The organism is Streptomyces sp. NPDC051569 (genome assembly GCF_044454085.1).
Classification (GTDB): domain Bacteria; phylum Actinomycetota; class Actinomycetes; order Streptomycetales; family Streptomycetaceae; genus Streptomyces.
This window is the reverse complement of record NZ_JBITDJ010000029.1, coordinates 1-55272: the sequence shown is the minus strand read 5'-3', so window position 1 is coordinate 55272 and position 55272 is coordinate 1. Positions and strand designations below refer to the sequence as shown.

At 70.2% G+C, this 55272-nt stretch carries 59 protein-coding genes (1 of these 59 only partly in view); 37 read left to right on the top strand and 22 right to left on the bottom strand.

The features are described 5' to 3' along the window. Positions 1-148, top strand: the final stretch of a protein-coding gene (locus ACIBAE_RS27870; RefSeq protein WP_399290584.1) for a hypothetical protein. 386 nt of this gene lie to the left of the window's left edge; only the last 148 of its 534 coding nucleotides appear in the window; its start codon lies beyond the left edge, outside the window; it ends in the stop codon at positions 146-148. A 12-nt stretch (positions 149-160) separates the two neighbouring features. Then, entirely contained in the window at positions 161-367 is a 207-nt protein-coding gene (locus tag ACIBAE_RS27865; RefSeq protein ID WP_399290582.1) for a hypothetical protein, read from the top strand. On the opposite strand, the gene ACIBAE_RS27860 is transcribed toward ACIBAE_RS27865, so the two are convergent. The 3 genes from ACIBAE_RS27860 to ACIBAE_RS27850 form a co-directional block, all read right to left on the bottom strand. Next, on the bottom strand, positions 357-824 hold the full coding sequence (locus tag ACIBAE_RS27860; RefSeq protein ID WP_399290580.1) for a hypothetical protein: 468 nt from the start codon (positions 822-824) through the stop codon (positions 357-359). The genes ACIBAE_RS27865 and ACIBAE_RS27860 overlap by 11 nt on opposite strands. 386 nt (positions 825-1210) lie before the next feature. Beyond that, positions 1211-1894, bottom strand: a complete 684-nt coding sequence (locus tag ACIBAE_RS27855; RefSeq protein ID WP_399290578.1) for an NADPH-dependent F420 reductase — start codon at positions 1892-1894, stop codon at positions 1211-1213. 25 nt (positions 1895-1919) lie between these two features. Further along, a complete protein-coding gene (locus ACIBAE_RS27850; RefSeq protein WP_399290576.1) occupies positions 1920-2759 on the bottom strand; it encodes an inositol monophosphatase family protein in 840 nt (279 codons plus the stop codon). Positions 2760-3191: 432 nt separating this feature from the next. On the opposite strand from ACIBAE_RS27850, the gene ACIBAE_RS27845 reads away from it, so the two are divergent. After that, positions 3192-3548 (top strand): hypothetical protein, encoded by a 357-nt coding sequence (locus tag ACIBAE_RS27845; RefSeq protein WP_399290574.1) that lies wholly within the window; start codon positions 3192-3194, stop codon positions 3546-3548. 229 nt (positions 3549-3777) lie between these two features. On the opposite strand, the gene cutA is transcribed toward ACIBAE_RS27845, so the two are convergent. After that, positions 3778-4101, bottom strand: a complete 324-nt coding sequence (gene cutA / locus ACIBAE_RS27840) for a divalent-cation tolerance protein CutA (protein ID WP_399290572.1) — start codon at positions 4099-4101, stop codon at positions 3778-3780. A 215-nt stretch (positions 4102-4316) separates the two neighbouring features. Between cutA and ACIBAE_RS27835 the strand changes: the two genes are divergently transcribed. The 3 genes from ACIBAE_RS27835 (at position 4317) to ACIBAE_RS27825 (ending at position 7194) form a co-directional block, all read left to right on the top strand. Next, positions 4317-5015, top strand: coding sequence for a hypothetical protein (locus ACIBAE_RS27835; RefSeq protein ID WP_399290570.1), 699 nt, complete (start codon positions 4317-4319; stop codon positions 5013-5015). 283 nt (positions 5016-5298) lie between these two features. Next, complete coding sequence (locus ACIBAE_RS27830; RefSeq protein WP_399290568.1) at positions 5299-6327, top strand: hypothetical protein; 1029 nt, start codon at positions 5299-5301, stop codon at positions 6325-6327. A gap of 135 nt (positions 6328-6462) precedes the next feature. Then, positions 6463-7194 (top strand): DUF6193 family natural product biosynthesis protein, encoded by a 732-nt coding sequence (locus ACIBAE_RS27825; RefSeq protein WP_399290566.1) that lies wholly within the window; start codon positions 6463-6465, stop codon positions 7192-7194. 211 nt (positions 7195-7405) lie between these two features. Here ACIBAE_RS27825 and ACIBAE_RS27820 read toward each other — a convergent pair whose 3' ends face one another. From ACIBAE_RS27820 to ACIBAE_RS27810, 3 genes are all read right to left on the bottom strand, one after another. Then, a complete protein-coding gene (locus tag ACIBAE_RS27820; protein ID WP_399290564.1) occupies positions 7406-7600 on the bottom strand; it encodes a DUF397 domain-containing protein in 195 nt (64 codons plus the stop codon). A 135-nt stretch (positions 7601-7735) separates the two neighbouring features. After that, complete coding sequence (locus ACIBAE_RS27815; protein ID WP_399290562.1) at positions 7736-7930, bottom strand: DUF397 domain-containing protein; 195 nt, start codon at positions 7928-7930, stop codon at positions 7736-7738. 13 nt (positions 7931-7943) lie between these two features. After that, a complete protein-coding gene (locus ACIBAE_RS27810; protein ID WP_399290560.1) occupies positions 7944-8795 on the bottom strand; it encodes a Scr1 family TA system antitoxin-like transcriptional regulator in 852 nt (283 codons plus the stop codon). A gap of 242 nt (positions 8796-9037) precedes the next feature. On the opposite strand from ACIBAE_RS27810, the gene ACIBAE_RS27805 reads away from it, so the two are divergent. The 7 genes from ACIBAE_RS27805 (at position 9038) to ACIBAE_RS27775 (ending at position 13223) form a co-directional block, all read left to right on the top strand. After that, the gene (locus ACIBAE_RS27805; RefSeq protein ID WP_399290558.1) at positions 9038-9499 is read left to right on the top strand and encodes an ATP-binding protein; all 462 of its coding nucleotides are present in this window, start codon (positions 9038-9040) and stop codon (positions 9497-9499) included. Next, positions 9499-9750 carry a hypothetical protein gene (locus ACIBAE_RS27800; RefSeq protein ID WP_399290556.1) on the top strand — a complete coding sequence of 84 codons (252 nt, stop codon included), beginning with the start codon at positions 9499-9501 and terminating at the stop codon, positions 9748-9750. Before ACIBAE_RS27805 ends, ACIBAE_RS27800 begins: the two co-directional genes overlap by 1 nt. A gap of 198 nt (positions 9751-9948) precedes the next feature. Then, positions 9949-10416, top strand: coding sequence for an RICIN domain-containing protein (locus tag ACIBAE_RS27795; protein WP_399290554.1), 468 nt, complete (start codon positions 9949-9951; stop codon positions 10414-10416). Positions 10417-10476: 60 nt separating this feature from the next. Next, entirely contained in the window at positions 10477-10776 is a 300-nt protein-coding gene (locus ACIBAE_RS27790) for a hypothetical protein (RefSeq protein ID WP_399290552.1), read from the top strand. Between the two features lie 665 nt (positions 10777-11441). Further along, complete coding sequence (locus ACIBAE_RS27785; RefSeq protein ID WP_399290551.1) at positions 11442-11810, top strand: hypothetical protein; 369 nt, start codon at positions 11442-11444, stop codon at positions 11808-11810. A 72-nt stretch (positions 11811-11882) separates the two neighbouring features. Next, positions 11883-12401 carry a hypothetical protein gene (locus ACIBAE_RS27780; protein WP_399290549.1) on the top strand — a complete coding sequence of 173 codons (519 nt, stop codon included), beginning with the start codon at positions 11883-11885 and terminating at the stop codon, positions 12399-12401. A 270-nt stretch (positions 12402-12671) separates the two neighbouring features. After that, positions 12672-13223, top strand: a complete 552-nt coding sequence (locus ACIBAE_RS27775; protein ID WP_399290547.1) for an AAA family ATPase — start codon at positions 12672-12674, stop codon at positions 13221-13223. Between the two features lie 148 nt (positions 13224-13371). Here ACIBAE_RS27775 and ACIBAE_RS27770 read toward each other — a convergent pair whose 3' ends face one another. From ACIBAE_RS27770 to ACIBAE_RS27760, 3 genes are all read right to left on the bottom strand, one after another. Next, on the bottom strand, positions 13372-14532 hold the full coding sequence (locus ACIBAE_RS27770; RefSeq protein ID WP_399290545.1) for an esterase-like activity of phytase family protein: 1161 nt from the start codon (positions 14530-14532) through the stop codon (positions 13372-13374). Between the two features lie 109 nt (positions 14533-14641). Next, positions 14642-14989, bottom strand: a complete 348-nt coding sequence (locus ACIBAE_RS27765; RefSeq protein WP_399290544.1) for a DUF1330 domain-containing protein — start codon at positions 14987-14989, stop codon at positions 14642-14644. A gap of 373 nt (positions 14990-15362) precedes the next feature. After that, positions 15363-15788, bottom strand: a complete 426-nt coding sequence (locus ACIBAE_RS27760) for a VOC family protein (RefSeq protein ID WP_399290542.1) — start codon at positions 15786-15788, stop codon at positions 15363-15365. A gap of 100 nt (positions 15789-15888) precedes the next feature. Here ACIBAE_RS27760 and ACIBAE_RS27755 point away from each other — a divergent pair, with 100 nt between their 5' ends. Both ACIBAE_RS27755 and ACIBAE_RS27750 read left to right on the top strand, forming a co-directional pair. Beyond that, the gene (locus ACIBAE_RS27755) at positions 15889-16869 is read left to right on the top strand and encodes a helix-turn-helix transcriptional regulator (protein ID WP_399290540.1); all 981 of its coding nucleotides are present in this window, start codon (positions 15889-15891) and stop codon (positions 16867-16869) included. Positions 16870-17078: 209 nt separating this feature from the next. Further along, positions 17079-17570, top strand: coding sequence for an EF-hand domain-containing protein (locus tag ACIBAE_RS27750; RefSeq protein ID WP_399290538.1), 492 nt, complete (start codon positions 17079-17081; stop codon positions 17568-17570). A gap of 70 nt (positions 17571-17640) precedes the next feature. Here ACIBAE_RS27750 and ACIBAE_RS27745 read toward each other — a convergent pair whose 3' ends face one another. Further along, a complete protein-coding gene (locus ACIBAE_RS27745; RefSeq protein WP_399290536.1) occupies positions 17641-18693 on the bottom strand; it encodes a threonine/serine dehydratase in 1053 nt (350 codons plus the stop codon). A 23-nt stretch (positions 18694-18716) separates the two neighbouring features. After that, positions 18717-19520: a putative 2OG-Fe(II) oxygenase gene (locus ACIBAE_RS27740; protein ID WP_399290534.1), complete on the bottom strand. Its 804-nt coding sequence runs from the start codon at positions 19518-19520 to the stop codon at positions 18717-18719. Positions 19521-19584: 64 nt separating this feature from the next. Between ACIBAE_RS27740 and ACIBAE_RS27735 the strand changes: the two genes are divergently transcribed. Next, positions 19585-20244: a TetR/AcrR family transcriptional regulator gene (locus tag ACIBAE_RS27735; protein WP_399290532.1), complete on the top strand. Its 660-nt coding sequence runs from the start codon at positions 19585-19587 to the stop codon at positions 20242-20244. A gap of 330 nt (positions 20245-20574) precedes the next feature. Here ACIBAE_RS27735 and ACIBAE_RS27730 read toward each other — a convergent pair whose 3' ends face one another. The 3 genes from ACIBAE_RS27730 to ACIBAE_RS27720 form a co-directional block, all read right to left on the bottom strand. Beyond that, the gene (locus ACIBAE_RS27730; RefSeq protein ID WP_399290530.1) at positions 20575-21066 is read right to left on the bottom strand and encodes a peptidylprolyl isomerase; all 492 of its coding nucleotides are present in this window, start codon (positions 21064-21066) and stop codon (positions 20575-20577) included. Positions 21067-21226: 160 nt separating this feature from the next. Further along, entirely contained in the window at positions 21227-22534 is a 1308-nt protein-coding gene (locus ACIBAE_RS27725; protein ID WP_399290528.1) for a S8 family serine peptidase, read from the bottom strand. 227 nt (positions 22535-22761) lie between these two features. Further along, complete coding sequence (locus ACIBAE_RS27720; RefSeq protein WP_399290526.1) at positions 22762-24618, bottom strand: bifunctional metallophosphatase/5'-nucleotidase; 1857 nt, start codon at positions 24616-24618, stop codon at positions 22762-22764. A gap of 194 nt (positions 24619-24812) precedes the next feature. Between ACIBAE_RS27720 and mshD the strand changes: the two genes are divergently transcribed. From mshD to pstB, 11 genes are all read left to right on the top strand, one after another. Next, positions 24813-25733, top strand: a complete 921-nt coding sequence (mshD, locus tag ACIBAE_RS27715; protein WP_399290524.1) for a mycothiol synthase — start codon at positions 24813-24815, stop codon at positions 25731-25733. Positions 25734-25928: 195 nt separating this feature from the next. Next, entirely contained in the window at positions 25929-26315 is a 387-nt protein-coding gene (locus tag ACIBAE_RS27710) for a GntR family transcriptional regulator (protein WP_399290522.1), read from the top strand. Continuing rightward, a complete protein-coding gene (locus ACIBAE_RS27705; RefSeq protein WP_399290520.1) occupies positions 26312-27322 on the top strand; it encodes an ABC transporter ATP-binding protein in 1011 nt (336 codons plus the stop codon). Before ACIBAE_RS27710 ends, ACIBAE_RS27705 begins: the two co-directional genes overlap by 4 nt. Next, the gene (locus ACIBAE_RS27700) at positions 27319-28281 is read left to right on the top strand and encodes an ABC transporter permease (RefSeq protein ID WP_399290518.1); all 963 of its coding nucleotides are present in this window, start codon (positions 27319-27321) and stop codon (positions 28279-28281) included. The genes ACIBAE_RS27705 and ACIBAE_RS27700 overlap by 4 nt, the downstream gene beginning before the upstream one ends. A gap of 338 nt (positions 28282-28619) precedes the next feature. Continuing rightward, complete coding sequence (locus tag ACIBAE_RS27695) at positions 28620-30848, top strand: RNA degradosome polyphosphate kinase (RefSeq protein ID WP_399290516.1); 2229 nt, start codon at positions 28620-28622, stop codon at positions 30846-30848. Continuing rightward, the gene (locus tag ACIBAE_RS27690) at positions 30835-31929 is read left to right on the top strand and encodes a CHAD domain-containing protein (RefSeq protein WP_399290514.1); all 1095 of its coding nucleotides are present in this window, start codon (positions 30835-30837) and stop codon (positions 31927-31929) included. Before ACIBAE_RS27695 ends, ACIBAE_RS27690 begins: the two co-directional genes overlap by 14 nt. A gap of 110 nt (positions 31930-32039) precedes the next feature. Further along, positions 32040-32486, top strand: coding sequence for an NUDIX hydrolase (locus tag ACIBAE_RS27685; protein ID WP_399290593.1), 447 nt, complete (start codon positions 32040-32042; stop codon positions 32484-32486). Between the two features lie 489 nt (positions 32487-32975). Continuing rightward, entirely contained in the window at positions 32976-34112 is a 1137-nt protein-coding gene (gene pstS, locus ACIBAE_RS27680; protein WP_399290512.1) for a phosphate ABC transporter substrate-binding protein PstS, read from the top strand. A 126-nt stretch (positions 34113-34238) separates the two neighbouring features. After that, positions 34239-35231: a phosphate ABC transporter permease subunit PstC gene (gene pstC, locus ACIBAE_RS27675; protein WP_399290510.1), complete on the top strand. Its 993-nt coding sequence runs from the start codon at positions 34239-34241 to the stop codon at positions 35229-35231. Beyond that, positions 35228-36304 carry a phosphate ABC transporter permease PstA gene (gene pstA, locus ACIBAE_RS27670; RefSeq protein WP_399290508.1) on the top strand — a complete coding sequence of 359 codons (1077 nt, stop codon included), beginning with the start codon at positions 35228-35230 and terminating at the stop codon, positions 36302-36304. Before pstC ends, pstA begins: the two co-directional genes overlap by 4 nt. Positions 36305-36356: 52 nt before the next feature. Beyond that, positions 36357-37133, top strand: coding sequence for a phosphate ABC transporter ATP-binding protein PstB (pstB, locus tag ACIBAE_RS27665; protein ID WP_399290506.1), 777 nt, complete (start codon positions 36357-36359; stop codon positions 37131-37133). A 222-nt stretch (positions 37134-37355) separates the two neighbouring features. Here pstB and ACIBAE_RS27660 read toward each other — a convergent pair whose 3' ends face one another. Together ACIBAE_RS27660 and ACIBAE_RS27655 are read right to left on the bottom strand one after the other, a co-directional pair. Continuing rightward, a complete protein-coding gene (locus tag ACIBAE_RS27660; protein ID WP_399290504.1) occupies positions 37356-38354 on the bottom strand; it encodes an anion permease in 999 nt (332 codons plus the stop codon). 5 nt (positions 38355-38359) lie between these two features. Then, the gene (locus tag ACIBAE_RS27655) at positions 38360-38980 is read right to left on the bottom strand and encodes a DUF47 domain-containing protein (RefSeq protein ID WP_066946263.1); all 621 of its coding nucleotides are present in this window, start codon (positions 38978-38980) and stop codon (positions 38360-38362) included. Positions 38981-39194: 214 nt separating this feature from the next. On the opposite strand from ACIBAE_RS27655, the gene ACIBAE_RS27650 reads away from it, so the two are divergent. Further along, the gene (locus ACIBAE_RS27650) at positions 39195-39554 is read left to right on the top strand and encodes a metal-sensitive transcriptional regulator (RefSeq protein WP_399290502.1); all 360 of its coding nucleotides are present in this window, start codon (positions 39195-39197) and stop codon (positions 39552-39554) included. 18 nt (positions 39555-39572) lie between these two features. Here ACIBAE_RS27650 and ACIBAE_RS27645 read toward each other — a convergent pair whose 3' ends face one another. Further along, on the bottom strand, positions 39573-39815 hold the full coding sequence (locus tag ACIBAE_RS27645) for a hypothetical protein (RefSeq protein WP_399290500.1): 243 nt from the start codon (positions 39813-39815) through the stop codon (positions 39573-39575). Positions 39816-40104: 289 nt separating this feature from the next. Beyond that, positions 40105-40881: a hypothetical protein gene (locus ACIBAE_RS27640; RefSeq protein ID WP_399290590.1), complete on the bottom strand. Its 777-nt coding sequence runs from the start codon at positions 40879-40881 to the stop codon at positions 40105-40107. A gap of 179 nt (positions 40882-41060) precedes the next feature. On the opposite strand from ACIBAE_RS27640, the gene ACIBAE_RS27635 reads away from it, so the two are divergent. The 3 genes from ACIBAE_RS27635 (at position 41061) to ACIBAE_RS27625 (ending at position 44537) form a co-directional block, all read left to right on the top strand. Beyond that, positions 41061-41273, top strand: coding sequence for a hypothetical protein (locus tag ACIBAE_RS27635; protein ID WP_399290498.1), 213 nt, complete (start codon positions 41061-41063; stop codon positions 41271-41273). Between the two features lie 91 nt (positions 41274-41364). Continuing rightward, positions 41365-42978 carry an FAD-binding oxidoreductase gene (locus tag ACIBAE_RS27630; RefSeq protein WP_399290496.1) on the top strand — a complete coding sequence of 538 codons (1614 nt, stop codon included), beginning with the start codon at positions 41365-41367 and terminating at the stop codon, positions 42976-42978. Between the two features lie 281 nt (positions 42979-43259). After that, positions 43260-44537, top strand: coding sequence for a sortase domain-bontaining protein (locus ACIBAE_RS27625; protein ID WP_399290494.1), 1278 nt, complete (start codon positions 43260-43262; stop codon positions 44535-44537). A gap of 31 nt (positions 44538-44568) precedes the next feature. On the opposite strand, the gene ACIBAE_RS27620 is transcribed toward ACIBAE_RS27625, so the two are convergent. Both ACIBAE_RS27620 and ACIBAE_RS27615 read right to left on the bottom strand, forming a co-directional pair. Next, positions 44569-45291 (bottom strand): phosphatase PAP2 family protein, encoded by a 723-nt coding sequence (locus ACIBAE_RS27620; RefSeq protein WP_399290492.1) that lies wholly within the window; start codon positions 45289-45291, stop codon positions 44569-44571. Between the two features lie 300 nt (positions 45292-45591). Next, positions 45592-46620 carry an NlpC/P60 family protein gene (locus ACIBAE_RS27615; protein ID WP_399290490.1) on the bottom strand — a complete coding sequence of 343 codons (1029 nt, stop codon included), beginning with the start codon at positions 46618-46620 and terminating at the stop codon, positions 45592-45594. A 405-nt stretch (positions 46621-47025) separates the two neighbouring features. Between ACIBAE_RS27615 and ACIBAE_RS27610 the strand changes: the two genes are divergently transcribed. The 6 genes from ACIBAE_RS27610 (at position 47026) to ACIBAE_RS27585 (ending at position 54480) form a co-directional block, all read left to right on the top strand. Continuing rightward, entirely contained in the window at positions 47026-47334 is a 309-nt protein-coding gene (locus ACIBAE_RS27610; protein WP_003985768.1) for a hypothetical protein, read from the top strand. Between the two features lie 200 nt (positions 47335-47534). Continuing rightward, positions 47535-48401 (top strand): hypothetical protein, encoded by an 867-nt coding sequence (locus ACIBAE_RS27605; protein ID WP_399290488.1) that lies wholly within the window; start codon positions 47535-47537, stop codon positions 48399-48401. Beyond that, positions 48391-49761, top strand: a complete 1371-nt coding sequence (locus ACIBAE_RS27600) for a hypothetical protein (protein ID WP_399290486.1) — start codon at positions 48391-48393, stop codon at positions 49759-49761. Before ACIBAE_RS27605 ends, ACIBAE_RS27600 begins: the two co-directional genes overlap by 11 nt. Next, on the top strand, positions 49758-51311 hold the full coding sequence (locus ACIBAE_RS27595; RefSeq protein ID WP_399290484.1) for an SCO6880 family protein: 1554 nt from the start codon (positions 49758-49760) through the stop codon (positions 51309-51311). The genes ACIBAE_RS27600 and ACIBAE_RS27595 overlap by 4 nt, the downstream gene beginning before the upstream one ends. Positions 51312-51484: 173 nt before the next feature. Then, complete coding sequence (locus ACIBAE_RS27590; RefSeq protein ID WP_399290482.1) at positions 51485-52927, top strand: ATP-binding protein; 1443 nt, start codon at positions 51485-51487, stop codon at positions 52925-52927. A gap of 2 nt (positions 52928-52929) precedes the next feature. After that, positions 52930-54480 (top strand): type VI secretion protein, encoded by a 1551-nt coding sequence (locus ACIBAE_RS27585; protein ID WP_399290587.1) that lies wholly within the window; start codon positions 52930-52932, stop codon positions 54478-54480. Positions 54481-54500: 20 nt separating this feature from the next. Here the strand turns inward: ACIBAE_RS27585 and ACIBAE_RS27580 are convergent, their stop codons facing one another. After that, complete coding sequence (locus ACIBAE_RS27580) at positions 54501-55061, bottom strand: GNAT family N-acetyltransferase (protein ID WP_399290480.1); 561 nt, start codon at positions 55059-55061, stop codon at positions 54501-54503. Positions 55062-55272 lie beyond the last annotated feature (211 nt).

Here is a 55272-nt window from a genome sequence, read left to right as displayed (position 1 = left end):
CCCCCTGAATACCACCTGCAAGACCGGCACCGTCTCCACCTACTCGGACACCACGAGCAAGACGCTTCCCAGTTATGGAAAGGCCTGCGCCCATCTGTACGTCAATGGGAGCCGCCGTAGCGTTCAGTGCCACTACATCACTCAGTGAATGAGGGTTGACATGTCCTACAGCTCTCGCGATTGGTGGACCGAATTCGCGGTCTTCGTCCTCACCACCGCCGCGTGCACGGCCCTGTTCGTCTGGCTGTGGATCGCCTCGCTCGACGGACGCGAGGCGACGGCGAACGGGCTCGGCTTCCTCGTCCCTGGCCTCTTCGTCGGCCTGTGGGCCGCTCGGCGCTACCGGCGGCGACACATCAACCGGTAGCAGAAGTGGTCGTGCGAGCCCGTACTCGACCACTGGCATGAGCGGCCGCCGGAGGGGCCGAGGCCGACATCGACTCACCGGCGCACCCCGTGGTCGGCAGGAGCGGCAGCAATGCCTCCCTGCTCGCCTCGAACGTGGAGAAGGGGCGTACGGTCCACTCGATCCAGCGGTCGCGATGGCTGAGGGAGAAACCGCAGGGTTCCCCCCGGTGCAACGCGGCGACCGCGCCGACGCACCCGGCTCCTTCCACCCAGCTCAGCGCACGATGGCGCTCGGTGGGCGAAAGCTCGGCGGCGAGCGCGCGCACGTCGACGCGCACGCTGCGGACCGCGTCGGCGGGCCTGGCGACGGAGTACCGCGCCACGTCCGCGATCCCGCCGGCGTCCATCGAGCGGTACGTGACCCGTTCGCACCAGTAGGCGATCGAGAGGCGGGTCGTGGTGACGGGTTCGCACATGTGAGACCTCCTGGCGCTGGGGCAGGCCGACCCCTGTCCGCAGCCGGCGTGACGAGCCGCCGACAGGGGCCAGCCCTCCGGACTGCTCCCCAACTGGCGCAGAGCCGGGGAGAGTTGACGCCACTTTGGGCATGTCCCTGCCGAGGAACCGGCCCAGAAGGTGGCGACATCCAGGAAGCTAGCGGTAGCTACAGGTCCGTATCAAGTGTTTGACGTCTAATGAGTGATACGGACTTTGCCAACAGGTAGAACGCGCGCCTGGCCTCGTGGGGGACATCGCACGGTGGACGGAGCACGACCGGTGCGGGCATTTCACGGCGATGGAACAGCCGGAGCTTCGCATCTGCGACATCCCGACGCTCTTCCGGACTCTCCGAGGGTGTCGTTCAGCGCGCCAGGGAGACGGCGAACGGCTGGAATCCACGGCGGCGCAGGATGTGAGGAACGAGCAGGATCAGGGCCTCGGAGGCGCGGGCGGTGATGATGCCGCCGAGATCCTCGATCCATTCCGGCTGCCAGCCCAGGTCGTCGAGCAGGGCCGCGACGACTTTCTTGGCGTCGTCGTCATCGCCGGACAGGTACGCCGTCGGTGGGGTCGACAGGGATTCGGGAGCCGTCATGACCATGAAGAGCATGGTGTTCAGGGTCTTGACCACACGCGTGGCGGGCAAGGCGTCCTGGAGTTGCTCGGCCAGGCTGCTTCCCGGGTAGACCAGGTCGCCGGGCAAGCCGTCGGCGGCGTCGCGGGTCGCGTTGGAGACGTCGACGAGGATCTTGCCGGCGAGTTCGGCCTGGAACCCCCTCAGCCGTTCCAGGGTGGTGTCGCCCGGCGTCGCGTTGATCACGATGTCGGCGGTGCGGGCGGCGGTGCGCTGGTCGGCGAACCGGATCGACTGGTCGACGCCCGCTTCCCGGGCCTCGGTCTCCTCGTCGGCCGCGCGGCGGCCGAGTATGACGGTGTGGCCGGCGGCGGCGAGGGCGCGGGCCAGGTTGCTGCCGACGCGGCCGGTGCCGAGAATGCCGATGGTGGTCATGGTGGGGCGCTCCTTGGGAATGCGGGGACTGGTCATGCGGGGCTGATCCTGCGGGGGCCGATCAGACGATCGGAGACAGGACCGCGACGGCTTCGGCGTGGAGGGCGGGTGCCGTGGCCAGGAAGTCCCGGCTTTCGAGGTTCCACGGGTTTCCCTGGGTGTCGGTGACGGTGCCGCCGGATTCCATGACCAGCAGCGCGCCGGAGAGCAGGCCGGAGCGGACGTCGGAGAACTGCCAGAAGGCGTCCATCCGTCCGGCGGCGACATGGATGAGCTGCAGGGTGGCGGGCACCGAGACCCGCACGACGAGCGCGTTGATCAGCATCGCGGTGACGGACGCGCCGATCCGGCGGAACGTCTCCTCGGTCTCGCCCGGCTTGGCCTGACCAGTGCCCACCAGGGCCGCGTTCAGTGCTGTCTTCTCCGAGGGCCGCAGCCGCTCCCCGTTCAGGTAGGCCCCCCGGCCGGCCAGCGCGGTGTAGGTGTCATCGGTCAGCGGGAGGTGGACGACGGTCAGGACGGGCACGTTGTCGCGCACCAGGGTGGCCGTCACCGCCCACTCGCTCATGCCGTGGATGTGGTTGATGTTGCCCTCGGCGGGGTCGACGATCCACCACTCCCCCGGCGGCAGCGCTCCACCCGCCAGCTCGTCCTCCACCCATCCGGAACCCGGCAGGGCCGCGAGCAGCGGCGCCTGCAGGACACCGAGGACAGCCGCGTCATTGGCGTAGATCTCGGTGACGATCTCATCGAGATCACCCAGACCGGCCTCGGGCGAGAACCGCTCCCGCAGCAGCGCGCCCGCCTTCCGGACAGCGGCCGTGACCTCGGTGAGGAGCGCTTCATCAGCGGCGGAGGCAGCGGACAGCTCAGCGGACTCGTTCAGATTCTGGTCAGACATGATGTGCTCCTTCGACGATGAACTCCGGGTGGCGCCTCACCACCTGCATTCGAAGGTAGGCCGCCCCATAGCTATCGACAAGTGCAAGCTTGTTAGGCCAAGCATTACCCACACGCAATTGAGTCGGCCGTTCAGGGCCCGTCGCCTTGACGGTGCACGGTGAGCCGCATCTCTTACCGCTCACCGTCAAGGACATCCCGTGGCGCACTCCCTGAGGGGCAGCGGGGCAGCGGGGCGGCAGTGCAGCAGGGGCGGGGCAGCGGACGGTGTTCGAGGACCATCCCCGGCCACCCCGCCGGGGATGGTCGGGGATGGTCGGGGATGGTCGGCCGGCTGATCCGCCGTGGCCCCCGCCTGGTCCGGACGAGAGGCCCGCTCCGGCTCAGCCCGAAATGAGTCGTTCTCGTAGCGACGTTACGAGAGCATGGCGGCATGCGCATCCTCGGCCTCGTCTTCGCGGGCACGTCCACGCCCCATCGCTCTCGGATGGCCGACTTCCTCAACGACACCTTGGCCCTGCCCCGGGCGCGGGTGGACGGCATCGAGGCTGACCTGTTCGAACTGCCCGACGGATCAACCTTCGCGGTGGCCTCGCCCGGCGGGATGGGCGATACGCCCCGGTCCGTCGGCTTCCTCGTCGACGATCTCGACGCCGCCGCGGCGGCCCTGCGCGAAGCGGGCGTCACCGTAGGCGCGATCGGCGAGAACGAACGCGAGCGCTACCTGCACTTCCGCGCCCCGGACCGCGAGCTGTACGAACTGGTGGAACGCAGAGCCGACACCGCCTGACGTACGGGGCGACCAGGCCAGGGCGACCAGGCCGGGGCGACCAGGCCGGGGCGAGCACGTCCGGGGCGACCAGGTCCGGGGCGACCAGGCCGGGAGCCCGCACCGCCCGCGCGCATACGGACCGCCGCCGGCCGCACACACCCGCCCCCGCCCCACCGGTTCCGACCGGTACTCGGGAGCGCGGGAAGCGAATCACGCTCCGCCCCAGCCCAGGCAGCCTTCGGCCCGGTCAACCGGCCGTCTCGGCGTTCAGCCAGTCCAGATAGGCCGCACCCCCGGTCGCCACGGGTACGCCGATGATCTCCGGGGTGTCGTACGTGTGCCGCTCACCGATGAACGCCGCGAGCCGGTCGGCGAGGTCGGCGCGCGTCTTGAAGTCGATGCGCCACTCGGGCTCGGTCTGTACGTCGCCGTCCCACCAGTACACCGAACTGACCGGGTAAACCTGGGCACAGGCGGCCAGCCGCTCGCGCACCACGGCGGCGGCCAGCTCACGGGCCTTGTCCTCGGCGTCGTGGGTCGTGGTGACCACGAGAAAATCACGGTTCGTCATGCGGAGCACCGTAGAGGCAAGCCCCTTGCACGGCAGGGATATTGACGCGACCGACCTCCCTCTGCGCCGATGAGAGACCGACAGACAGGCAGGGCAACGAACCTGACCACGGCAGGTCGAGGATTCAGCTCCGCACCATCGGGGGCAGATCAGGAGTGCCCCTGTATTCTGCGATCTTCGCCGGTTGTCCGGACGGAGTCCCTCGGCAGGTCGCCATGTCTCCTGTGCAACGCCAACTGATGGCCGCGCTCGACGCGCTGGACCAAGCCTTCGCCTCCGAAGAGCCCTTTCCCGTCGCGGGGTGTACGCACTGCTACGCCGAAAAGGACCTCGCCGACCTCTCCGGGCCCCTGCACCTGATACCCGACGACCTGGTGTCCGCTGTCGCCGCCGAGGTGCCCAGCCACTGGGACGACTTCCCCCGTCTTTACCGCCGTCTCGTCCCGCGCATCGTCCGACCGGTTGTCATGGGTCAGTTCCACGTCGACGAGGAACTCATCGCCACCCGCTTGCTCCAGGCGGGTTGGACCACCTGGGACGCGTCCTTGACCGGCGCTCTGAGCAACGTCTGGTCCGCCTGGTGGGAGGCGACCCTGCACACGCACCCCAGCCCCGTCCCCATCAGGGAAACCCTCAGTCTCATCGGCGTCGCCACGGACGGCCTGCGCCCGTGGCTGAACATCTGGACCGCCACCCCCCACCCGGCCGCCGACGCGCACCTGGCAGACCTCATCGACGACGTGATGTTCGAGTCCGAGATCACTGACCTGCACATGGGTTTCCACGATGAATACCACGCCACGCCTGAGCTGCTGCGCTGGCTCCTCACCGACGTACGCGACCGCGCCGACGACGCCCGCCTCGACAGCCCTTTCCTCCATGAACACCGGCCAGCGGCTCAGCACACCGACTGACCGTTTCACTTGCCACCAGGCATTGCGCTTGCCAGTTGGGCGCATCGTTACGGGGGTGCCGTGGTCATCCCGGTGGGCGTAGCTCGGCACACTCCTCGGCGAAGGCGCAGAGCGCGATCTGGCTCTGCCCGCGAGAACGACAGCGGATGTGCACCGGTGGGGAGGCAGCCGACGTCGGCGAGGGAATCAACATACTCACCAGGTCGACAGCAGCACTGGCGCGGGGCAGCTGCTGCCGAGGGTTCCCGTTGGCCAAGGCCGTCGGGTGTTTAAGGTCGCGTCCATGACGAGGACCACGCCGGCACGCCCGCTCGATGTCGAGGTGCTCTTCCCGGAACTGGCTGTTTACCGGGGCACGACGACGCGCCTTCACCCTCGGCCAGGGAGCCCGGACGTGTCGGCCAGCTCGGTGGGTGGTCCCATGCTGTGGCCTGCGAACGAGCCGTGGCCGGTGTGCGGCGAGGCCCACAGCCCCAGGCAGGGGCGGCGCCCGGCCGATATCCACCGGTGGCGGCAGCTCCTGTCCGCCGCATGGGCCCGGAGGCGGAACCCGGGCCCGACAGACGAGGAACGAGAGCTCTTGGACGAGCTGCGCCTGGAACATTGGATACCCGAGGTGCCCGAGAGGGACCCGCTGCCGATGATCGGCCTCGCGCAGTTCTATCGGAGGGATGTCCCCGACCTGCCGACAGGGCTGGAGGACTGCGATCTGCTCCAGGTGTTCTGGTGTCCGTTCAACGCGCACGGCCCGAGCCGGTACGACCTGGAGCTGCACCTCCGCTGGCGGCGTTCATGGCAGGTCGGCCCCGTACTGACCGCACCGCCGCAGCCGCCGGTCGTCGGGTCCGACGGCTTCGTACCCGAGCCCTGCGTGCTGCACCCGGAGCAGGTGGTCACTTACCCGCTCGCGGGCCTCCTGCCCGAGGACCTCCGCGCCCGGATCGACGTCTGGGAGGAAGCCCAGGGACAAGCCGAGAAGTCGGCGGCCGGGAACACGGCCGAGCCGGTCGGCTACCAGTACGACCTGTCCATCCCGCCCGGCTGGCGCGTCGGCGGCTTCGCCTCCTGGCACGCCACCGACCCGTACCCCATGGACTGCCGAACCTGCGGGGCACCGATGCACCTGCTACTGACCATCGACAGCTCGGAGTGGGACGGCGGCAGCGGCAGCTGGAGACCGCTGGAGGACCGCGACCTGCCCACCCCTCGATGCGCCACCCCCACCAAGGTCACCGTGGGCCGCTTCGGCGAGCTCAACGTATTCGCCTGCCCCACTGATCCCGACCATCCGCACCGCTGGAGCATCCAGTAGCTCGTACGACGTCACGCTGCTGACCGGAGCACGCGATTGGGCCCGTACGAAGACCGAGCACCGGCTCTTCCGTGAATCTGTCGGGGCCGCTCGCGCCTGGCACCGGGATCCGGGATCCGGGCACAATCAGCAGCCGTGGCCTCCCCTGCTGATCCCGCCGTCCTGTACCCGGATATCGCCGCCCATGGCAGCCTCGCCGCAGCGCTCCGGCCCGAGGCGGAGGGCTGTCTCGCCGCTGTTCCCGTCACCTCCCCGGGCTCTGCTCCGCTGCTCCACGCGACTGTTGCGAGCACCCTGCCGCACCGCGAACCGCTGCGGATCATGGCGTGGTCACGCAAACGGCAGTGGTCGATCCGTGGCACGGAGCCGTTCCAGAGCATGGCCCTCATCGACGGCGAGACGGACGACCTGGCGGCAGTCGCCAGGGTCGCCCGGGCGTGGCATGAGGGGGAGGCCCTGGACGACATCCGCTGGGCGGCACCCTTCGTCCACCTGACCGGCCGGTTCGAGGTACCCGATCACGACCCGGCACGCCTGACGGAATCCGAGTGGCAGTGCCTGCGGCAGGAGGCGGGCGAACTGGGATACGCCTGGCAGGAGACCTACCAAGCCCTGATCGAGGCGGCGCACGCCGAACCGGTGCTGCGCGCCCTCTACCCGTTCACGAGCCACTGGGCGCTGCGCTTCTCGAGCACCACGCGTCCGCGTCTGACCGTTGTCGGCCCGCTGCTGACGGCTGACAGCGACGGCAGGTACGGGGTGGGCGTCGGCGAGGACCTCGACCGGTTCGCCACAGCGCACGAGGTCGTGGCACTGGCCGTACGTCAGCTGCCTTCCGGACTTGGCCCGATCACGCTCGGCGGGTGAACCCCGCCCGGCACCAGAGGCGGGCCGATGTGTCCACCACCGTCCGTACGGAGCCCGGCATCGCCGCCGCAGGCCCGGCTTCGGGTCGCGCATGAAAGCCGGGCCGAGGCCCGCCGGAGCGCCAGGACGATGCGGCGCAGACCACTCAACCGGCGACCGGCCCCCCATCTGCGCCGATGAGAGGCCGGCCGAGGCGGGGCAGCGAACCTGATCAGGTCAGGTCGTCGAACTCGCCCTCCTTGGCCCCACCCAGGAACGCGAGCAGCTTGGCCCGGGTCGTGTGGATGACGACGTCGGGGTTGTCGCTCTCACGCATCAGGATCTCGCCGCCGTGCGCGGCGAGTTCGAGGCACTCTCCCCCGTGCTCACCATCGGACTTCGAAGACTTACGCCACTGAATTTCCATGGACCCTCACGCTTTCATGGTCGTCGTCCGACACCGCACCTGGAAAGTAGCGCGCCCCACACATCCACATCAATCAACGGTCGGCCTCGCATCTGCGCCGATGAGAGACCGACCGAGGCGGGACAGCGAACCTGATCAGGTCAGGTCGTCGAACTCGCCCTCCTTGGCCCCACCCAGGAACGCGAGCAGCTTGGCCCGGGTCGTGTGGATGACGACGTCGGGGTTGTCGCTCTCACGCATCAGGATCTCGCCGCCGTGCCAGGCGAGTTCGAGGCAGTTGGAGTCCTCGTCATCTGCGGACTTCGAGGACTTGCGCCACTGAATTTCCATGGTTCTCACGCCTTCAGACTTGTTGTGCGATCTTACGAATGAAGTCCCGTGAACTCTCGGGATCGAGGGACAGTTCCTCGATCCGGTCGAGCATGGCTCGCCAGTTCGCGAGACGCGTTTCGGCATCCTGAAATCTCGACCCGGTCGCGGTATCCGTCTGCACGGTATCGAGCTGCGGAACAGGTCCATAGACATAGTGAGTCGAGCTCTGGGCATTCGGAAATCCACCCGCCGCGAACGGGATCACGCGAACGGTGACGTTGTCGCGCTCCGACTCCTTCAACAGGTAGTCGAGCTGGCCGCGAGCAACCTTGGAACCGCCATAGGTCATCCGCAGTGCAGCCTCATGAATCAGAAATGTGCACGAAGGCGGGTTCGGGCGGTCAAGTACGTCGCGCCGTTTGAGCCGGTGAGAAAGCTGACGCCGTTGGCGTGCTGGGCTCGGCGGCGGCACAGCTTCCGCGAAGACAGCTCGCACATACTCCTCGTTCTGCAGCAGACCAGGCATGTGCATGATTTGCACCGCGCGGATGGCAACGGCGTGATGCTCCAGCTCGGCGAGGTCGAGCGCAAGACTGGAGAGTTCGCCGCGATAGTCCTCCCACCAGCCATTTATGCGCTCGTCAGCCATATCAGCGAGCGCATCAACATACGCCCCGTCATGGCAGTTGTAGGTCTCAGCCCACGCACGCACCCGCCCGGAGCTCACTCCAAAACGGCCCGATTCGGTGTTGCTGATGGTGGTGCGATCCGTGCTGAGCAATTGCGCCGCCTCGGCGTGCGTGAGCCCTGCTCGCTCCCGGATCTTGCGCAGCTCTGCGCCCAGGCGGCGCTGCCGCGCTGTAGGCGCTTTCCTCGGCGGCATCCATCTCTCCTTCTGTCGCACCACAGTGTGGCGGGTATCCCAACGGCAATCCACTCGTCGCTCAGACGCTCCAGTTGAGTACCACATGTGCGACTTTACGCTACCGTGGTCGCAGCACCGCGTCGCAAGCCATCGGGCCGAAGTGCAGCCGTACAAACGTGCGTTGAAACATGCGCGCGAGCGGCCATTGCCACGGCTGGTGGATGGGCAGCGCGAACTCAGACCGCGAGGAAGAGGACCGCATGACCTCTGTAAGCGCCTTGGCGACTCCCGCACTGCCCGCCGAACCGTCCCCGTCGATACGCGAGAACTACCGGCTCGTCGTGCCCAACTCCCCCTCCGCACCCCGGATCGCGCGGGACTTCGTCACCTCGCTCCTGCTGGTCACCGACCACTCCGCCCTCGCCGACGACGCCCGCCTCTGCGTCACCGAGACCGTCACCAACTCCCACCGCCACACGCACAGTCGACTGATCCGGCTCGACGTGACCGTGGCACCCCGGCTCGTGACGGTCCACGTACGGGACGACCAACCCTTCGCCCTCCCCCTCCCCGGCGCCCTCGCGGGCGAACTCACCAGCGGCCGGGGACTGCTCATGATCGACAGCCTCGCCACGCACTGGGGCTGGACCATCTACGGCGGGCTCTCCCCCACCTCCAAAGCCGTCTGGTTCACCCTCACGGAGAACGAGGGGACCGGGTGATGGACCCCGTAACCGACCGTGGCCTCTGGGGCTTCGTCGTCATCGCCCTCACGCTCATCGTCCTGGCCGTGGGACTCCTCTACGCGTCCATGCCCCACGCCGAGGACGCCTCCGACGCCGTCCGTATCCCCCCGGACGCGGAGGAGGGCTACACCTACACCTGCTACTGCTACCGCGACCCCATCGCCGTCACCATCCCCCGCCCCCAGACCCGCCGCAGACACGCCCGCGCCGGCCGACACCGCCCATAACGGCCCCGACCAACAGGGCCGCTCGGGATCCCGGCGGCCACGCGGCGCGCGCCGTACGCACTCCCCGCGCGCCGCCGCTGAACGGGTGAACCAGGCATTGCCGCAGCTCCGGGGTGGGCAGACACCGGGCGGGAAGCGCTTGATCACTTCCCGCCGGGCCCACCCCGGCCGTCCTGTCCCCCTCAAGTGGAGTGCTTCATGCCGCGTATTCGTACGATCCTGTCCCTCGCCGCGTCGGCCGCCGCCGTTCTCGCCCTCGCCGCACCCGCCCAAGCCGTCCCGGACGACACGTACGTCATCCGCGAACCGGAGAGCGGACGGTGCCTGACCGTCCTGGGTGATCACCTGGTCGGCCTCGGGAATTGCAGCATCGAGTCCGCGTGGAAGATCACCAATCGGGGCGACGGCACCGTCCAGATCGCCGAATCGCGCAACGAAGAACGCTGCCTGCGCATCGCCCCGCCCCCGGTCTTCCCCCCGTTCACGGATGTCGGCCCCTGCGGCACCGGTCCGGACCGGTGGAGGATCAGGGAGCTCGGCCCCGAGGGCGCCCCGGTCCTCATCACCGAGGCGTTCCGGGACGGCGGCCTCGCCCCCCAGGGAGACCGCACCATCGTCCGCCCCGGCGGCGGCGTCCCCTGGGACCTGCTACACATCCGCCGCTAAGGGATGCCCCGCAATCCGTGCGGGCGCACGGGATAACGGGACAGTCCTTACCGTGTGTGGATGCGGATCGAGATCAGCGGCGGGACCGCTCTTCACCCGGGCACGGCCGGTCGTCGCGGACAGGAAGGTGATTACCGCATGAAGGGCGACCGGCACTCGAAGTCGGATGTCGAGCAAGCTTTACGCCGGGCGGAGGCCGCTGGTCTGAAGGTCACACACGATCAGAATGGCCACCGGTGGGGCTACGTCATCTGCTGCCCGTGCAGCGCCAGTACAAAGGTGTGGAGCACGCCAGCGAACGCGGGCACGGAGGGTAAGAAAATTGATGAATTCACCCGTCGGCACAGAGCCTGTGGCTGAGTGGTCGTTCGTCCTCCACCCTGAGGATGAGCCGACTCAGGAGCAGTCCGACCGTTTCGACCATGCTGACGTCCTAGCTGGTGGCCAGGTCGGCTGGGAGAACGATGGGCAGGGCACGCGTTTCCCCTGCGTGGTAGAGGCGTCCCACTTTGACGACGCCGTGGCATGGGCTGTTGAGCGGCTGGGCGAAATCGGGGTGGGGATCGCGCGGGTGGAGGCAACGGGGTAGCTGGTGACAGGACATCCAACGGCGCGGAGACCGGACCAGCCCCGGCACACCCCGCTTACGCCGAACTCGACCAGATCCGCTGCCGGCTCCGCCGGGAACGGGACGCCGTGGTGGCCGTCGAGATCCTGCGGCTGACGTGCGAGAAGTGCGACGCAACGACGGCCGGCACTGCAGAACGAGCAGGGGCTGACCCGCCGAAAGACCCACGGGCCTTGCCCCCTGACGCGGGGCGCTGGGAAGTGCTCTTCGAGACTCAGGACGAGACGGCATGGCATTCTCAGCTTCGACGTCTGCGAGCTGAGGACGGGCGGATCGACTGGACTGCCGTCCGGATGGACAGACTCTGCGGGCGGCTGGACCGGCCGACCACCTACCGGCTGAGCCAGTTCGTGCCAACAGCCGATCCACCCGCGCGCACCGTGTGAGGCCGTCGAACATGAAACGAGTCCTGGTCGCCGGGAACACCGGCGCGGGCAAGACCACGCTGGCCCGTACCCTCGCCGCTCTCCTGGCCGCAGCGGACGCCAACGACGACATCAACTGGACCGTATCGGTCAACTCCGGTCCCACCAGCACGCTGCCGGAGCGCTCAAAAAGGGCTGCGGGGCGCGACGAACCCGCCGATCACGCACTTGGACGCCCCCGCCGAGGCCTCAGCACGAAGGTGCGTCCGGCCTCGGATGGGCGGGCCCGCCCTCAACCGCCTCAAGCAGCGGCGCGGCCCGGCCACGCGAACCCACAAACTCGCCATCGCCCGACAAGCCGCACTCCACTTCACGGCCATCCTCATCTGGAAGCACGATGACCAGAAGTCGAGCAGCAGCGGACCTGAGAGAATCCCTGGCATATGCGTTCGGATTGTCAGGAGTGGACATCCATGTGGCTGGAGCGAAAGACGGTCCCGGACGAGGAGCGGAGGCAATGGACCTGGAGTCCCCTTGAAGGCGTTGGGCCCTTGAGGTTCGGACAGACAGCCGAGGAGGTCGCCGCCGCACTTCGAGAGCCGATCAATGGACGGAAGCTGAGCGAGCCGTGGGTTCCGTTCTCCGGTCTGGGTATCGACACCTACTACCGCTCGGAGGACTGGACGCTGGCCGCCGTCGCAATCGACGCCTGCCACGGCCCTCAGATCTCGTTCGGAGAAGTTCGGCTGGTGGGTCGACTGCCATCGGAGCTCACAGCGTGGCTGGAAGCAGGCGCAGACACCCACGAAGGCAGGCTGCGCTTCGGTCTGAACGGAGAGCCCGGCCTTCCCGGCCTTGGGCTGGTCATGCGTTGCCAGCAGAACGGCGACTTTGCCCGTACCCGTCCCGTCATGGTGGCGCCCGACTGGGCCGACATGAGCGTCGACAGCTGGGAAGGCCCCCTACCCAGCAGGGAATGGAGTGTGTACTGACACCGCTGCCCACAAGCCTCAGCGGAACCCGTTCCGCTGAGACGCTGACACCGATCGAAGAGACATCCCCTGGCTGGCTGCGAATGTGGGGACAAAACCCGCAGGCGACGCGATGCCCGCGTCGATGCGGGCATCGGATGCGGGCATCGAGTTCGCTGCCGTCCGGATGGACAGACTCTGCGGGCGGCTGGACCGGCCGGCCACCTACCGGCTGAGCCAGTTCGTGCCAACAGCCGATCCACCCGCGCGCACCGTGTGAGGCCGTCGAACATGAAACGAGTCCTGGTCGCCGGGAGCACCGGCGCGGGTAAGACCACGCTGGCCCGTACCCTCGCCGAGCGCCTCGCGATCCCCTTCCACGAGATGGACGCGCTGGCCATCACCGGTCCCGGCTGGCAGGAGAACCCGCTCCTGCGGGAGGACATCGAGCGGATCAGCTCCGGCGCCGCGTGGATCATCGATTCCTTCGGCCACCCGAAGGTCCGGGACCTGCTGTGGTCACGGGCCGACACCATCGTCTGGGTCGACTACTCCCGCCCGGTCATCATGCGTCGCGTGCTGCGGCGGTCGGCGGCCCGTACGCTGCTCCGGCGCCGGATCTTCGGCGGCAACATCGAGACGGCGGGGTCCTGGCTCAGCCCCGACCACCCGGCCAGGTGGGCCTGGTCGCAGTACGCGAACCGCAGGGCCAAGATCGCCGAACGCTGCGCCGACCCCCGGTTCGCCCCCCTGGACGTCATCCGCCTCGCCACCCCCCGGGCGGCCGCGCGGTGGCTCGACGACACGGCCGGCGAGCGGGATGGGGAGAGCGCGGACGCGTGACCGGCCCCGCGTACGCGGCGCCTGGCCCCAGTGGCGGGCCGGACAAGCCGGACGACGGGGCCGAATCGCCCTGAACGGGCCGGGGAGCAGAGCCCCGGCCCGTCCAGGGCGGTTGGTCAGGGCCGTCGCCGTCGCCGCTAACGGCTTCTCAGCGGACGGCGAGCGCGACGATCTGGGTGACCTCGTCCTCCGCGAAGTTGTCGTCGCTGACCAGGAGCAGGGTTCGTTCGCCGCTCGGCAGGGTCGGACCCCAGGTCATGCCCTCGGTGTTGTCGACCGTGGAAAGACCCAGGTCGTGGAAGTCCGCGACCAGCTTCTTGCGCATCGGTACGACCCTGCGTCCGGCCAGGGAGTCCACGTTCCGCACCTCGGTCGCGCCCCGGGTGGTGGCGTCGTACACGCGGATCTTGAAACCCGCGCCCGCCACCCACGTACGTTCGAGTACGAGGTAGCGGCCGGGGTCGCCGGGGAAGGCGAGGATCGACGGCACACCGGTGTCCGGGGGCCACGGGCTGGACGGGTCGGACTCGGTGAAGATCTTGTCGAGCGGGTAGGCGAACTGCCCGAGCACCTCGCCCTTCCGGCTCTGCTGGGTGACGCGGACCAGGGCGCCATGCTCCAGATCGGGCTCCGGGCCGTCCTGGAACAGGGGACCCTCCAGGGCGCTGGTCAGTACCCTGCCGTCGGCTCCGAACGTGATCGCTTCCACCGCCTTGTTCCGGCGGATGCCCCGATCGCCCAGGGTGATCTCGTAGTTGGGCGGCAGCGGCAGCTGACCACGGTAGGCACCGGAGGGGGTGGCGAACTGGATCGACGGCTGGATCACCGGCTCACTCGACGACTTCGGCCGATCGCCCTCCTGCGCCCACCAGTACCGGCAGGTCCTCGGGTCCACCCGCAGCTCTTCCGGGTCCACGGCCTTGCCGTCGCCGACGCTCGCCGGCGGGTAGACCGAGCCGTCCGGCTGGAGGAACGGGTGCGTACCGGTGAAGTCGACGGAGTGCACCCCGGCGCCGTCCACCGTGATCCTGGCGGTGTAGAAGCGGGCGGGCTGCAGGACCGAGCGGTCGTCGCTGATCAGGACGTACTCGCCTGTGCACGGATCCCGGTCGATGCCGGACAGCCCGCCAACAGTCGTGTCCCGGAAGGCGAGTTTGTGCGGAACGATCTTCTCGCCCAGCAACCGGGCCCGCGCCCCGATGTCGGACCGTACGGCGGTGTGATCCGACTGGGCCGCCACCGCCGGAGCCATCGTCGATGCCAGCACCAGGGCCGCGACACACGCGCGGCGGATCAAGGAGGGTTTCATGTATTCGATCTTGGACCGTCACAGGCACCGAGCGCAGTCGCCCATCCGTGTGATGGAGCCCTCCGGCGGGTGAACTTGTGCGGGCCCGCGTTCGAGCCCGCGCACGTGACTACTCGGCAGGCAGGGTCTCCCGCAACGCCTTGGCGGTGGCAGTCGCGTCGTAGCCCTCGGGGACGCCTTCGACCAGGATGATGTCGCCCTCGATGTACCGCGAGCGCAGTGGTGCGATCTCCTGGTACGCGGCTGAGTCCCACCAGGCCCGTGCCTCGGCGATCCCGGGGAAGCCGATCACCACGACGTGCCCGGGCCAGCTGCCCTCCTTCACCTCACGCTGCGCGCCGTGCACGAGGAATCGACCGCCGTACGGCTCGAAGGTGGCGGTGATGCGCTCGATGTACTCGACGATCTCCGGGACCAGGGTGGCCTCTTGCAGGTGCGCTATGGCATAGGCGGGCATGGTGTCCTTCCGGTCGGTCGGGCTCCGTACGCCGCCGATGATGGCATGCGGAGGCAGCCGGGTCGATGACCTGCCAGGTAAGGTTCCCGCCCTCGTGACGGCCTCCGTCGCCGAGCGACTCAGGCTGCGGGCCGGGTGGGCTCGCGGGTGTGTCGCTCAGCGGGGGGACGCGGCGATCCGGACGCGGTCGCTGTCGCTGTCGCTGTCGCTGTCTTCGAGCGGCAGGGTCCGGTCGATGCAGCCCGGCGTGCGCATCTTCATTGCCGCGTCCTTGCCTTCAACTCGCTTGTCAAGTAGGGCCGTTGCCCAACGCACGGGCATCGGGGCACGGGGCCGGTGGCGGGTGCCCGCCGCCCGGCCCCGCGCCCGGTGGTCAGGACGCGTCGTACTCGCTGACGACGTCGACGACCCAGGTGACGCCGAACCGGTCCGTCAGCATTCCGTAGAGGGGCGCCCACTGGGCGGGGCCCAGCGGCTGCCGGACGGTCGCGCCGTCCGCGAGCTTCTCCCAGTACGCGGTGATCTCCTCGGCCGTCTCCCCGCGCAGCGAGACGAAGAACGCGTTCTCGCCCTGGTCCCACGGCGTGTTCGAGGGCACGTCGTAGGCCATCACGCGAAATCCGCTGTCGGCGGCCACCTGGCCCCACATCACCTGGTCGGCCTCGGATACGGCCTGGACGTTTCCGGCGTCCTTGTACGTGACCACGGCCACGTCCCCGCCGAAGACGGACTGGTAGAACGTGAGCGCCTCCCGGGCGGCACCTCGGAAGTTCAGGTGGGTCACGGCGTTGACGGACATGGTGGCTCCTCGGCTGTTGATGCGTCCTGCCCTGTTCGATGACCACCATCACAGGAGAAGCGGACAGGTTGTGGCCGCTTCTCCGGGCACCATGGGGAGCATGCAGAAGACCTCGGCGCGACTGCTGGCACTGCTCTCGCTGCTCCAGGCACGCCGGGACTGGCCCGGCCCGTTGCTGGCCGAGCGGCTGGAGGTGAGCCCGCGCACCGTACGCCGCGATGTCGACCGTCTGCGCGAGCTCGGCTACCCGATCCTGGCCGGCAAGGGCCCCGACGGGGGCTACCGGCTCGACGCCGGATCGGATCTGCCGCCGCTGCTGTTCGACGACGAGCAGGCCGTCGCGCTCGCCGTCGCCCTCCAGATCGCCACCACCTGCGGCGCCGACATCGAGGAAGCCGCGGCGCGAGCGCTGACCACCGTCCGGCAGGTCATGCCCGCACGGCTGCGCCACCGCATCGACACCCTGCGGTTCACCGTCGTCGAGCGGCCCGCGACCCGGCCGGATCCGCAGGTCGACAGCGGCGTGCTGATGGCGCTCAGTGCCGCCGTCCACGCCTGTGAAGTGCTGCGCTTCGACTACGGACCTGCCGCCGATGCCCCGCCACGCCGTGTCCAGCCCCACCATCTCGTCACCTGGGGCGGGCGCTGGTACCTCGTCGCCTGGGACCTGGAGCGCGAGGACTGGCGTACCTTCCGCGCCGACCGGATCGCCCCGCGCACCCCCACGGGCCCCCGCTTCACCCCGCGCGAACCTCCCGGAGGTGAGGTGGCCGCATTCGTCGCCGCCAGGTTCCGGGGTGCCGACGGCTCGGGCGACTGGCCCTGTCGCGGCGAGGTGATCCTCGACCTGCCCGCCGCCGACGTGTCCCGCCATACCCGCGACGGAGTCGTCGAGGAACTCGGTCCGGACCGCTGCCGGCTCGTCCTGGGCTCGTGGTCATGGCCCGGCCTGGCCGCCTCCATCGGCAGGTTCGACGCCGACATCGAGGTCGTCGGCCCGGCCGAGCTCAGGGACGCCTTCGCGCACCTGGCCCGCCGCTACGCCAACGCCGCGACCGACGCGCCCGCCACACCGCCCTGATCCCATGAGGCAGGCGCATATCGATCAGACGGCGAGTGGTGATCACGCACCCGAAGGGGTGAAGGGAGCGTGGCTTGAGCAGGCCCGGGTCACGGAACACGGAACGAAGATCTTTCCCACGTCTCTCGACTTTCGGAGTACCGCAACGATGATCACGGCCACGCAGGACGTCATCACCACCAAGCACGAGCGGGCATTCGACACCCTGGATGCCAACCACGACCGGCTATCTGGACTGGGCGGACTACCAGAAGCTCGCCGCCCGCTACGTAGAGGCTTACCGGCTCGACAAGAACGACCGCCGGGCCAGGGCGCTCCACACCTTCAGTCAGATCTACTGGCTGGAGCTGCTGCGTCACGCGGGCGTGGAAGAGGACCGGCTCACCAAGGACCAGTACGTCACGGCCGACCGCCTCGCGGCGATCGACACCAGCCGGCTCAACGTGACCGAGGGCGGCGGCCATGCGATCTTCGACGTCATCGACGTCGACGGCGACAACGAGATCAGCAAGGACGAGTTCGCCCGCGTCCTGAGGGACGTGTGGAAGACCGACGCGCCCGACGCGATGGACAGCTTCACCAGGCTGGACACCGACGGGGACGGCGCGATCTCGCGCCAGGAATTCATCCGCGCGGTTCGTGAGCACTTCCTCTCGAACGATCCGGACGCGCCGGGCAGCCTGTTCTTCGGGCACATCTGAGCGACAGGGCTTCCCTCACAGCGACAGCCCGGACGGGATGGTCCGGGCTGTCGGCAGCGCCGTGAGGGGTTCAGCTCTCGTCGGTGGTGGTGAGGTCGGCGGGGTCGGTGTTGGCGCCGCAGAGGATGACGGCGACCTTCTCCCCGCCTGCTGGGCGGTAGCTCCAGTTCGGGGTGGTCGGCGGGGGCGGCGTCTCGCGGTCGGCGCGGTGCCGGGGCGGGGAGGTGAGGGCGGCCAGGGCGGTGGCGGCGCCGTGTTCGACGGCGACGCGGCGATGGTCCCACAGCGCTTGGCGGGCGCGGACGATCTCATCGTCCGGGACGAGTACCGAGTGCGTGCGCCCCTCCTGGGCGATGTGCAGGGCCATCCGGGAGGTCCGGCGGGCACCGAGGGAGTCGGCGGCGACCGAGTCGACCGTGACGTCGACCGGCCGCCCGGCCGTGATGGCGGCGCTCAGCGCGCGGCAGTTCTCGGGTTCGACCGCGATGGTGCGCAGGCCGTGGTGGTGTGCGGCTGTCGCGACACCTGCGAACAGGCCGCCGCCGCCGACCGCGACGACGACGGTGTCCAGATCAGGGATCTGACGGCGGATCTCGTCCAGGAGGGTACCGGCCCCGGCGGCGATCAGCGGATGGTCGTAGGCGTGGGAGGCCAGCGCGCCGCTCTCACCGGCGAAGTCCTGACAGGCGGTGAGGGCTTCGGCGTACTCGTCGCCGACCAGCCGGACGTCGGCACCGTACGCGCGGAGCCTGCGGACCTTCACCCGGGGAGCCGTGGTGGGCAGGAAGACCGTCGCCCTGACCTCTTCCTGGCGGGCCGCCCAGGCGCAGGCGAGTCCGGCGTTGCCGCCCGAGGCGATCGTGACTCCCGCGTCGGGGAGGGTGCCGGCCTCCCGGTGGGCGGCGAGGAAGTTCCGTGCGCCGCGCGCTTTGAAGGATCCGGTGTGCTGCATGTATTCGAGGGCGAGCCAGACCTGGCAGTTCGCGGGGGGCCGGTCGTCGAGGGGGTCGCGGTGGGCGGTGCGGATGGCGCCGGGGTCGAGCGGGGTGAGGGCGACAGGGCGGACCTGCCCGGCGATCCGGTCGGCGGCGGCCTTGATGTCGCCGTAGGTGAGTTCGCGCATGTGACGCTCCTGCTGGGAGAGGGTCATGACCAGGCGGTGAGCTGGCCCGTAGTGGTCAGTCCGAGGAAGAACGAGAACGCGATCCGCCGCTGCCCGTGGCCCTGGTTGGGGCGGACCGCGTGGAAGTTCGCGGAGTTGAAGAGGAGGGCGTCGCCGGCCTGGGGGGCGAGGGTGACGTGCTGGCATCTGGTGACGGTGGCGGGCTGGAAGCCGTAAGCGTCCCGGTGGTCCTCGTCGGCCGGTTCCCAGCGGCGCCGCCACACCGTCGTCTCACCGCCATTGCCGGGGATGCGGACCCAGACGTTGAACGCGAGCTGCGCGACAAGCTGCTGGTCGAACAGGGCGGGCATTTCGCGGTTGAGGTCGTCGTAGTGGATGAGAGCGCCGTTGTTGATCTCGCGCAGGGTGCCGCCGAAAACCGGGCGGCCGCCGATGGTGGCGGGAACGACGGCCGCGCCCCAGGCGGAGCCGAGACGGGCCAGGGAGACCGCGATCGGATCGGGGCGTATCCCGGCCCGGGACCAGGCCGCCCGAGCTGCCTCGGCGGCCGGCCAGTACCGATCGGCGTCGAGCGCGCCGTCCGGGGTCCGGTAGTCGTTCAGGGCCGGGCCGAACCGAAGGATGGGGGTCGGTACCCGGGCCGGGTCGTAGTCGGTGGTGGGCAGTCGATCCAGCTCGGCCATCGCGCTCTCACAGGTCGGACCGGAGAGGAAGGCGGGCACGCGGACGGCGGCGAGGGTACCGGCCGCGAGATTCGCGATGTGCCGGTCGGTGAGGACGAGGGAGTCAGCGGCGGTGAAAAGGGGGTCGCGCAGGACGCGAGGCATGTTTCCTCCGCGTGAGGAGAGGTGAGCCTACCGTAACGATACGCTGTACCGTACGCTGACTCGCATGCCGAGGCAATCCGCGTCCCTTACATCCGCAACTCTCGAACACATCGCCGAACAAGCCCTGTTGCTCATCGATGAGGACGGTCCGGACGCGCTGAGTTTCCGAAGCTTGGCCGCCCGACTGGGCATCGGCCACGCGACCCTCCAGCGACGCTGCACCGACCTGGCCGGACTGCTCGACCTGTGTACCGACCACCTCGCACGGGACCTCCCCACCATCCCGCCCGGCATCAGTTGGGCCACCGCCACCATCACCCGCTTCACACGGCTGTACGACCTGCTCACCGCCCACCCCGGCCTGGTCACGCTGCGCGGAGCCCGCCCCTGGCTCGGGCCCCAGCTCCTCGCCCGCCTCGTCGAACCGCAGCTCACCGAGAGCATCAACGCCGGGATGACTCCCGAAAAGGCCGTCACCGCCTACCGGCGGATGTACCTGCTCACTCTCGGCAGCGCCTGCTTCGTCGACCACCGCGACCCGAGAAATACCCAGGCACTCACCCGGGCCGCGCTCGCGACACTGGACCCCGGCGACTTTCCGACGCTGACCAGCCATCTCGGGGTCGTCGTCGACGCGGTCGTCGACCATGAGGTCTTCCATGGCGCGCTGCGGCAGCTCGTCCATGCCGCCGATCCCCGTCATGCCGACGCGGCCAGGCCATGAACAGCTCCCCGGCGACTGCCCGGACGGAATGGTAGGGCCCGCCGACAGCCCCGCGACCGCTCGCGCCGTCACCGCTCGCGCCGTGACCTCCGGCCGGGACAACGAGCCCGGGGCGCGGCCCGTCGCCATACGGAGAGTGCCCTCCGGCTGAGGTGACAGAAGCCCTGAAGAGGCTTCGCCATCCCAGCTCGGAGGGCACTTTCGCGTTCCCGCTCAAGATCCGGACGCCGCCGCCATGGAAACGCGGAGGCCGGTGCCGCGAACGGCACCAGGTCGTGTCCGGTCGGTCGACCGGCATCGGTCGGTCGATGCCGGTCGACCCGAAAGGGTCTAGAGAACCCCGGCCGAGGCGATGGTGATCTTGGCCTTGGGGGTTCCGCTGCCCGAGCCGAGCGACTCGATCCGCGTGACCAGGTCCTGGCCGTCGGTGACCTCACCGAACACGACGTGCTTGCCGTCCAGCCACGGCGTCACCACGGTGGTGATGAAGAACTGGGAGCCGTTGGTGTTGCGGCCCGCGTTGGCCATCGACAGCAGGAACGGCTTGTCGTGCTTGAGCGTGAAGTTCTCGTCGGCGAACTTCTCGCCGTAGATGCTCTTGCCGCCGGTGCCGTCACCGCGCGTGAAGTCGCCACCCTGCAGCATGAACTGCGGGATGACGCGGTGGAAGCCGGACCCGGCGTATCCGAAGCCGTGCTCCCCGGTCACGAGGGCGCGGAAGTTCTCGGCCGTCTTGGGCACGACGTCGTCGTACAGCTTGAACGTGATCCGTCCAGCTGCCTCGTCGTTGATGGTGATGTCGAAATAAACCTCGGTCGTCATGACGCCATCCTGACACTGACGGCTGTGCGGCGAGAACTTCTGGTGGGCCATTGTCTCCCTGGTCACACCCCGCACAGGGGCCCCGCCGGGCTCAGGGGCCCCGGAGGGCCGGCCCCCCGGGCCCGGCGGATCACCTCAACGCCGGTCAGATCAAAGCCGGTCAGAGCCCTCCGGTGTAGAGCAGGCGGTTGGGCGAGCCCGTGCCGATCGGCGACACGACATTCTTCGTCGACGTGCCGGTGAGCCAGCGGGTGACGTCCGCCGGGGCGGCCTTCGGGTACTTCTCCTTGAGCAGGGCGACGACCCCGGCGACATGGGGACTCGCCATGGACGTCCCGTTGAGCGTGCGGGAACCCCCGCCGAGGTTGGCGGAGACGATGGCGACGCCGGGCGCGTACGTCGTCAGGCAGGTGCCGAAGTTGCTGAAGGTGGCCTGGTGGTCATCCTGGTCCGTGGCCCCGACCGTGACCGCCTTGGTGGCGCGGGCCGGGGAGGCGCCGCAGGCGTCCTTGGCGTCGTTGCCGGCCGCGACCACCGGCAGGACACCCATGTCCGCGACCGCGTTCGCGGCGTCGTCGAGTGCCTGGGAGGCGTCTCCGCCGACCGAGGCGTTCAGGACCGCCGGCTGCTTGGCGTTCGCGGCGACCCAGTCGAAGCCGGCGATGACCTGGGCCGTGGAGCCCTGGCCCTCGCAGTCGAGCACCCGGACGGAGACGAGGGACACGTCGCGGGCCACACCGTAGGTCTCACCGCCGGTGGTGCCCGCCACGTGCGTCCCGTGGAAGTGGCAGTCCTGGCCGTTGCGTCCGTCGTTGACGGCGTCGAAGCCGACGGTGGCGCGGCCACCGAACTCGCTGTTCGCGGTCTCGATCCCCGTGTCGACGATGTACGCCGTGACGCCCTTGCCGGTGCCCTTCACCGTGAACTGGCCGTCGAGCGGGAGGTACCGCTGGTCGATGCGGTCCAGCCCCCAGCTCTCGGCCTTGACCAGCCCCTTCGCCGCCCGCGTCGTACCGGACGGCACCTGCCCGGTCCGCGCGCCCGCCGCCGCTCCCGTCCGCGCTCCCGTCTCCGTGCCCGTCCGCGCTCCCGTCTCCGTGCCCTCGGCCCCGGGTTCCGACGCTCCCGGCAGGCCGAGACCGAGGCTGCCGTTCTCCTCGACGGCCTGGACGGCCGGGAAGGCGCGCACGACCCGCAGCTGATCCGGCGTGAGGTCGGCGGCGAACCCGCGCAGGGCGCTGCCGTAGCTGAACAGCGGCTTGAGGCGCAGCTGCCGCAGGACGGAGGACGCCGAGAACGCGGGCCGCAGAGTGACGATGTACTGGCCGGGAACGGCGTGGGCGGAACGCCCGACCGGGACGAGGCTCTGCTGCGGCTCAGGCGTGGCCTGGGCCGTGCCGGTGTTGGCGCTGATCAGGGGGATGAGTAGCAGCAGGGCGGTCGGTGCCCAGCGCGCGCGCAGGCGCATGTGTGCTCCTTGAGGGGCGGGAAGAGAGCGCGGAGGTGGCGAATCCGCGCGTAACGGACACTCTTCCTTCGTCCCCGACCTGCCCGTGACTTGAGCGGCACCGGCCGGATGGAGCAAGCCGGATGGAGTAAGGGGGACACGGCGGAGCATGCCGAAGGGGCGGTGGGCATCAGGCCCACCGCCCCTCCGATGACCGGGCCGGGCGGCCGGCAGCCGCCCCGCGTCAGCTACTTGACGACCGTGATCCGGTCCGTCGCCGGCGGGGCCAGCGGGGCCGTCGCCGTGGAGTTCGCCGCCAGGTAGGTGTTGAACATGTCCAGGTCGGACGCGCCGACCAGCTTGTTCTTGCCCTGGGCGAGGACCGCGAAGCCGTCGCCGCCGCCGGAGAGGAACTCGTTCATCGCGACACGGTAGGTCTTCGCCGGGTCGATGGCCGTGCCGTTGAGCTTCACCGAGTCCGAGACGACCCGGGCCGCGCCGGTCTTCGTCATGTCCAGGGTGTAGGTGAGGCCCCTGGAGATCTGGAGGATCTTCGGGGCGGCCTCGTTCGCACCGCTGACCTGCTGCTGGAGCGCGGTGATGACCTGCGCGCCGGTCAGGTCGATGGCGGTCATCATGTTGGTGAAGGGCTGCACGGTGAAGGCCTCGCCGTACGTGACGACTCCGTCGCCCTCACTGCCGGACGCCTTGTGCACCAGGTCCGCGCGGATACCGCCCGGGTTCATGAACGCGAGCTGCGCGCCGCCCTTGTCGGCCGGGGCCATGCCCGCGAGCTGCGCGTCCGCGATGAGGTCGCCGAGCGGGGTCTCGGGGCTGGCGCCGCTGCGGTTGATGTCGGCGGAGATGAAGCCCTGCGGGGTGTTGGCGATCGGCGCGGCGATCTTGTTCCAGCGCGCGATCAGGTCGGTCATGTCCGCGGCCTTGGGCTGCTCACGGCTGACGATGTGGTTCGCCGACTTCACGCCCGTACGCACGATGTCGTTGGTCTTGAGGTCGTACGTGAGCGTGGTGTCCGTGTAGAGCTTGCCGAACGACGAGGCCGAGGTGACCAGGCGCGGCTTGCCGTCCGGGTCCGGGACGGTGCAGACGTACGCGTTGTGCGTGTGGCCCGTGACCAGTGCGTCGACCTTCGGCGAGATGCCCTTGGCGATGTCGACGATCGGCCCGGAGATGCCACCGCCGGCGGCCGGGCTGTCACAGTCGTAGTTGTACGAGCCGGAGGCGGGGACGCCGCCCTCGTGGATCAGCGCGACGATCGACTTGACGCCCTGCTTGTCCAGCTCCTTGGCGTACTTGTTGACCGTCTCGATCTCGTCGTGGAACTTGAGTCCCTTGACGCCCTCGGCGGTGACGACGTTCGGGGTGCCCTCCAGGGTCACACCGATGAAGCCGATCTTGACGCCGTTCTTCTTCCAGACCGTGTACGGCTTGAGGATCGGCTTGCCGGTCTTCTCCGACGTCACATTGGCCGCGAGGTACGGGAAGTCGGCTCCCTTGAACTTCTTCCCCTTCTCGTAGCAGCCGTCGGTCGGGTGGCAGCCGCCGTTCTGCAGGCGGGCCAGCTCGGTGGCGCCCTCGTCGAACTCGTGGTTGCCGACGGTCGTCACATCGAGGTCGATCTTGTTGAGCGCCTCGATGGTGGGCTCGTCGTGGAACATGCCGGACAGCAGCGGGCTCGCGCCCACCATGTCGCCACCGGCCGCCGTGATGGAGTACGGCTTGCCCTTGCGCGCGGTGCGCAGCGAAGAGGCCAGGTACTCGACACCACCGGCGGGGACGGCCTTCACGGTGCCGTCGGCCTGGATCTCGTTGACGTTGCCGGCCGAGCCGGCGGGGGCTTCCAGGTTGCCGTGCAGGTCGTTGAAGGACAGCAGCTGCACGTCAACGGTCTTCGGCTTCGTGGGCTTCGACGGCTTCGTGGGCTTCGAGGGCTTCGACGGCGTGTGGTGACCGTGGTTCTTGTCGTGGCCCTGGTCGTGGGCGGCAGCCGGCATCGCGGCGACGAGCGCGCCCGCGGTCGCCAGACCGGCGGCGGCGGTCAGCACCCGCCGTGCCGAGCGGTACTTGTTGGGTGTCGCTGACATCGGTCCCCTTGAGAATATTCAGCGTGAGGGTGGGGTAATACGTTTTGCATCCCTGAAGACTGCTAGAGCCTAGGGTCAACGCGCGTAGCACGACAGGGGTAGGTGGGTTACGAGCTGATTGCCTTTGCGCGTAATGGATCTCCCGCCGGGCGCCTGTACCCCCTCCCACGGCGCCCCCGCCGTACCCTCGACGCATGACTGACCTTGTAGCCCGCGAGCCCGGCCGCCAGATCCAGATTTTCGACGCGCTCACCCCCGAGCAGGCCGAAGAAGTCCTCGGCCTGCTCGCGGACGCGGCCGCCTCGGACGGCGTGCAGGCCGTCTCCGAGCAGGGCCGGCTCCAGTTGCGCGGCGGACACCGCCCGGGCGTACGGCACTTCCTGGTCACGTACGACGGCGAGCTCGTCGGGTACGGACAGCTGGAGGACACCGACCCCATCGAGGCCCCCGCCGCCGAGCTGGTCGTACGCCCCGGGCGCCGTGGCATGGGGCACGGCCGGGCGCTGGGCACCGCCCTGCTGGGCACGTCCGGGAAGCGGCTGCGCGTGTGGGCGCACGGCGGCAAGTCGGCCGCCCGCCACCTCGCCCAGGTACTCGGGCTGACCCTCTTCCGGGAACTGCGCCAGCTGCGCCGCCCGCTGGGCGAGCCCGCCATCTCCGAGCCGGTCCTGCCCGCCGGGATCACCGTCCGTACCTTCGTACCGGGTCAGGACGACGCCACCTGGCTCGCCGTCAACGCCGCCGCCTTCGCCCACCACCCCGAGCAGGGCGCGCTGACCCAGCGGGACCTGGACGACCGCGAGGGCGAGCCGTGGTTCGACCCGAAGGGCTTCTTCCTGGCCGAGCGCGACGGCGAGCTGGTCGGTTTCCACTGGACGAAGACGCACGCCGAGGAGCGGCTCGGCGAGGTGTACGTCGTCGGCATCAGGCCCGACGCGCAGGGCGGCGGTCTCGGCAAGGCGCTCACCGCGATCGGCCTGCGCCACCTCGCGGCGCAGGGACTGCCGACCGCGATGCTGTACGTGGACGCCGACAACACGGCGGCCGTGACGGTGTACGAGCGGCTGGGCTTCACCACGCACGAGGTGGACCTGATGTACCGCACGGAGTCCTGAGCCGCACCCCGGAGTTCTGAGCACTGCGGGGCCCTGAGCCGCGCCCCGGGGTCCTGACCAGCGCCCCGGGGTCCTGACCAGCGCCAGGGGTCCGGCTTCGCCGCACGGGCAACTCCGGTCAGGGGCGGTGTCGTTGACACCGCCCCTTTCCTCCGCCATGCTTTCACTACTTCCTTAGTGAAAGGGTGTTGCGAGGTGATCGCGTACCGCATCGACCGGCGCAGCGGAGTGGCCACCTACCTCCAGATCGTCCAGCAGACCAAACAGGCGCTGCGCCTGGGCCTGCTGGAACCCGGCGACCGACTGCCCACCGCCCGCGAAGTGGTGGAGGCGACCGCCATCAATCCGAACACCGTGCTCAAGGCCTACCGCGAGCTGGAGCGCGAGGGGCTGGCCGAGGGCCGGCGCGGCCTCGGCACGTTCATCAAAGGCACCCTCGGCCGGGGCACGGCCGACAGCGCGCTGCGCGCGGAGCTGGCGGCCTGGGCGGACCGCGCCCGCGCCGAGGGGCTGGACCAGGAGGACGTGACCGCGCTGTTCACGTCCGTCGTCGAAGAGCGCTTCAAGGGGGATGACGCATGACAGTGGCCGCGATCGAGGCGACCGGCCTCGGCAAGCAGTACGGGCGGTACGGGCCGGGGCGGAAGCGGCGCGGCTGGGCGCTGCGCGACTGTTCCTTCCGGCTGCCCGCCGGACGCGTTTGCGCCCTCGTCGGCCCCAACGGCGCGGGCAAGTCCACGCTCCTCGCCCACACCGCCGGGCTGATGGCACCCACCGAGGGGGCCGTCCGCGTCCTCGGTTCGGACGACCCGGCCGCCGTCCGGGCGCGGATCGCCTACGTGGCGCAGGACAAGCCGCTGTACCCGCAGCTGACGGTCGGCGAGACGCTGCGCATGGGCGCCGAGCTGAACCCGGACCGCTGGGACGCCGAGGCGGCCGAACGGATCATCGCGGGCGGCCGCTTCGACCACGACGCCCGCGTCCGTACGCTCTCCGGCGGCCAGCGCACCCGCGTCGCGCTCGCCCTCGCCCTCGGCAAACGCCCCGAGGTGCTCCTGCTGGACGAACCGATGGCGGACCTCGACCCGCTGGCCCGCCATCAGCTGATGGGCGCGCTGCTGGCGGACGCGGCGGAGCACGGCACCACCGTCCTCATCTCCTCGCACATCCTCACCGAGCTGGCGGACGCCTGCGACTACCTGCTGCTCGTCGACGACGGCCGGATACGGCTCGGCGGCGAGATCGACGACCTGCTGACCGCCCACACCGTGGTGACCGGGCCCGCCCGGGATCTGGCCCCGCACACCGTCGTCGAGTCACGGACGACGGGACGCGCGCTCACCGCGCTGATCCGTCCCGACGGGCCGGTGGGCGGCGACTGGGACACCCACGCCCCCTCCCTGGAGGAACTCCTGCTCGCGCACCTGCGCGCCCCCGACGCCCCGGCCCTGCTCACCCCGGGAGCCGTGCCCGGTACGACCACGACGGGCACGGCCCGTACGACCGGCACGACCCCCACCGCCCCCACGGCCCCCACGACCGGCTCGACCACCACGACCGACACGACCACCACGGAGGTGACCGCATGAGCGCGCTGACCTTGCGCGGACCGGCCTGGGTGGCGGTACGACAGCACCGCCGGACGCTGTGGACAGGGCTCGTGCTGCTGGCACTGTTCGCCGGGATACTCCTCTACTGGCGACTGCGGGCGGGCGTCCCCGACGACTTCGCGGGCACCGGCTGCACCGTGATCAACGCGACGCCCGGCTGCCGCGACCAGGTGCGTCACTACCTCTCCACCGCCAACTCCCTCAACGCGTGGTTCACCTATCTGGGCCTGGCGCTGGCCCTGCTGCCCGCCGCGCTCGGGGCCTTCGTGGCGGGCCCCATGATCGCCCGGGAGTTCGAGTCGGGGACGTACCAGCTCGCCTGGAGCCAGTCCGTCTCTCCCGCGCGCTGGCTCGCGGCGAAGCTCGTGACACCGGCGGCGGTGGCGGTCGTCTCCCTCTCGGTGTTCGCCGTGTTCTACCGCTGGACCTGGGTCTCGGGTGCCTCGGGCGAATTCCCCAGGCACTGGTACGAGCCGTGGCAGTTCGTGGGGCTCGGCCCCCTGCCGGTCGCCTACGCCCTGCTCGGAATCGCCGTCGGCGCGCTCACCGGGCTGCTCGTACGCCGTACCGTCCCGGCCATGACCGTCGCCGCGCTCACCACCGGCGTGATCTCCCTGGCCTTCGTGCTGCGCCTGCGCGCCCACCTGATGCCGGTCTCGACCGTCCAGGACTACCGGCTGCTGGGCGAACACGACTGGACGGTCCAGCAAGGCGTCGTGACCGCCGCGGGCCGGCGCTTCAGCATCGAGGACTGCTTCGCGGGCCGGTACCGCACCTCCCCCTGCGCGTCCCCCGCCACCGGAGACGTGCCCTTCATCGACTACCACCCCGCCACGCACTTCTGGCCGCTCCAGCTCATCGAGACCGGCATCGTGCTCGTCCTCGCCGCCGTCGCCGCCTACGCCGCGTTCCGGGTGCTGCGCCGCCGCCACGCCTGACTTCGGGTCGACCCAGCTGACCTCGGGCCGCCGCGCCTGACCTCGGGTCGACCCAGCTGATCTCAGGCCGCCAGACCCGACCTCCGTACGACAGTCGTACGGCCGTACGACATCATGGGACGGATCGGACCCGACGGGGCTCCCCCGGGCAGTCGGACGCCCCGGGGAGCCCCTCCCCGCTTTCCCGCACGTCATGTCGCCGTTACCGGCCATTCAGACGGCCTTGCGACCCTCGCTGCATGCAGCCCGCTGTGCCGCCCTCCCCGAACGGCAGGATCTACCTCACCCCTGCTCTCTCCGACGCGCCTGTCCTCCCCTCCGCGCGGAAGAATGGGGACATGAGTGAGCAGCCCGCCGAGGTACCGGTCCAGCACCCCCAGCCCACCGTCGGCTTCATAGCCGAGCACCGGCCCAACACGGTCGCCGCAGGCGGCACCGATCTGGAGCCGGATCTCGACGCCGACCTCGACGCGTACCACGAGGCCGGCGGCCCGGAGAGCAGCGAGCTGCCCCGTGGCCGCTTCCTGGACCGCGAGCGCAGCTGGCTCGCGTTCAACGAGCGCGTCCTGGAGCTGGCCGAGGACCCGGCCACCCCGCTCCTCGAACGGGCCAACTTCCTCGCGATCTTCGCGTCCAACCTGGACGAGTTCTTCATGGTCCGGGTGGCCGGCCTCAAGCGGCGTATCGCGACCGGTGTCGCCACCCGCTCCGCCTCCGGCCTCCAGCCCCGCGAAGTCCTCGACCTGATCTGGACCCGCTCGCGCGAACTCATGGCCCGGCACGCCGCCTGCTACCAGCAGGACATCGCGCCGTCGCTCGCCGACGAGGGCATCCACCTGATCCGCTGGCCCGAGCTGACCGAGAAGGAGCAGGCCCGCCTCTTCACGCTCTTCCGCCAGCAGATCTTCCCGGTCCTCACACCGCTCGCCGTGGACCCGGCGCACCCCTTCCCGTACATCTCCGGCCTCTCCCTCAACCTGGCCGTCGTCGTACGCAACCCGGTCAGCGGCCACCGCCACTTCGCCCGGGTCAAGGTGCCGCCGCTGCTGTCCCGCTTCCTGGAGGCCTCGCCGCAGCGGTACGTGCCGCTGGAGGACGTCATCGCGGCCCACCTGGAGGAGCTGTTCCCCGGGATGGAGGTCCTGGCGCACCACATGTTCCGGGTCACCCGCAACGAGGACCTGGAGGTGGAGGAGGACGACGCGGAGAACCTCCTCAAGGCGCTGGAGAAGGAGCTCATGCGGCGCCGCTTCGGCCCGCCGGTCCGCCTGGAGGTCGAGGAGTCCATCGACCCGTACGTGCTCGACCTGCTCGTCCGCGAGCTGAAGGTGTCCGACTCCGAGGTCTACCCGCTGCCGGGACCGCTCGACCTGACGGCGCTCTTCGGGATCTCGGCGCTGGACCGGCCCGAGCTGAAATTCCCCAAGTTCATCGCGGGCACCCACCGCGATCTCGCCGAGGTCGAGTCCGCCTCCGCGCCGGACATATTCGCCGCCCTGCGCGAGCGCGACGTCCTGCTGCACCACCCGTACGACTCGTTCTCGACCTCCGTCCAGGCGTTCCTGGAACAGGCCGCGGCCGACCCGGACGTCCTCGCCATCAAGCAGACGCTGTACCGGACGTCCGGCGACTCCCCCATCGTCGACGCGCTGATCGACGCGGCCGAGGCCGGCAAGCAGGTCCTCGTCCTCGTCGAGATCAAGGCCCGCTTCGACGAGCAGGCCAACATCAAGTGGGCGCGCAAGCTCGAAGAAGCCGGCTGCCACGTGGTGTACGGGCTGGTCGGGCTGAAGACCCACTGCAAGCTGTCGCTGGTGGTACGGCAGGAGGGCGACGCCCTGCGCCGGTACAGCCACGTCGGCACCGGCAACTACCACCCGAAGACGGCACGGCTCTACGAGGACCTCGGCCTGCTCACCGCCGACCCGCAGGTCGGCGCGGACCTCTCCGACCTCTTCAACCGGCTCTCCGGCTACTCCCGCCGGGAGACCTACCGCCGGCTGCTGGTCGCCCCGAAGTCCCTGCGCGACGGCCTGGTCTCCCGGATCAACAAGGAAGCCGCGCACCACCGGGCGGGCCGCCCCTCGTACGTCCGGATCAAGGTCAACTCGCTGGTCGACGAAGCGATCATCGACGCCTGCTACCGGGCCGCCCAGGCCGGCGTCCAGGTCGACATCTGGGTGCGCGGCATCTGCGCCGTACGCCCCGGGGTCGCCGGACTCTCCGAGAACATCCGGGTCCGCTCCATCCTGGGCCGCTTCCTGGAACACTCCCGGGTCTTCGCCTTCGGCAACGGCGGCGAGCCCGAGGTGTGGTTCGGCAGCGCCGACATGATGCACCGGAACCTCGACCGGCGGATCGAAGCCCTGGTCCGGGTCACCGACCCCACCCACCGCGCTTCACTCACCCGGCTCCTGGAGACCGGGATGTCCGACAAGACCTCCTCCTGGCACCTCGGCGCTGACGGCAACTGGACCCGGCACGCCACGGACGCGGAGGGCCAGCCCCTGCGGCACGTACAAGAAATGCTCATAGACGCCCGGAGGCGCCGGCGTGCAGCACCATGAAGTCCACACCGACATCAAGACCGACAGCGCCACCGATACCGGCACCAGTACCGGCACCGGCACCGGCACCGGCACCGGCACCGGCACCGAGCGGCTGACCGCCGGGGATGTCCTGGCCGGGTATCTGCACGGCCGGGCCGCCGACTTCCTGCGCAGCCTGCGGCAGTACAGCGAGAGCGGCCCGGACACGGCGGCGACCGAGGCGGCGGCCCTCGCGCTGCGCGGCGCCGCCCGCAGGATCAGCGGGGGCCTGCACACGTTCCGGCCGCTGCTCGACCCCGCCTGGGCGGACCAGCTCCGTACGGAACTCGGCTGGCTGTCCGGCACCCTGGCCCAGGAACACGCCTGCACGTCGCGGGCGCACCGGCTGCTCGGCGCCCTGGCCCGGCTCTCCGGCGCGGCGCCCGTCCCCGGCGCACGCACGGAGACCGCGCCCGGCGCCCCGGCCGGGGCGCTCACGGTCGGGGCGTCCCGCGCCGGGGCGCTCCTGGAACGGCAGCTGACCCTCGCCAGGACCCGCGCCCACTCGGCGGCGCTCCAGGCGCTCGGCTCGTCCCGCTTCCACGCGGTGGCGGACGCCGTGGCCGTACTGGCCTCCGAGGTGCCGCTCGCGCCCCTCGCCGCCGCCCCCGCCATCGAGGCGCTCTCCGGTCCCGTCGGGACCGTCGAACGGCAGCTGCTGGACGGCGTGGCCGTACTGCCGCTGGCCCGCGCGGCCCACGCGTACAACGCGGACGCCCTGGTGCACGGCCCGGCCACCGCACCGGACGGCGAAGCGCAGGACGCGCCCTGGCACCAGGTGCGGCAGCTGCTGCGGCTCAGCCGGTACGCGCAGGAGGTGTGGTCCGCCGGCGGCACGCCCGACCCGGTGCTGATCGGCGCGGGCCAGGCCCTGGACCGGCACCGCGACGCCGCCGAGGCGGCGGCGGCCGCCGCCAACGCGGCCCGTACGCCGCGCATCGCCCCGGCGACGGCATACGCGCTCGGCGTGCTCAACGCCGACCAGCGCATCGAGGTGGCAGCCGCGCGTTATACCTTCCAGCAGGTGTGGCAGCAGACGGCGGCGGTGAGCGCGCCATGAGCGGCCACGCGCACGAAGCCGGCAATGAGCAGCACGAGCCGCTCGCTCATCACGAGCAGCACGTTCCGCGAGAGCGGCACGCTCAGCGAGATCAGCACGAGGACACGTACATGGGCAAGGGCGGGGAGACGGCCGAGCGCCGCAAGCAGGACATGGTGCTCGCGGCGGGGTGTGTGCTCTGGCGCCGCGCGCGGGACGGCGACGGCGGCCCGGAGATCTGCCTGGTACACCGGCCCAAGTACGACGACTGGTCGCACCCCAAGGGCAAGCTCAAGCGCGCGGAGGACACCCTGACCGGGGCGCTGCGCGAGGTGCTGGAGGAGACCGGGCACCACTGCGCGCCCGGTGCCCCGCTCGGCAAGGTCCGCTATCTGGCCCAGGGCCGCCCCAAAGAGGTCAGCTACTGGGCGGCCGAGGCGACCGTGGGCGCCTTCGCCCCGAACGACGAGGTCGACAGCATCGTCTGGCTCTCCCCCTCGGAGGCCCGCGACCGCCTCACCCAGCCGCGCGACCGCCTGCTGGTGGACGCCCTGCTGAACGCGCTGCACACGGCCTGAGACGGCAGGGGTGACGGCGGGCACCCCGGGGGCGACGTCACGCGTTCCGGGGCGACCTCGCGCGTTCCGGGGCGTCCTGGCGTGGCCCGGCGCGACCTGGCGTGGCCCGGCGCGTTCCGGATGGTGGCCGCATCCCGGCGCGGGTACGGGTCGTCCTGGCGTGGCCCGGCGCGGTACGGGCCGTACCCGCCCGGCGTACCCCGCCCGGGGTGTCCCGGCGCCCCCGCCCGGGGTGTCCCGGCGCCCCCGTACCGCCGCTCTCCGTAGCCTCTCGAACACCCCCGAGTACCCCCCGTATCCACCGCCAAGCCCCCCGCACCAGGCCGTCCGCCACGGTTCACCTTCCGTTCACCCGCCTCCGTCGGTGGCTTCACCTCATCTGCCTAATTTCGGCATTACACGGTGACCGGCATAAAGCCACACCAGCCACCCGACGCACGCCGCCGTACGAATCCACTGGCCGGCGGCTCTTGGAAGGAACAACCCGAAGTGAAGCTTCAGCGCATTAACGGGCTGCGTGCCACCGCGCTCGGTGCCCTCGCCGTCTCCGGCGCCCTGGTTCTCACGGCGTGCGGCTCGGACAACAACAGTGGCGAGGCCACCAGCAGCACCAAGCCGACCGCCGCCGCGGCGTCGGACATCTCCTGTGACGGTGCCAAGGGCCAGCTCCTCGCCTCCGGCTCCAGCGCGCAGAAGAACGCCATGGACCTCTGGGTCAAGAACTACATGGCCGCCTGCACCGGCGTCGAGGTCAACTACAAGGCGTCCTCCTCCGGTGAGGGCATCGTCGCGTTCAACCAGGGCACCGTCGGCTTCGCCGGCTCCGACTCGGCGCTGAAGCCCGAAGAGGTCGCCGACTCGCAGAAGATCTGCGCCGGCGGCCAGGGCATCAACCTGCCGATGGCCGGTGGCCCGATCGCCATCGGTTACCACCTGGAGGGTGTGGACAGCCTCGTCCTCGACGCCCCCACGCTCGCGAAGATCTTCGACACGAAGATCAAGAACTGGGACGACAAGGCGATCGCCGCCCTCAACCCCGACGTGAAGCTCCCGAACAAGCCGATCCAGGCCTTCCACCGCTCCGAGGACTCCGGCACCACGCAGAACCTCGGCAAGTACCTGGGCAAGGCCGCCGCTTCCGACTGGAAGTACGAAGCCGAGAAGAAGTGGCCGGCCCCCGGTGGCCAGGCCGCGTCCGGCTCCTCCGGCGTCGCCGCCCAGGTGAAGCAGGTCGACGGCTCCATCGGTTACTTCGAGCTCTCCTACGCGACCTCGCAGTCCATCTCCACCGTCAAGGTCGACACCGGTGCCGCCGCCCCGGTCGAGGCGACCTCCGACAACGCCTCCAAGGCCATCGCCGCCGCCAAGATCAAGGGCACCGGCAACGACCTGGCGCTCGACCTCGACTACACCACCAAGGCCGACGGCGCCTACCCGCTCGTCCTGGTGACGTACGAGATCGCCTGCGACAAGGGCAACAAGGCCGAGACGCTGGGCACGGTCAAGTCCTTCCTGAACTACACCGCCAGCGAGGCCGGCCAGAAGGTTCTCTCCGAGGCCGGCTACGCGCCGATCCCCGCCGAGATCAACGCCAAGGTCCGCGCCGCTGTCGCGTCCCTCTCGTAGTCCGTCCCATCTGCGGGTGACGGCCGCCGGCCCGGTAAGCACGATTCCGGGCCGGCGGCCTTCCGCCCATCCGGTGCACCGCCGCACAGGGGAGCCCCCGGCTCCCCCACACAGACCGGAAAGACCATGGCTTCCACCACACCGATAGAAACCCCGCCGCCGCCGCCGGCACCCCGCCCGTCGGGTACCTCCACAGGCCGCGCCGGCGACAAGATCTTCTCGGGGCTCTCCCGGGGCTCCGGCATCCTGCTGCTCGTCATCATGGCGTCGATCGCGGTGTTCCTCAGCTACCGCGCCGCCATCGCCATCTCGGCGGACAAGGGCAACTTCCTCACCACCTTCGACTGGAACCCGTCGGCCAACCCGCCGGTGTTCGGTATCGCCGTCCTGCTGGTCGGCACGATCATCAGCGCCGTCATCGCGATGGTCATCGCCGTTCCGATCGCCGTCGGCATCGCGCTCTTCATCTCGCACTACGCGCCGCGCAAGCTGGCCGCACCCCTCGCCTACGTCGTGGACCTGCTGGCCGCCGTCCCCTCGATCGTCTACGGCATCTGGGGCGCCCTCGTCCTCGTGCCGTACCTCGAAGGTCTCAACCTCTGGCTCGACCACTTCCTCGGCTGGACGTACATCTTCGACAAGACCGAGGTCGGCGTCGCCCGGTCCATGTTCACCGTGGGCATCCTGCTCGCGATCATGATCCTGCCGATCGTCACCAGCGTCAGCCGGGAAGTCTTCCTCCAGGTCCCGCGCATGAACGAAGAGGCCGCGCTCGCCCTGGGCGCCACGCGCTGGGAAGTCATCCGGCTCTCGGTCCTGCCCTTCGGCCGCTCCGGCGTCATCTCCGCCTCGATGCTGGGACTCGGCCGCGCGCTCGGCGAGACGATGGCCGTCGCCACGGTCCTCTCCCCGAGCTATCTGATCTCGTTCCACGTCCTCAACCCGGGCGGCGGCACGTTCGCCCAGAACATCGCGGCGAAGTTCGACGAGGCCAACCAGCTCGGGCGCGACGCCCTGATCGCCTCCGGTCTCGTCCTGTTCATCCTCACCTTGCTGGTCAACGGCGCGGCCCGCCTGATCATCGCGCGCCGCAAGGAGTACTCGGGGGCCAACGCATGAGCCACGCAGCCGTACAGGAAAAGCAGTCCCCGCCCGCGGGCGGGAACCGCAAGAGCCTCAGCCAGCGCGCGCTCCCGAAGTGGGCACCGGCGGGCTTCGCCGCCGCCGGCATCGTCGTCGGCGCGGGCATCGGCGCCGCCGCCGGCCTGGACAGCAAGGTCCAGTGGGGCCTGCTCTCCGTCCTCGCCTTCCTGGTCATCTCGTACACCGTCACCTCGGCGGTCGAGAACCAGCGCCAGGCGAAGGACCGGCTCGCCACCAGCGTGGTCTGGGTCTGCTTCATCGTGGCCGTCGTCCCGCTGTTCTCGCTGCTCTGGACCACCATCAGCCGCGGTGTGAAGGTCCTCGACGGATACTTCCTGAGCCACTCCATGGCCGGCGTCCCCGGCTTCGAGGCCGGCGGCGGCGTCTACCACGCCATCATCGGCACCCTGGAGCAGGTCGGCATCGCCACGGCGATCTCCGCCCCGCTCGGCCTGCTGACCGCCGTCTACCTGGTGGAGTACGGCAAGGGCGCGCTGGCCAAGGCCGTGACCTTCTTCGTCGACGTCATGACGGGCATCCCGTCCATCGTCGCGGGTCTGTTCATCCTGTCGATCGTGCTCATGCTCGGTCTCCAGCCCTCCGGTCTCCTCGGCGCGCTGGCCCTGACCATCCTGATGATCCCGGTCGTCGTCCGCTCCACCGAGGAAATGCTCAAGCTCGTCCCGAACGAGCTGCGCGAGGCCGCACTGGCCCTGGGCGTACCGAAGTGGCGCGTGATCCTGAAGGTCGTCCTGCCCACCGCGATCGGCGGTATCTCCACCGGTGTGATGCTGGCCATCGCCCGCATCGCCGGTGAGACCGCGCCGATCATCCTGCTCGTCTTCGGCAGCCAGCTGATCAACGGGAACCCCTTCCAGGGTGCCCAGTCGTCGCTGCCGTTCTACATCTACGAGCAGTACCGGGTCGGCAGCGAAGCCTCCTACGACCGAGCCTGGGCAGCGGCACTCGTGCTGATCGCCTTCGTCATGATCCTCAACCTGGTGGCTCGCGGCATCGCCCGCTGGAAGGCCCCGAAGACCGGCCGCTGAGGCCCGATATCCGGCTCCGGACTATGGGGCCACGAAAGAAGCAGTGATTCAGATGGCCAAGCGAATCGATGTCAGCGGACTCTCCGCCTACTACGGCTCCCACCGGGCGATCGACGACATCTCCATGACGGTGGAGCCCCGCTCCGTGACGGCCTTCATCGGCCCGTCCGGCTGCGGCAAGTCCACCTTCCTGCGCACGCTCAACCGCATGCACGAGGTGACCCCCGGCGGCCGCGTCGAGGGCAAGGTCATGCTCGACGACGAGAACCTGTACGGCTCGAACGTCGACCCGGTCGCCGTGCGCCGCACCGTCGGCATGGTCTTCCAGCGCCCGAACCCGTTCCCCACCATGTCGATCTTCGACAACGTCGCGGCGGGACTGCGGCTCAACCGCACGGTCCGCAAGAGCGAGCTGTCGGACGTCGTCGAGAAGTCCCTCAAGGGCGCCAACCTCTGGAACGAGGTCAAGGACCGCCTGAACAAGCCCGGCTCCGGTCTCTCCGGCGGCCAGCAGCAGCGTCTGTGCATCGCCCGCGCGATCGCGGTCGAGCCGGAGGTCCTGCTGATGGACGAGCCGTGCTCCGCGCTCGACCCGATCTCCACCCTCGCCATCGAGGACCTGATCGGTGAGCTGAAGGAACGCTTCACCATCGTCATCGTGACGCACAACATGCAGCAGGCCGCCCGCGTCTCGGACCGTACGGCCTTCTTCAACCTGGCGGCCGTCGGCCAGCCCGGCAAGCTCATCGAGATCGACGACACCGAGCGGATCTTCGCCAACCCGTCCGTCCAGGCCACGGAGGACTACATCTCCGGCCGCTTCGGCTAAATCCGCCGACTCCGGCCGCTTCCCCAGGGCCGGACCCCGAGCCGTCCTGCGGTGCTGCATGGCGGTGCCACCGCAGGACGAAGGGCCCGCCCCCTCTCAGAGGGGGCGGGCCCTTTCCTTCGTCCGCTCCTGCCGGTACGGCTCCGGTGTTCCGGCCCGTACGCTCCGGCCCGTACGCTCCGGCGCTCCGGCCCGTACGGCTCCGGACCACTCGCGAGCCGGTCAGCCGAACGCGAGGTTCACGATCCAGAAGCTCAGCGCCGCGACCAGGCCGGCCGCCGGCATCGTGATGAACCAGCCGAGAATGATGTTCTTCGCGACGCCCCAGCGGACCGCGTTGACCCGCTTCGTCGCCCCGACGCCCATGATCGCCGAGGTGATGACGTGCGTCGTCGAGATCGGCGCGTGGAAGAGGAAGGCCGAGCCGAACATGATCGACGCGCCGGTCGTCTCCGCCGCGAACCCCTGCGGCGGGTCCAGCTCGATGATCTTCCGTCCCAGCGTCCGCATGATGCGCCAGCCGCCCGCGTACGTCCCGAGGGACAGCATCAGCGCGCAGACGATCTTCACCCAGACCGGGATCGAGTCCTCGGAGCCCTGCACATCGGCGATGACCAGGGCCATCACCACGATGCCCATCGTCTTCTGCGCGTCCTGCAAACCGTGACCGAGCGCCATACCCGCCGCCGAGACGGTCTGGGCTATCCGGAAACCGCGCTTGGCCTTGTGCGGGCTGGCGTGACGGAACATCCACATGATCGCGACCATCACCAGATAGCCGACGACCAGGCCGACGACCGGCGACAGGAACATCGGGATGACGATCTTCTCCAGCACCCCGGACCAGATCACGTGGGTCCCGCCGGCGAGCGCCGCGCCCACCATGCCGCCGAACAGCGCGTGGGAGGAGGAGGACGGCAGTCCGAAGTACCAGGTGACGAGATTCCAGACGATCGCACCGACCAGCGCGGCGAAGAGGATGCCCATCCCCCGCGACCCCTGGGGCGTGGCGATCAGACCTTCGCTGACGGTCTTGGCGACCCCTTGTCCGAGGAACGCGCCCGCGAGGTTCATCACCGCGGCCATCGCCAGCGCGGCGCGCGGAGTCAGCGCCCGCGTGGACACCGAGGTCGCGATGGCGTTCGCGGAGTCGTGAAAGCCGTTGGTGTACGTGAAGCCGAGCGCGACACCGATGGTCACGATCAGCGCGAAGGTGTCCACGAGATTCAGGACTCCTTGACCGCGATGGTCTCCACCGTGTTCGCGACGTGTTCGAACGCGTCGGCGGCCTCCTCCAGCACGTCGACGACCTGCTTGAGCTTGAGCACCTCCATCGCGTCGTACTTGCCGTTGAAGAGATGGGCCAGCAGCTTGCGGTGGATCTGGTCGGCCTGGTTCTCCAGCCGGTTGACCTCGATCCAGTACTCGGTGAGGTTGTTCATCGTGCGCAGGTGCGGCATGGCCTCCGCCGTCAGCTCGGCCGCCCTGGCCAGCACCTCGATCTGCTGCTCCACGCCCTTCGGCAGTTCCTCGATGTTGTAGAGGACGACGAGATCGACGGCCTCCTCCATGAAGTCCATGATGTCGTCGAGCGAGGACGCGAGGTTGTAGATGTCCTCGCGGTCGAACGGCGTGATGAAGGAGGAGTTGAGCTGATGGAAGATCGCGTGGGTGGCGTCGTCCCCCGCGTGCTCCGCTGCCCTCATCCGCTCCGCGATCTCGGCCCGGGCGGAGGAGTCCGCGCCGAGCAGTTCCATCAGGAGTTTGGAGCCCGTGACGATGTTGTCCGCTGACGCGGCGAACATGTCATAGAAGCTCGTCTCCCTGGGGGTCAGACGAAAACGCACGGGGGGTCCTCGGGTTACATGGGAATCGGAAAGGCTGATGCTAGGCGCATCATCCGGCCACGGCTAACCGGCAAGTCCCCAGTGTCGCCCATGAGGCAAGGTGGTGAGCACAGGCCCCTGTTCCCAAGCTCACAGGCGGGTACCATATACCCATGTGGGGTATATGCACCGGGGGTGGATAACCCGGTTTCGGACAGTAAAACGGGAGGAAGCGATGACGACCACCGAGGCGGCGGCTGACGCCACCGACGGCACTGACGCTCCCGTGATCGTCACCGATCACGACCGCGGGATACACGGCTACCACCAGCAGAAGGCCGAGCACCTCAAACGGCTGCGCCGGATCGAGGGCCAGATCCGCGGCCTCCAGCGCCTGGTGGACGAGGACGTCTACTGCATCGACATACTCACCCAGGTCTCCGCTTCGACGAAGGCCCTGCAGTCCTTCGCACTCCAGCTGCTGGAGGAGCACCTGCGGCACTGCGTGGCCGACGCGGCGGTCAAGGGCGGGGACGAGATCGACGCGAAGGTGGAGGAAGCCACCAAAGCGATCGCCCGCCTGCTCCGCACCTGAGCGCCGGGGCCACCACGCTCATTCCGGACGGCTCTCCGAACGGCTCTCCCGGCATTCCGGGCGGCGCTCCGCCCGGCGCGGGATCCGGGGAATCCGAGGACCGACGGGCCGCTCGGCCCGTACATCGAGGACCTCGTCGATACGGGCCGGACTGAGCCGATCCTCGTCCGCGGCGGACGCCGCGATCATCAGCTCTCCGCACCACTCGATCTCGGCGAGGGCCACGTGGTCCTGAACGGTCGGCGTAAGCAGCGGAGCCACGTGCTGTCACCTCTTCCTACTGGAGCGACTTCCTCAGGGCTGTCCCGCACCCCCTGGCAGGCTCACGACGACAGCTACGGCACCTCGCCGCGTTGTCGGAACATCCTCATACATCCAGTATGCGAATGTCCCTCCGCCTTGCGATGCACCGCATCTGACGCCGCGCGCTGATCCACCAGGGATAACGGGACAGCCCTAGCGTAGGGAGCGAGGCACGTACCGCGCATGGCACGTCCGGACCATTTCCGACTTGGTCACCGGGGTCACGGCTTGATGTGATCTTGCCGGATCACGATGTGACCTTGCCGGCGAAGATGTCGTCGCGCGGCGGCAGCGTGGCGGTGACCCGCACCCCGAACGCGTACAGCAGCGTGGTCGACGAGACCGCGACCGGGCGGCCCTGATTGACGTAGCTGAACTGGTGCCTGACCTTGCGCAGCCGCCCGGCGTCGTCCAGATACGCGTCGAACCGTACGAGGTCCTCGCCGAACCCTTTCGCCGCGGCGGCCAACGCCCCGCGCGCGTACGGGGCCGCCGCCTTCGCCGCCCGCCCGATGTCCGTGACCCCCCGGTAGTGCCACACCCGGGTCCCCGCCAGATCCTGCTCCCCGACAAAAGTCACCTCCCGGGCGGCGCGCAGCAGCTCGGCGGCGGCCAGCGGATCGGTCGCCCCGCCCGTGACCAGATTCCCGTCCTCCAGGGCGGTCGAGTCCACCCAGACCCACTTGTCGGCCGGCACCCCGGCCCCGCGGTTCTTCATGTACAGCGCGCCGGGCGACAGCAGCTCCGTGATCGGGCGGTGCTCGCTCGCGCCCGCCGGATCCTTCGGCAGCACGACCCTGAGCTGCCCCATCCGCCGGTCGAAGTCGTACCCGCCCTCGCCCCGGATGGTCACCCGGGTCCCGCCGGCCGCCATCTCCATGGACGTACGGGTCTTCGAACTCCCCGCCGTGAGCAGCACGTCGGCGGCCTTCCGGACCGACCCGGGATCACGGCCCGGCCGGTCGTCGGCCGCGGCGCCACCGCCTCCGGAGCACCCGGAACTCGTGGCGACGATCCCCGTCATGGCCACGACGGCGAATGTCACACCCTTGCGTCCCTGCTGCCGCACCACCATCGCCTGCCAACCCCCAACGCCCAACAGCCGCTTGTCCGAAGCCCACCCCGCCGGGATTAACGACGCCCCGCGTCCCCCGTCACGCCGGGGACGGATTCGGAACCCGCGGCGGCCGGTACCGTGGGTGTGTGTGCGAGCAAGACACCTCTGAACCCCCCGCTGCCACCCCGCCCCCCACGGCCTCCCCCCACACCGCCTCGACCATCGAACGCGGCTCGTTCTGCCTGGCCCGCTGCACCTGCGGCTGGTCGGGCCCCGCCCGCAGATCGCGCGACCTCGCGCGGACGGACGCCGCGAAGCACGCGGCCGACGACACCACGAACGACGCCCTCGGGTTCTGACCGCTCCGACGCGGTCCCGACTCCGGCCGATGGGTAGACGCGGGTCAGGAGAACGCGTCCGCACCCGCAGCACGGAAGCCGAGGTCGTCCTATGGAACGGCGCACACTGCTGACCGCCACCGCCGCCCTGGCCACGGCCTCCGCCGCCACCGGCTGTTCCGGCGAATCACCGGGGGCATCGGGATCGCCGGGATCGTCCGGCAGGCCGGCGGGCAGCGCGCCGCCCGCCGGATCCCCGCCCCCGACCCCCCGCGCCTCGCCCGGCCCGCCCCGTTGGAACGCGCTCGCGCGGGGGCTGGACGGGAGTCTCGTACAGCCGGACGACGCCACGTACGCGACGGCCCGGCAGCTCTACAACACCCGGTTCGACGACCTGAGGCCGGCGGCCGTCGCGTACGTCTCCGGCGAGGACGACATCGCGGAGTGCCTCGCCTTCGCCCGCGCCCACGGCACCCCCGTCTCCATCCGCGGCGGCGGCCACGCGTACACGGGCTGGTCCAGCGGCGACGGCCGGCTCGTCATCGACATCTCGGAGCTCGACGCGCTCGACCGGGCCGCCTCGGACGGCACGATCGGCGCCGGCGCCCGCCTCGGCACCGTCTACCGGACCCTCGCCGAAGCGGGCCGCACGATCCCCGCCGGCTCCTGCCCCACCGTCGGCATCAGCGGCCTCACCCTCGGCGGCGGACACGGCGTCGTCTCCCGGGCGTACGGACTCACCTGCGACAGCCTCACCTCCGCCACCCTCATCACCGCGGACGGCAGCCGCCTGACCGCCGACGCGCAGCAGAACACGGACCTCTTCTGGGCGCTGCGCGGCGCCGGGAACGGCAACTTCGGTGTGGTCACCGAGCTGCGCTTCCGTACGCACCCCGCCCCCGAGACCGTCGTCGCCTTCCTGAGCTGGCCCTGGCCGAAGGCCGGAGCGCTGCTCGACGCCTGGCAGAAGTGGGGCCCGGACCAGCCGGACGAGATCTGGTCCGCCCTGCATCTGTCCGCCGGTCCCGGCGGCGCCACCCCCACCCTGTCCCTCTCCGTCCTGTCCCTCGGCGACGAGGCGGATCTCCACAACGCCCTCGACCGCCTCGCCGACGGCGTCGGCCCGGCGACCTCCGTATCGCTGCGCCGCCGGAGCTACGGGGACGCGATGCTGGTGTTCGGCGGCTGCTCCGACCTGACGGAAGCCCAGTGCCGGCTGCCGGGCAGCACCCCCGGCCGCGGCGAACAGGGCGTGCTCCGGCGCGAGACCTACGCCGCCGCCTCCGACTTCTTCGACCGCTCCATCGCCCCGGCCGGACTGCGCGCGCTCGTCCTGACCGCCGAGGACTTCACCCGTATCCCGGCGCCTCGGGACGGCGGCGACGGCGGGGCCGGGGGCGGTTCGCTCGTCCTCACCGCGCTCGGCGGCGCGGTGAACCGCGTGGACCCGCTCGCCACGTCCTTCGTCCACCGCCGCTCGCGGGTACTCGCGCAGTACGTCGCCGCCTGGCGGCCGGGCACCTCCGGCTCGGCCCAGCGGGCCTGGCTGCGCGGCACGCACGAGTCGATGCGCCGGTACGCGTCGGGCGCGGCGTACCAGAACTACGCGGACCCGGCGCTGACCGACTGGCGCACGGCCTACTACGGCCCGGCGGCGGAACGGCTGGCCCGGCTGAAGCAGCGGTACGACCCCGAGCGCCTGTTCGACTTCCCGCAGGCGCTGTAGCGGGCCGGCCTGCCGGGGCGGGCCATGTCCTGGGGCCTACGCGGGACGGGCCGCCGTCCCCCGTACGGTCCACCGAAGTGGCCGTGGAGGCCGCCTGACGGTGGCCTGGGCACGGGGGCGAACCGACTCGGCAAGGCGGGACCCATGCACAGAAACGGACTCCGGACGGCCGCGCGCGCGGCGGTCACCGTTCTCCTGCTCGCGCTCGGCGGCGCGACGGCCGCCGCCGTGGAAGCGCCGACCGGGCCGGAGCGGGCGGCCATGCCCGGCTGCCCCGGCCGGTGCGCCCTCGCCTGGGCGTCCGCGATCGGGTTTCCGACGACGGCACCGGGTGTCACCGCCGACAGTGGTCAGCCGCAGGACCCGCCGGCCGCCGCATCGACGAGCCCCGTGGTGTCGGGGACGATTTCGTCCACATCGAGGGCGAGGCCACCGTCGGCATCAGCGCCGACACGGACACCGACCCGCACACGGACGCCGACACCAACACGGACACCGGTACGGACACCGGCACGGACACCGGCTCCGGCCGCCACGTCCGTACCGGCGACCCCGGCGACCCCCGCGACCCCCGCTCCCGCGACCTCGCCCACCACGGCCGCCGCGACCCCGACAGGCGGCGGCGCGTCCATCGGCGCCCTCCAGATCACCCCGTCCGGAGCGGCACGCGGAGGCGCGGTGCACCTGACCGCCATGGAGTCGTCAGGCACCTCCGGAACGGCCGGAATCCTCCTCGCCACCGGCGCCACGGCCGCTGCCGCCGCCGGCACGATCCTCGTGGTGCGCCGCGCCCGGCGACGCGCCACGGGTGGCCGGCACTGACCGGAACGGCGGGCCGGGCGGACGCACCGGACCCGTCAGATGACGCGGACCCGTCAGGCGAGGCGAACCCGTCAGGCGAGGCGGGCAGGGCGGCCCGGCCGGTCAGGACGGACCGGCGGATCACGGTCCTCTTCACCGTCGCGGCGCTGTGCGCCCTGGCCGCCGTACTCCTCCAGCTCTTCCCCCGGCGGCCCGCACCCCCGCCCGCGCCCGCCGCCGAACCCCGCGTCGTCCGGGTCACGGACGCGCCCTCCGCTCCCGTACGGCTGCGCATCCCGGCTCTCGGTGTCTCCGCCGACGTACTGCCGCTCGCCCTCGACGCCGAGGGCGCGCTGGACGCGCCGGGCTTCCGGAACGCGATGAAGGTCGGCTGGTACGCCCTGGGCCCGCGCCCCGGCGAGCGCGGCCCGGCCATCCTGGTCGGCCACCGGGACGCTCCCGCCAACCCGGGCACCACCAAGGTCACGAACGGCCGCGACAACATCCGGAACGCGGTCTTCGCCAAGCTGGGCCGGCTGCGCCCCGGCGACCTGGTCGAGGCGGAGCTCGGGGACGGGCGGCGGCTGCCGTTCCGGGTGACCGCCGTCGACACGTACCGGACGAAGAGCTTCCCGACCGGGCGGGTCTACGGTCCGGTACCGCAGCCGCAGCTACGACTGATCACGTGCGGCGGACTCATCGACGCCGACGGCCACTGGGATTCCAACGTGGTGGTCAGCGCGGTGGCCGCCGGGTAACAGCCCGGCGGGGCCGCCCGGGCCCCGGCGCTCAGGCGGCCAGGTTGTTGTCGTCGGGGCGCGGCTCGGGGATGCCGAGGGGTCGTGTCCCGCCGAGAGCCTCCCCCGTACGGTCCGCGTCCCGCGCGGCCCGCGACCGTACGAGCCGACCGACCCGCGCCGAGCGGCAGACCGCCGACAGCAGCGGCGTCAGCAGGGCCAGGGCGAGGGGGGTGAGCAGCAGGGCGACCGCCGTACCGAGCGCGAAGCCGCCGATCACATCGGTCGGGTAGTGAACCCCCATGTAGACGCGGCAGAAGCCTTCGAGCAACGCCAGCCCGATCGCGGCGAGACCGTAGGTGCGGTGGGCGATGAAGATGCCGACGCCGACGGCCATCGCCATCGTGGCGTGGTCACTGACGAACGAGAAGTCCGTCTTGCCCGCCACCAGCACCTCGATGCCCTTGTGGTCGATGAACGGCCTCGGCCGTTCGACGAAACCCCGGATCGGGATGTTGACCAGCAGCGCGACCCCGGCCGCGAGCGGCGCCCAGACCAGTCCGGCGACGGCGGTGACCGAGTCCTCCGCGCTCCCGCGCCGGCGCACGCTCCACCAGCAGCCGATCACGAGGAGCACCATCGCGGCCATGATTCCGTACTCGCCGGTGAACTCCATGACGCGGTCGAACCACGACGGGGCTTCCTTGGCCAGTCCGTTGATGTCATAGAGCAGGCTGACGTCGGGGTTCGACCCATCCAGTACGAGTCCAGCCATATCCACGGCCCCTTGCCTTGTCGCCCGCCACGGGCACACCACCGTGTGCGCCGTTTCCACCAACCCCCGTGGTCAGTCAGGAACATGCTGCGTGATCAATACCGCGCTTGTCGTCCAGGGAACGGCGTTCTCACCGCTTACGTTCCACTCTCCACCGAACGATCACCATGACGTTATCGAAGAGTGACACATCGTCGCAGCTCAGAGGGCGGACTCGACGGAGAGTTCCGGCCACCGGCAGTCTCTCCCGGCGCCTTACGGTTATTCAGGAACACGCGCGGGAGATCTTCGTGGTTCCGGCTATCCGGCGGCCGGCCGGTTCTCGGGCAGGGCGGTCGGCAGCGATTTCGCGCCGTCCTCGGTGACCCGGGTGGCGCCGAAGTAGTCCGGCGTATCGATCTTGTCGAAGCGGATGACGGCCCCGGTGTACGGCGCGTTGATCATGTACCCGCCGCCCACGTACAGACCCACGTGGTGGATCGCCCGCGAATTGGTCAGATCGTCCGAGAAGAAGACCAGATCACCGGGGAGCAGCTCGGCCCGCGAAGGATGCTCACCCGCGTTGTACTGGTCGTTGGCGACGCGCGGCAGCTCGATCCCCACCGTCCGGTACGCGGCCTGCGTCAGCCCGGAACAGTCGAACCGGCCGCCCTGGTCGGCCGTACCGTTACCGCCCCACAAATAGGGCGTACCGAGCTTCTGCTGGGCGAAATAGATGGCCGCGGCGGCCTGTTTGGACGGCGCGACCCTCCCCACGGGCCGGGCGAAGCTCTTCTCCAGAGTCCGGATGATCTTGACGTAATTCTGCGTCTCCCGGTACGGCGGCACGCCCCCGTATCTGATGACGGCGTACGCCCCCGCGTTGTACGAAGCCAGCATGTTGTCGGTGACATCACCGGGCACGTCCTTGACGTATCCGGCCAATTCGCAGTCGTACGAGGCGGCGGACGGAATCGCGTCGGCCGGATCCCAGATGTCCCGGTCCCCGTCCTCGTCGCCGTCGATCCCGTGCGCGGCCCAGGTACCGGGGATGAACTGCCCGATCCCCTTGGCGTCGGCGGGAGACTGCGCGGTGGGGTTCCAGCCGCTCTCCTGGTACAACTGCGCGGCGAGAAGAGCCGGGTTGATCGCGGGACAGAGATTGCCCCACGCCTGCACCAGCGGCTGATAGGCCGCCGGCACGGCTCCCTTGGCCAGCCCGACCGCCCCGCCACCCCCGCCGGCGATCCCGGCGGCGGCGGAATAGGTCCCGACGACCAGCAGCGCGACGAAACTCAGACACAGCCCCCCGACGGCGGCCGCGACCAGCCATGCCTTACGCACCGTCATACACCCTTCGCGTCAGGGCCCCTGTCGAACGCCAGTGTAGGTGCGGAGGGGGCTGATCAGGGGGTGGACGGCGAGGACGTCGCAAGAGGCTCCCCGGATGACCGGAAGTCGTCGCGGCCGCCGGACGGACGCGCCGCCACCCCGCCCTCGCCACGCGGTCACCCGCAAAGGTGTAACAACGACAGTCATTGCCCGGAGTCACGCTCCGTGATACACAGAGTAACCATACGCGTGCGCGCACAGCCGGTCCGCGCCAGGTCAGGGCGCTGAGGTCGGTCATATGTGCGGGGATCGGGTAAAGAGAGCCGCCAAGAGGCATACGAGCGCGGTTCCATCAGCGAAGATAGGAAGCGACCCATGCCATCAGGCGTGGGCGTGAACGACCCAACAGGGGCGGTGAGTTATATGTACCTGGCGGCCGAAAAGGGCGACATCACCACCATCATCGGTGGCATCGCCCCCAACTGGGGACCTTTCGGAACACTGGGCAACGAGGCGCGGGTGATGATCGAGGTCGTGATGGCCGTGGCCATCCTCCTCTGCCTCGGCATCGCGATCTGGGGCGCGGCCAAACAGCGGATCGGAGCGACGGCGCTCAGGGACACGTTCAGCGCGGAACAGGGCAAGGGCCTGATCGTCGCCGGGCTGACCGGAGTCTTCATCATCGGCTCACTCGGAACGCTCTTCACCATCGTGTACGGGATGGCCGTCTGACCCGCCCGTCACCTCCCACACCACCCGTCCGTCGCGCCCACCGGCTGAGGTTGCGTCTCCCTGATGTCGAGTCACCACACCGCGCCCGCGCGGCCACCAGCACGGCTACCGTCGTACGGAACGGTTCCCGCACGCACCCAGGACGGTGCGGACAGCGCGGGCACCACGCGACCGCACACGGCTGAGGGGGCGTACGCGGCATGAGCTACGGCGACGACCACGGCTACGGTTCCGACCCGGGCCGTACGGACGACAGCTACGGCGGCTCGGGCCAGACCCGCACCCGCCTGCCCGACGGCAGAAGCGGCGACGGATACGGCGGACCCCGCCGCCCGGCGCGAAGCTCCCGTTCCCTCATCACCGTCGTGGGCGTCGTGGTCCTCCTGGTCGCGGCCATCGCCTTCGCCAACCGGGGCGGCGGGGACGACCACGCCACCGGCGGCGGCGCGAAGGGCGCCACCTCGGGCCCGGGCGCGGCCCCGACGACGGCCACGGGCGTGAAACCGGTGACCGGCGGGACCGGCACGATCCCCTCGGGCTTCGCCCAGGACGAACAGGGCGCGGCCAGCGCGGCGGCGAACTACGCGGTGGCGCTGGGCTCGGACGGCATGTACGAGAAGGAACAGCGCCGCGCGATCGTGAGCGCTGTCTTCGCACCCGACGTGGCACCCGCTCACGAGGACGCCCTGGACAAGGTGTACTCGAGCGCGAGTTTCCTCAGCGGCATCGGCCTGACCGTGGACGGCAAGGCTCCGGTCGGAACGACCTTCGTCTCCCGGACCAACCCGGTCGGTACGAAGGTGGAGAAGTTCAGCGCCACCAGCGCCAGTGTCGCGGTCTGGTCCTCGGCTCTCTTCGGGCTGTCCGGCGAGGGCTCGACGAACCCCGTGTCCGAGAGCTGGTACACGAACACCTTCGCACTGAAGTGGGTCGACGGTGACTGGAAGGTCACCGACTTCACGCAGAAGGAAGGCCCCGTGCCGGTCGGACGGGACCAGGCCGCTTCCAGTGCACAGGAGATGGCTGACGCCGTTCAGGAGTTCGGAGGGTTCACGTATGCCCGTTAAGCGCGCCCGTGCCGTCTCGCTCACCGCGTTGGTGACGGGCCTTCAAGCCACCGCCGTACTGATGGCGACCCGTGCTTCGGCCGCCCCGACACCGACCCCCGCCGCGAGCGAGGACCCCTGCGAGCTCATTCGCGGTCCCGCCCGCCAGTACTGCGACCAGGGGAACGGTGCCGGCGGCTCCCCCAAGATCGGCGGCCTCCCCAACGACCCCGCCGACGCCCTCGACCCCCTCTCCTCCCTCGCCCGCGGCTGCGCCGATTCCGCCGCCTGGGTCGTCAAGCAGCTCTCGGCGGCCGTGAACTCGACCGCCAACGTCGACTTCACCAACGGCGCGTTCCTCTCCCGCTACGCCATCGTCTTCGCCGCCGCCACCGTTCTCACCCTCGTCCTGTGGCTGCTCGCCGTCGCCAAGCGCGCCATCCGGGGGGTGCCGCTCACCACCGCCATCTCCGAGGCCGTCGGGTTCCTCTGGCTCACCGTCCTGGCATCCGCGTTCACGCCGCTGATCCTCTACACGGTCGTCTCCGCGACCGACGGCGTCACCGAAGTCATCGCCTCCGGCACCGGCGGACAGACCGACGTGTTCTTCGGCGCGTTCTCCACGGCGCTGCAGAAGGGCACCGACATCGGCGGCGGGCCCATCATGCTCATCGTCGTGTCGCTCGTGACGATCGTCGCGGCCGGCGTGCTCTTCCTGGAACTCTTCATCCGCGCCATCCTGCTGTACGTCGGCGCCCTCCTCGGCGTCATCGTCTACGCGGGTCTCGTGGACAAGAACATGTGGGGCCATGTCCGCCGCTGGGCCGGCATCATGATCGCCGTCATCATGGTCAAACCGGTCATCGTGATCGTCCTCAGCCTCGCCGGCGCGCTCTCCTCCCAGGACGGCCCCGACGCGTTCTCCGCCGTCGTCACCGGCCTCGCCATCATCCTGCTCGCGATCTTCGCCTCCGCGATGATCTACCGCTTCGTGCCCGGCTTCGGCGACGAGATCGCCTCCTCCCGGTCCAACCGCAAGCAGGCCACCAACGGCGCCCAGGCAGCCGCCATGATCAGCTCTCCCGCCGCCCTCGTCTCCCAGGGCATCAAGACCCACAGCAGCCGCAACTCCGGTCAGGGCGACGGCGGCGGCCAGGGCGGCGGCGGACGCCCGGCCAACCCCATCTCCGGCGGTGTCGCCGCGCACAGCTCGCGCGGCTCCGCCCCGGGAGGCGGAACGGGCGGCGGGACGGGCGGCGGAAACGTCCCCTCCGCCGCGCCCCCGCCCCGTAACAGCGGCCCCACCAGTGGCACCCCGCACAGCTCGCGCGGCACCGGCGGCGGCACCGGCAACAACAGCACTGGAGGGGGAGGGCGTTGACGACCCAGGCCCAACCGATCGCACCCCGCCGTACGTATCTCATCGGCCGCGCCCGGCCGAACGCGATCGTCGGCAAGAACCGCGAGACCGGCGAGATCGCCCTGATCATCGCCGGCGCGTTCATCGGCATGATGTGCGGTCTGCTGGTGCCCGTCCTGTCCCTGCGGATCGTGACGCTGACCGGCTTCCCGCTCATCGCGCTCGCCGCGGTGTACGTGCCGTACAAGCACCGCACGTTCTACAAGTGGTTCGAGATCAACCGCAGCTTCAAGCGCTCCCTGCGCAACGGCACCGCCTACCGCTCCCCCGCCATGGAATCCGGCACCTCACTCGACGGCCGCGAGGTCGAGGTCGGCCCGCCGCCCGGCATCGGCCGCATCAACTGGCTGGCCGCGCCCTTCGGCCCGGACGAGATCGCCGTCCTGCTGCACGCCGACCGCCGCACCGTCACCGCCGCCATCGAGATCGAGGGCCCCGGCGTCGGCCTGCGCGACAGCGAGGACCAGGAAGCACTCGTCGACCGCTTCGGCACCCTCCTCAAGCACGTCGCCAACGGCGACGGCTACGTCACCCGCCTCCAGATGCTCGCCCGTACGCTGCCCGCCGACCCCGACGCGCACGCCAAGGACGTCGCCCAGCGCGGCGACACCTCCTCGCCCGGCTGGCTCCAGGACTCGTACGACCAGCTCCAGTCGATGGTCTCCACCTCCAGCGAACAGCACCGCGCGTACCTCGTCGCCTGCATGCACTTCACCCGCGAACTGGCCTCCGAGGCGCAGACCATGGCCCGTGCCGCGCGCCAGGCGAGCGGCACGAGGAAGCTCGACCGCGACGCCGGGCTCGCCGTCGTCATGGCCCGCGAGCTCACCGACATCTGCGCCCGGCTCGCCGAGGCGGACATCCGGGTACGGCAGCCGCTCGGACAGGGCCGGCTCGCCTCCCTCGTGCACTCGATGTACGACCCCGACCACCCCATCGACCACATCCAGGCCATGACCAAACGGAACGCCTGGCCCGCCGAGCTCGACGCGATGGAACCGACGTACCTCCAGGCCAAGACCCGCGAGTCGTCGACCCGCGCGCCCTGGTGCCACTCCACCGCCTGGGTCAAGGAGTGGCCGATGACCCCGGTCGGCGTGAACTTCCTCGCCCCGCTGCTCGTCCACACCCCCGACGTCATCCGCACGGTCTCGGTCACCATGGACCTCGAACCCACCGAGATCGCCATCGAGCGGATGCTCACGGAGAAGACCAACGACGAGGCGGAAGCGAGCCGCGCCGCCAAGATGAACCGCACCATCGACCCGCGCGACATCGCCGCGCACGGCCGGCTCGACCAGCGGGGTGAAGATCTCGCCAGTGGTGCGGCGGGGGTCAACCTCGTCGGGTACATCACAGTGTCGTCCAGGTCGCCCGAGGCCCTGGCCAGGGACAAACGGACCATCAGGGCCTCGGCCGGCAAGTCGTACCTGAAGCTGGAGTGGTGCGACCGCGAGCACCACCGCGCCTTTGTGAACACCCTGCCGTTCGCGACCGGCATCCGCCGCTGACCACCGCCCCACCCGCACGACCGGCCGCACGACCGAGCCGTACGACCGACCCGACTGACCCGACCGACCTGGTGCACCCACCCGGCACAGCCCGACCGACACCGCCCGACCGACACCGCCCGACCGACACCGCGAAACGCCGCTGATCACCGACGAGCCGAAAGGGGCCTGTGATGCGAGATCCACTCTCCGCCCTCACGGAGGCCTTCACCAGCTTCCTCTTCGGGAAGGTGGAGACGACCCGGCTGCCCGTCCGCACCTCGACCGGCCAGGCCCAGGCCGTCTATCTGCCCACCGCGGCCCCCGGCCTCGGCGACTCCGGTGTGATCATCGGCCGCGAGGTCTACAGCGGCAAGGGCTATATCTACGACCCCTTCCAGCTGTACGGACAGCAGCTGCCCGCCCCGCACTGGCTGGTCCTCGGTGAGTCCGGCAACGGCAAATCGGCGCTGGAGAAGACATACGTCCTGCGCCAACTGCGCTTCCGCGACCGGCAGGTCGTCGTCCTCGACGCCCAGGGCGAGGACGGCCACGGCGAGTGGAACCTCATCGCGCAGGAGCTGGGAATAACCCCCATCCGGCTCGACCCGATGGCCGCCCTCGACGGCGGCATCCGCCTCAACCCGCTCGACCCGGCGATCACCACGACCGGGCAGCTCGCCCTGCTCCGCACGATCATCGAAGTCGCCATGGGGCACGGCCTGGACGAACGCTCCGGCTTCGCCCTCAAGGTCGCGCACGCCTACGTCAACGAGACGATCGTGCAGCGCCAGCCGGTGCTGATGGACATCGTCGAGCAACTGCGCCACCCCGAGCCCGAGTCGGCCGAGGCCATGAACGTCGACCTGGACGACGTACGGGCCTGGGGCCTGGACGTCGCACTCGTCCTGGACCGGCTCGTCGACGGTGACCTGCGCGGCATGTTCGACGGCCCGACGACCGTCGGCATCGACCTCGACGCCCCGCTGATCGTCTTCGACCTCTCCCACATCGACCGCAACTCGATCGCGATGCCGATCCTCATGGCCATCGTGGGCGTCTGGCTCGAACACACCTGGATCCGCCCCGACCGCAGGAAGCGCATCTTCCTCGTCGAGGAAGCCTGGCACATCATCAACTCCCCCTTCGTCGCCCAGCTCTTCCAGCGCCTGCTGAAGTTCGGCCGGCGTCTCGGCCTGTCCTTCGTGGCGGTGGTCCACCACCTCTCGGACGTCGTCGACGGCGCGGCCGCCCGGGAAGCCGCGGCCATCCTCAAGATGGCCTCCACCCGGACGATCTACGCCCAGAAGGCCGACGAGGCCAGAGCGACCGGCCGCGTCCTCGGGCTGCCCCGCTGGGCCGTCGAGATCATCCCCACCCTCACCCCCGGCATCGCCGTCTGGGACGTCAACGGCAACGTCCAGGTGGTCAAACACCTGGTAACCGAGGCGGAACGGCCGCTGGTCTTCACCGACCGCGCCATGACCGAGAACTCCGAAGCGTCGGACGCCGCCGACGCCCTGGAAGCCGGCCTGCCCGAGGACCTGCGGGCCGCCGAGTGGGAGGCGGAGCAGCGGGCTTCCCTGCTGGAGCGGCAACGGCTCCTCAACGAGTCCTCCGAGTCGACGGTGGCGTGACCATGCCGCGCCACCACGACCCCCACCACGACAACCGGCACGCCGACCGGCACGACGGTCAGCGCCAGGGGGGCGTGCCGGACGGTCTGCTGGTGGGCCTGCTGGTCTTCCTGCTCGGGCTCGCCGTCCTGGTCTGGACATCCACCGGACTGGCCGGACTGTTCGCCCACGGCGGCTGGCCGGAAGCCGTCACCTTCGGCCGCACGCCGGCGGCGATACGGCAACTGGTCTCGAAGCCGCACGATCTGGCGGCGGCCTGGCCGGCCACCCCGCCCGCCCAGCTGTCCGGATACGGCCTCTTCTGGGGGCTGCTCATCAGTCAGCTCATGGTGCTGACGGTCCTCACGATCTTCGTCCTCGGCGTCACGGCCCGCTATCGCGCGGTACGCACCCGGCGGCGCGAGCGGCTGCGGTACGAGGCGTACGAGCGGGACGCCGCCTCCCAGGCACCCGAGGCACCCCCGGTATCGGCACAGGCACCCGCGATCGGCGCTCCCGGCAGCGGGGACCTGCTGACGAAACCCACCGCCCCCACCAGCACCATGCCCGGCCCCGGCCCCACTCCCGGCAACGCGCCGGTCCCCGGCCCCGTCCCGGCGGTTCCGGCACCCCGCCTCGCGCAGGCTGTCCGCTACGGCGACCCCCTCACCCTCCGCCCTGCCGCCGTGCAGGCCATCCTGGACGCCGAGGGGCCCGTTCTCGTCGTCACCTCCGACCCCGCCGTGTGGGCCGGGACCAAGGACGCTCGGGCCAAGCTCGGCCCCGTGCTCGTCTATGACCCCGGGCACCTCTGCGACACGCCCGCACGCCTCCACTGGTCTCCGACCGCCGGCTGCGAGGACCCCGACACCGCCGGGGCCCGCGCCGCCGCGCTGCTCGCCCCCGTACGCCCGCACGCCCTGCTCGACGCGGCCATGGCCGACACGGCGCAGACCCTCCTGCGCTGCTGGCTGCACGCCGCCGCCGTGGACGCGCGACCGTTCCGGCAGGTGCACCGCTGGGCGCAGGGTGGGGGCGCCCACGAGGCGGTACGGATCCTCCGCACCCACCCCAAGGCCGCCTCCGGCCTCGCGGGGCTGCTGGAGTCCGCGCTCACCGCACACCCCGAACGCCGCGCGGTCGCGTGCGAACTGACGGCCCGTGCGCTCTCCGCTCTCTCCTCGATCCACATCCGTGAGGCCTGCACCCCGAACCGAACCGACGCGCTCATCCTGGATTCTTTCGGGAACGAGGGGGGCACGCTCTATGTGGTGGGTGAGCCGATCGAGAATCCCCGGTCCCACCCCGGCGCGATGCCACTGCTCACCGCACTCACCTCCAGCGTGGTCGAGCACGGCTGCCGCATGGCCGCAAGGTCATCTGACGGTCGGCTCGACCCACCAATGACCCTCGTCCTCGACGACATCGCCGCCGTGGCCCCGCTTCCCCTGCTCCCCGAGCTGCTGGTCCCCGGCCCGGACCGGGGACTGCCCACCCTGGTCCTGCTCCGCTCCCGCGAACAGGGCCGGGACCGCTGGCCGCACGCCGAACTGCCGCTCCAGGAAACCCCGTAGGGCCTGTCCGGCACCGGTTGTCAGGGCCGCGCGACCGCCAGCTCCAGCTCCTTCACCAAGGAATCCTGCTCGAAGGGGGCCGTCCTCCCGGTCGGCACGAACCCGCTCCTGCGGTACGCGGCGTGGGCCCGCGGATTCTCCTCGTGGACGTACAGCCGCACCCGCTCCAGCCTCGGTTCCTCCAGCGACCACGCCCAGTCGAGAGCGGTCGCGATCAGCTCCCCGATCAGCCCGGTGCCGCGCCGTTCGGGGCGTACGTACACGCCGACGAGATGCCCCTGGGTCTGCTCGGTCCGCACCCCGAAGAAGTCGGTGCCGCCGGCCTCCTCCACGAACATGGTCACGGAGCCCGACCAGCAGCCGTCCGGCGCCTCGGCGATGAACTGCGCGGTCGCGCTGACACCCCGCAGGGGCGCGGTACCCGCCGCCCGCTCCTGCCAGTACGCGTCGGTGCGCTGGACGGCCTGCTCATACGTCTCCAGAAAGGCGACGGGAGCTGCGGGATCCCGCAGCGCGGCCAGCCGGATCTCCTTGGCCTTGGCCCACTCGTCGGCCCGTACGGTGCGCAGCACGTGATTCATGCACCGATCTTCCGGACGCAGGCCCTGGCCCGCAACGGGTTTTCCCCAGGTCCGCAGGTCCGCGAACAAGAGCCACGGAAATACGGTCGTGTCCTGAATAAATGGCCGTGAACGCAAAAAGGCCCCGCACCATAAGGTGCGGGGCCTTCCCACAATAATTGTTCGGCGGCGTCCTACTCTCCCACAGGGTCCCCCCTGCAGTACCATCGGC

Coding starts and splice junctions, on each gene's coding strand:
- ACIBAE_RS27735 (WP_399290532.1), top strand. CDS start 19,585: ATGCCGAGGCAATCCGCGTCCCTTACATCCGCAACTCTCGAACACATC.
- ACIBAE_RS27730 (WP_399290530.1), bottom strand. CDS start 21,066: ATGACGACCGAGGTTTATTTCGACATCACCATCAACGACGAGGCAGCT.
- ACIBAE_RS27600 (WP_399290486.1), top strand. CDS start 48,391: ATGCCCGTTAAGCGCGCCCGTGCCGTCTCGCTCACCGCGTTGGTGACG.
- ACIBAE_RS27855 (WP_399290578.1), bottom strand. CDS start 1,894: ATGACCAGTCCCCGCATTCCCAAGGAGCGCCCCACCATGACCACCATC.
- ACIBAE_RS27580 (WP_399290480.1), bottom strand. CDS start 55,061: ATGAATCACGTGCTGCGCACCGTACGGGCCGACGAGTGGGCCAAGGCC.
- ACIBAE_RS27620 (WP_399290492.1), bottom strand. CDS start 45,291: ATGGCTGGACTCGTACTGGATGGGTCGAACCCCGACGTCAGCCTGCTC.
- ACIBAE_RS27860 (WP_399290580.1), bottom strand. CDS start 824: ATGTGCGAACCCGTCACCACGACCCGCCTCTCGATCGCCTACTGGTGC.
- pstA (WP_399290508.1), top strand. CDS start 35,228: ATGAGCCACGCAGCCGTACAGGAAAAGCAGTCCCCGCCCGCGGGCGGG.
- pstC (WP_399290510.1), top strand. CDS start 34,239: ATGGCTTCCACCACACCGATAGAAACCCCGCCGCCGCCGCCGGCACCC.
- ACIBAE_RS27775 (WP_399290547.1), top strand. CDS start 12,672: ATGAAACGAGTCCTGGTCGCCGGGAGCACCGGCGCGGGTAAGACCACG.
- ACIBAE_RS27745 (WP_399290536.1), bottom strand. CDS start 18,693: ATGCGCGAACTCACCTACGGCGACATCAAGGCCGCCGCCGACCGGATC.
- ACIBAE_RS27610 (WP_003985768.1), top strand. CDS start 47,026: ATGTACCTGGCGGCCGAAAAGGGCGACATCACCACCATCATCGGTGGC.
- ACIBAE_RS27700 (WP_399290518.1), top strand. CDS start 27,319: ATGAGCGCGCTGACCTTGCGCGGACCGGCCTGGGTGGCGGTACGACAG.
- ACIBAE_RS27845 (WP_399290574.1), top strand. CDS start 3,192: ATGCGCATCCTCGGCCTCGTCTTCGCGGGCACGTCCACGCCCCATCGC.
- pstB (WP_399290506.1), top strand. CDS start 36,357: ATGGCCAAGCGAATCGATGTCAGCGGACTCTCCGCCTACTACGGCTCC.
- ACIBAE_RS27640 (WP_399290590.1), bottom strand. CDS start 40,881: ATGACGGGGATCGTCGCCACGAGTTCCGGGTGCTCCGGAGGCGGTGGC.
- ACIBAE_RS27585 (WP_399290587.1), top strand. CDS start 52,930: ATGCCGCGCCACCACGACCCCCACCACGACAACCGGCACGCCGACCGG.
- ACIBAE_RS27830 (WP_399290568.1), top strand. CDS start 5,299: ATGACGAGGACCACGCCGGCACGCCCGCTCGATGTCGAGGTGCTCTTC.
- ACIBAE_RS27725 (WP_399290528.1), bottom strand. CDS start 22,534: ATGCGCCTGCGCGCGCGCTGGGCACCGACCGCCCTGCTGCTACTCATC.
- ACIBAE_RS27790 (WP_399290552.1), top strand. CDS start 10,477: ATGCGGATCGAGATCAGCGGCGGGACCGCTCTTCACCCGGGCACGGCC.
- ACIBAE_RS27760 (WP_399290542.1), bottom strand. CDS start 15,788: ATGTCCGTCAACGCCGTGACCCACCTGAACTTCCGAGGTGCCGCCCGG.
- cutA (WP_399290572.1), bottom strand. CDS start 4,101: ATGACGAACCGTGATTTTCTCGTGGTCACCACGACCCACGACGCCGAG.
- ACIBAE_RS27750 (WP_399290538.1), top strand. CDS start 17,079: ATGCCAACCACGACCGGCTATCTGGACTGGGCGGACTACCAGAAGCTC.
- ACIBAE_RS27615 (WP_399290490.1), bottom strand. CDS start 46,620: ATGACGGTGCGTAAGGCATGGCTGGTCGCGGCCGCCGTCGGGGGGCTG.
- ACIBAE_RS27815 (WP_399290562.1), bottom strand. CDS start 7,930: ATGGAAATTCAGTGGCGCAAGTCCTCGAAGTCCGCAGATGACGAGGAC.
- mshD (WP_399290524.1), top strand. CDS start 24,813: ATGACTGACCTTGTAGCCCGCGAGCCCGGCCGCCAGATCCAGATTTTC.
- ACIBAE_RS27850 (WP_399290576.1), bottom strand. CDS start 2,759: ATGTCTGACCAGAATCTGAACGAGTCCGCTGAGCTGTCCGCTGCCTCC.
- ACIBAE_RS27810 (WP_399290560.1), bottom strand. CDS start 8,795: ATGCCGCCGAGGAAAGCGCCTACAGCGCGGCAGCGCCGCCTGGGCGCA.
- ACIBAE_RS27865 (WP_399290582.1), top strand. CDS start 161: ATGTCCTACAGCTCTCGCGATTGGTGGACCGAATTCGCGGTCTTCGTC.
- ACIBAE_RS27695 (WP_399290516.1), top strand. CDS start 28,620: ATGAGTGAGCAGCCCGCCGAGGTACCGGTCCAGCACCCCCAGCCCACC.
- ACIBAE_RS27755 (WP_399290540.1), top strand. CDS start 15,889: ATGCAGAAGACCTCGGCGCGACTGCTGGCACTGCTCTCGCTGCTCCAG.
- ACIBAE_RS27720 (WP_399290526.1), bottom strand. CDS start 24,618: ATGTCAGCGACACCCAACAAGTACCGCTCGGCACGGCGGGTGCTGACC.
- ACIBAE_RS27765 (WP_399290544.1), bottom strand. CDS start 14,989: ATGCCCGCCTATGCCATAGCGCACCTGCAAGAGGCCACCCTGGTCCCG.
- ACIBAE_RS27835 (WP_399290570.1), top strand. CDS start 4,317: ATGTCTCCTGTGCAACGCCAACTGATGGCCGCGCTCGACGCGCTGGAC.
- ACIBAE_RS27590 (WP_399290482.1), top strand. CDS start 51,485: ATGCGAGATCCACTCTCCGCCCTCACGGAGGCCTTCACCAGCTTCCTC.
- ACIBAE_RS27795 (WP_399290554.1), top strand. CDS start 9,949: ATGCCGCGTATTCGTACGATCCTGTCCCTCGCCGCGTCGGCCGCCGCC.
- ACIBAE_RS27630 (WP_399290496.1), top strand. CDS start 41,365: ATGGAACGGCGCACACTGCTGACCGCCACCGCCGCCCTGGCCACGGCC.
- ACIBAE_RS27770 (WP_399290545.1), bottom strand. CDS start 14,532: ATGAAACCCTCCTTGATCCGCCGCGCGTGTGTCGCGGCCCTGGTGCTG.
- ACIBAE_RS27785 (WP_399290551.1), top strand. CDS start 11,442: ATGAAACGAGTCCTGGTCGCCGGGAACACCGGCGCGGGCAAGACCACG.
- ACIBAE_RS27685 (WP_399290593.1), top strand. CDS start 32,040: ATGGGCAAGGGCGGGGAGACGGCCGAGCGCCGCAAGCAGGACATGGTG.
- ACIBAE_RS27820 (WP_399290564.1), bottom strand. CDS start 7,600: ATGGAAATTCAGTGGCGTAAGTCTTCGAAGTCCGATGGTGAGCACGGG.
- ACIBAE_RS27800 (WP_399290556.1), top strand. CDS start 9,499: ATGGACCCCGTAACCGACCGTGGCCTCTGGGGCTTCGTCGTCATCGCC.
- ACIBAE_RS27740 (WP_399290534.1), bottom strand. CDS start 19,520: ATGCCTCGCGTCCTGCGCGACCCCCTTTTCACCGCCGCTGACTCCCTC.
- ACIBAE_RS27805 (WP_399290558.1), top strand. CDS start 9,038: ATGACCTCTGTAAGCGCCTTGGCGACTCCCGCACTGCCCGCCGAACCG.
- ACIBAE_RS27650 (WP_399290502.1), top strand. CDS start 39,195: ATGACGACCACCGAGGCGGCGGCTGACGCCACCGACGGCACTGACGCT.
- ACIBAE_RS27780 (WP_399290549.1), top strand. CDS start 11,883: ATGTGGCTGGAGCGAAAGACGGTCCCGGACGAGGAGCGGAGGCAATGG.
- ACIBAE_RS27705 (WP_399290520.1), top strand. CDS start 26,312: ATGACAGTGGCCGCGATCGAGGCGACCGGCCTCGGCAAGCAGTACGGG.
- ACIBAE_RS27605 (WP_399290488.1), top strand. CDS start 47,535: ATGAGCTACGGCGACGACCACGGCTACGGTTCCGACCCGGGCCGTACG.